The sequence below is a fragment of the Candidatus Contendobacter odensis Run_B_J11 genome, from assembly GCF_000531125.1.
In the GTDB taxonomy this organism is placed as follows: domain Bacteria; phylum Pseudomonadota; class Gammaproteobacteria; order Competibacterales; family Competibacteraceae; genus Contendibacter; species Contendibacter odensensis.
Map to the genome: position 1 here is coordinate 57,672 of NZ_CBTK010000295.1, position 56,803 is coordinate 114,474.

The 56,803-nt window shown below is 57.7% G+C and carries 59 protein-coding genes (2 of these 59 only partly in view); 22 read left to right on the forward strand and 37 right to left on the reverse strand.

Annotated elements, in window-relative coordinates:
* Nucleotides 1-522 carry the 5' end (the start) of a malate synthase A gene (aceB, locus tag BN874_RS19120; protein ID WP_034435953.1) on the reverse strand. Its footprint begins 1,077 nt before the window's first position, so 522 of the gene's 1,599 nt are visible here — the first part of the coding sequence; the start codon lies at nt 520-522; the stop codon falls past the left edge of the window.
* A 161-nt stretch (nt 523-683) separates the two neighbouring features.
* Complete coding sequence (gene aceA, locus BN874_RS19125; RefSeq protein WP_034435954.1) at nt 684-1,976, reverse strand: isocitrate lyase; 1,293 nt, start codon at nt 1,974-1,976, stop codon at nt 684-686.
* 247 nt (nt 1,977-2,223) lie between these two features.
* Here aceA and BN874_RS19130 point away from each other — a divergent pair, with 247 nt between their 5' ends.
* Nucleotides 2,224-3,183 (forward strand): glucokinase, encoded by a 960-nt coding sequence (locus tag BN874_RS19130; protein ID WP_034435956.1) that lies wholly within the window; start codon nt 2,224-2,226, stop codon nt 3,181-3,183.
* Between the two features lie 11 nt (nt 3,184-3,194).
* On the opposite strand, the gene BN874_RS19135 is transcribed toward BN874_RS19130, so the two are convergent.
* From BN874_RS19135 to BN874_RS19190, 12 genes are all read right to left on the reverse strand, one after another.
* A complete protein-coding gene (locus tag BN874_RS19135) occupies nt 3,195-4,028 on the reverse strand; it encodes a transglutaminase-like domain-containing protein (protein WP_034435957.1) in 834 nt (277 codons plus the stop codon).
* A 173-nt stretch (nt 4,029-4,201) separates the two neighbouring features.
* Nucleotides 4,202-5,053, reverse strand: coding sequence for an HDOD domain-containing protein (locus BN874_RS19140; RefSeq protein WP_034435959.1), 852 nt, complete (start codon nt 5,051-5,053; stop codon nt 4,202-4,204).
* A 109-nt stretch (nt 5,054-5,162) separates the two neighbouring features.
* Complete coding sequence (locus BN874_RS19145; RefSeq protein ID WP_034435961.1) at nt 5,163-5,615, reverse strand: YaiI/YqxD family protein; 453 nt, start codon at nt 5,613-5,615, stop codon at nt 5,163-5,165.
* On the reverse strand, nt 5,612-6,838 hold the full coding sequence (locus BN874_RS19150; protein ID WP_230314496.1) for a Bcr/CflA family multidrug efflux MFS transporter: 1,227 nt from the start codon (nt 6,836-6,838) through the stop codon (nt 5,612-5,614). Before BN874_RS19150 ends, BN874_RS19145 begins: the two co-directional genes overlap by 4 nt.
* Before the next feature lies 1 nt (nt 6,839).
* Nucleotides 6,840-7,163, reverse strand: coding sequence for a ribosome biogenesis factor YjgA (yjgA, locus tag BN874_RS19155; protein WP_051498082.1), 324 nt, complete (start codon nt 7,161-7,163; stop codon nt 6,840-6,842).
* A 94-nt stretch (nt 7,164-7,257) separates the two neighbouring features.
* Nucleotides 7,258-7,992, reverse strand: coding sequence for an ABC transporter ATP-binding protein (locus tag BN874_RS19160; RefSeq protein WP_051498083.1), 735 nt, complete (start codon nt 7,990-7,992; stop codon nt 7,258-7,260).
* Complete coding sequence (locus BN874_RS19165) at nt 7,989-8,759, reverse strand: ABC transporter ATP-binding protein (RefSeq protein WP_034435962.1); 771 nt, start codon at nt 8,757-8,759, stop codon at nt 7,989-7,991. The genes BN874_RS19160 and BN874_RS19165 overlap by 4 nt, the downstream gene beginning before the upstream one ends.
* Nucleotides 8,737-9,843 carry a branched-chain amino acid ABC transporter permease gene (locus BN874_RS19170; RefSeq protein ID WP_034435963.1) on the reverse strand — a complete coding sequence of 369 codons (1,107 nt, stop codon included), beginning with the start codon at nt 9,841-9,843 and terminating at the stop codon, nt 8,737-8,739. Before BN874_RS19170 ends, BN874_RS19165 begins: the two co-directional genes overlap by 23 nt.
* Nucleotides 9,840-10,727: a branched-chain amino acid ABC transporter permease gene (locus BN874_RS19175; protein WP_154725030.1), complete on the reverse strand. Its 888-nt coding sequence runs from the start codon at nt 10,725-10,727 to the stop codon at nt 9,840-9,842. Before BN874_RS19175 ends, BN874_RS19170 begins: the two co-directional genes overlap by 4 nt.
* Nucleotides 10,728-10,856: 129 nt before the next feature.
* On the reverse strand, nt 10,857-12,017 hold the full coding sequence (locus tag BN874_RS19180) for an ABC transporter substrate-binding protein (protein WP_034435965.1): 1,161 nt from the start codon (nt 12,015-12,017) through the stop codon (nt 10,857-10,859).
* 254 nt (nt 12,018-12,271) lie between these two features.
* Nucleotides 12,272-13,321, reverse strand: coding sequence for a hypothetical protein (locus tag BN874_RS19185; protein ID WP_034435967.1), 1,050 nt, complete (start codon nt 13,319-13,321; stop codon nt 12,272-12,274).
* Between the two features lie 40 nt (nt 13,322-13,361).
* Nucleotides 13,362-14,279 carry a recombination-associated protein RdgC gene (locus BN874_RS19190; RefSeq protein ID WP_034435968.1) on the reverse strand — a complete coding sequence of 306 codons (918 nt, stop codon included), beginning with the start codon at nt 14,277-14,279 and terminating at the stop codon, nt 13,362-13,364.
* A gap of 174 nt (nt 14,280-14,453) precedes the next feature.
* On the opposite strand from BN874_RS19190, the gene BN874_RS19195 reads away from it, so the two are divergent.
* Entirely contained in the window at nt 14,454-14,723 is a 270-nt protein-coding gene (locus BN874_RS19195) for a BrnA antitoxin family protein (RefSeq protein ID WP_034435970.1), read from the forward strand.
* 224 nt (nt 14,724-14,947) lie between these two features.
* On the opposite strand, the gene BN874_RS19200 is transcribed toward BN874_RS19195, so the two are convergent.
* From BN874_RS19200 to BN874_RS19230, 7 genes are all read right to left on the reverse strand, one after another.
* Entirely contained in the window at nt 14,948-15,490 is a 543-nt protein-coding gene (locus BN874_RS19200) for a DNA-processing protein DprA (protein ID WP_051498084.1), read from the reverse strand.
* A 46-nt stretch (nt 15,491-15,536) separates the two neighbouring features.
* Entirely contained in the window at nt 15,537-15,734 is a 198-nt protein-coding gene (locus BN874_RS19205; protein WP_034435972.1) for a DUF2283 domain-containing protein, read from the reverse strand.
* Nucleotides 15,731-15,988 (reverse strand): DUF4258 domain-containing protein, encoded by a 258-nt coding sequence (locus BN874_RS19210; protein WP_034435974.1) that lies wholly within the window; start codon nt 15,986-15,988, stop codon nt 15,731-15,733. Before BN874_RS19210 ends, BN874_RS19205 begins: the two co-directional genes overlap by 4 nt.
* Nucleotides 15,989-16,043: 55 nt before the next feature.
* On the reverse strand, nt 16,044-16,250 hold the full coding sequence (locus tag BN874_RS19215; RefSeq protein WP_034435976.1) for a DUF2283 domain-containing protein: 207 nt from the start codon (nt 16,248-16,250) through the stop codon (nt 16,044-16,046).
* A gap of 69 nt (nt 16,251-16,319) precedes the next feature.
* The gene (locus BN874_RS19220) at nt 16,320-19,592 is read right to left on the reverse strand and encodes an SAM-dependent methyltransferase (protein WP_034435978.1); all 3,273 of its coding nucleotides are present in this window, start codon (nt 19,590-19,592) and stop codon (nt 16,320-16,322) included.
* 56 nt (nt 19,593-19,648) lie between these two features.
* Nucleotides 19,649-23,041: a helicase-related protein gene (locus BN874_RS19225; RefSeq protein ID WP_034435980.1), complete on the reverse strand. Its 3,393-nt coding sequence runs from the start codon at nt 23,039-23,041 to the stop codon at nt 19,649-19,651.
* Nucleotides 23,042-23,125: 84 nt separating this feature from the next.
* Nucleotides 23,126-23,425, reverse strand: a complete 300-nt coding sequence (locus tag BN874_RS19230; RefSeq protein WP_034435983.1) for a putative quinol monooxygenase — start codon at nt 23,423-23,425, stop codon at nt 23,126-23,128.
* Nucleotides 23,426-23,540: 115 nt separating this feature from the next.
* On the opposite strand from BN874_RS19230, the gene BN874_RS19235 reads away from it, so the two are divergent.
* The 3 genes from BN874_RS19235 to hflD all read left to right on the forward strand — a co-directional run bounded on the left by BN874_RS19235 (nt 23,541) and on the right by hflD (nt 25,791).
* Complete coding sequence (locus BN874_RS19235; protein ID WP_034435985.1) at nt 23,541-23,882, forward strand: phasin family protein; 342 nt, start codon at nt 23,541-23,543, stop codon at nt 23,880-23,882.
* Between the two features lie 166 nt (nt 23,883-24,048).
* Nucleotides 24,049-25,137, forward strand: coding sequence for a tRNA 2-thiouridine(34) synthase MnmA (gene mnmA, locus BN874_RS19240; RefSeq protein ID WP_034435986.1), 1,089 nt, complete (start codon nt 24,049-24,051; stop codon nt 25,135-25,137).
* Between the two features lie 36 nt (nt 25,138-25,173).
* Nucleotides 25,174-25,791: a high frequency lysogenization protein HflD gene (gene hflD, locus BN874_RS19245; protein ID WP_034435988.1), complete on the forward strand. Its 618-nt coding sequence runs from the start codon at nt 25,174-25,176 to the stop codon at nt 25,789-25,791.
* 10 nt (nt 25,792-25,801) lie between these two features.
* On the opposite strand, the gene relA is transcribed toward hflD, so the two are convergent.
* The gene (gene relA / locus BN874_RS19250; RefSeq protein WP_051498085.1) at nt 25,802-27,943 is read right to left on the reverse strand and encodes a GTP diphosphokinase; all 2,142 of its coding nucleotides are present in this window, start codon (nt 27,941-27,943) and stop codon (nt 25,802-25,804) included.
* A gap of 184 nt (nt 27,944-28,127) precedes the next feature.
* The gene (locus BN874_RS19255) at nt 28,128-28,520 is read right to left on the reverse strand and encodes a c-type cytochrome domain-containing protein (protein WP_034435990.1); all 393 of its coding nucleotides are present in this window, start codon (nt 28,518-28,520) and stop codon (nt 28,128-28,130) included.
* A 394-nt stretch (nt 28,521-28,914) separates the two neighbouring features.
* On the opposite strand from BN874_RS19255, the gene glgB reads away from it, so the two are divergent.
* Nucleotides 28,915-31,200, forward strand: coding sequence for a 1,4-alpha-glucan branching protein GlgB (glgB, locus tag BN874_RS19260; RefSeq protein ID WP_051498086.1), 2,286 nt, complete (start codon nt 28,915-28,917; stop codon nt 31,198-31,200).
* A gap of 126 nt (nt 31,201-31,326) precedes the next feature.
* Here glgB and BN874_RS19265 read toward each other — a convergent pair whose 3' ends face one another.
* Nucleotides 31,327-31,884, reverse strand: coding sequence for a MutS N-terminal domain-containing protein (locus BN874_RS19265; protein WP_034435992.1), 558 nt, complete (start codon nt 31,882-31,884; stop codon nt 31,327-31,329).
* 252 nt (nt 31,885-32,136) lie between these two features.
* Here BN874_RS19265 and BN874_RS19270 point away from each other — a divergent pair, with 252 nt between their 5' ends.
* The gene (locus BN874_RS19270; protein WP_034435994.1) at nt 32,137-32,484 is read left to right on the forward strand and encodes a type II toxin-antitoxin system RelE/ParE family toxin; all 348 of its coding nucleotides are present in this window, start codon (nt 32,137-32,139) and stop codon (nt 32,482-32,484) included.
* Nucleotides 32,481-32,813, forward strand: coding sequence for a helix-turn-helix domain-containing protein (locus tag BN874_RS19275; RefSeq protein ID WP_034435997.1), 333 nt, complete (start codon nt 32,481-32,483; stop codon nt 32,811-32,813). The genes BN874_RS19270 and BN874_RS19275 overlap by 4 nt, the downstream gene beginning before the upstream one ends.
* A gap of 156 nt (nt 32,814-32,969) precedes the next feature.
* Here BN874_RS19275 and BN874_RS22980 read toward each other — a convergent pair whose 3' ends face one another.
* The gene (locus BN874_RS22980) at nt 32,970-33,686 is read right to left on the reverse strand and encodes an Lcl C-terminal domain-containing protein (RefSeq protein ID WP_051498087.1); all 717 of its coding nucleotides are present in this window, start codon (nt 33,684-33,686) and stop codon (nt 32,970-32,972) included.
* A 394-nt stretch (nt 33,687-34,080) separates the two neighbouring features.
* Nucleotides 34,081-35,169, reverse strand: coding sequence for an AraC family transcriptional regulator (locus tag BN874_RS19285; protein WP_051498088.1), 1,089 nt, complete (start codon nt 35,167-35,169; stop codon nt 34,081-34,083).
* Nucleotides 35,170-35,428: 259 nt separating this feature from the next.
* Here BN874_RS19285 and BN874_RS19290 point away from each other — a divergent pair, with 259 nt between their 5' ends.
* The 4 genes from BN874_RS19290 (at nt 35,429) to htpX (ending at nt 39,010) form a co-directional block, all read left to right on the forward strand.
* Nucleotides 35,429-36,010, forward strand: a complete 582-nt coding sequence (locus BN874_RS19290) for a lipid-binding SYLF domain-containing protein (RefSeq protein ID WP_230314497.1) — start codon at nt 35,429-35,431, stop codon at nt 36,008-36,010.
* Nucleotides 36,011-36,095: 85 nt separating this feature from the next.
* On the forward strand, nt 36,096-36,890 hold the full coding sequence (locus BN874_RS22985; RefSeq protein WP_195912230.1) for a potassium channel family protein: 795 nt from the start codon (nt 36,096-36,098) through the stop codon (nt 36,888-36,890).
* Nucleotides 36,891-36,996: 106 nt separating this feature from the next.
* On the forward strand, nt 36,997-38,055 hold the full coding sequence (queA, locus tag BN874_RS19300) for a tRNA preQ1(34) S-adenosylmethionine ribosyltransferase-isomerase QueA (protein WP_051498090.1): 1,059 nt from the start codon (nt 36,997-36,999) through the stop codon (nt 38,053-38,055).
* 70 nt (nt 38,056-38,125) lie between these two features.
* Nucleotides 38,126-39,010, forward strand: coding sequence for a protease HtpX (htpX, locus tag BN874_RS19305; protein ID WP_034436001.1), 885 nt, complete (start codon nt 38,126-38,128; stop codon nt 39,008-39,010).
* Between the two features lie 67 nt (nt 39,011-39,077).
* On the opposite strand, the gene BN874_RS19310 is transcribed toward htpX, so the two are convergent.
* The 8 genes from BN874_RS19310 to BN874_RS19345 all read right to left on the reverse strand — a co-directional run bounded on the left by BN874_RS19310 (nt 39,078) and on the right by BN874_RS19345 (nt 46,074).
* A complete protein-coding gene (locus BN874_RS19310) occupies nt 39,078-39,470 on the reverse strand; it encodes a PilZ domain-containing protein (RefSeq protein WP_034436004.1) in 393 nt (130 codons plus the stop codon).
* Between the two features lie 21 nt (nt 39,471-39,491).
* Nucleotides 39,492-40,868: an exodeoxyribonuclease VII large subunit gene (gene xseA / locus BN874_RS19315; protein WP_034436006.1), complete on the reverse strand. Its 1,377-nt coding sequence runs from the start codon at nt 40,866-40,868 to the stop codon at nt 39,492-39,494.
* 110 nt (nt 40,869-40,978) lie between these two features.
* On the reverse strand, nt 40,979-41,827 hold the full coding sequence (locus tag BN874_RS19320; RefSeq protein ID WP_034436008.1) for a sterol desaturase family protein: 849 nt from the start codon (nt 41,825-41,827) through the stop codon (nt 40,979-40,981).
* A gap of 158 nt (nt 41,828-41,985) precedes the next feature.
* Entirely contained in the window at nt 41,986-42,777 is a 792-nt protein-coding gene (gene truA, locus BN874_RS19325) for a tRNA pseudouridine(38-40) synthase TruA (RefSeq protein ID WP_051498091.1), read from the reverse strand.
* An 81-nt stretch (nt 42,778-42,858) separates the two neighbouring features.
* Entirely contained in the window at nt 42,859-44,778 is a 1,920-nt protein-coding gene (locus tag BN874_RS19330; RefSeq protein WP_051498092.1) for a L,D-transpeptidase family protein, read from the reverse strand.
* Between the two features lie 160 nt (nt 44,779-44,938).
* On the reverse strand, nt 44,939-45,277 hold the full coding sequence (locus tag BN874_RS19335; protein WP_230314498.1) for a DUF2173 family protein: 339 nt from the start codon (nt 45,275-45,277) through the stop codon (nt 44,939-44,941).
* 10 nt (nt 45,278-45,287) lie between these two features.
* Nucleotides 45,288-45,674: a DUF2173 family protein gene (locus BN874_RS19340; protein ID WP_034436010.1), complete on the reverse strand. Its 387-nt coding sequence runs from the start codon at nt 45,672-45,674 to the stop codon at nt 45,288-45,290.
* A 43-nt stretch (nt 45,675-45,717) separates the two neighbouring features.
* Nucleotides 45,718-46,074 carry a DUF2173 family protein gene (locus BN874_RS19345; RefSeq protein ID WP_034436013.1) on the reverse strand — a complete coding sequence of 119 codons (357 nt, stop codon included), beginning with the start codon at nt 46,072-46,074 and terminating at the stop codon, nt 45,718-45,720.
* 179 nt (nt 46,075-46,253) lie between these two features.
* On the opposite strand from BN874_RS19345, the gene hrpB reads away from it, so the two are divergent.
* Nucleotides 46,254-48,824: an ATP-dependent helicase HrpB gene (gene hrpB, locus BN874_RS19350; RefSeq protein WP_051498099.1), complete on the forward strand. Its 2,571-nt coding sequence runs from the start codon at nt 46,254-46,256 to the stop codon at nt 48,822-48,824.
* Between the two features lie 10 nt (nt 48,825-48,834).
* On the opposite strand, the gene BN874_RS19355 is transcribed toward hrpB, so the two are convergent.
* The 3 genes from BN874_RS19355 to BN874_RS25220 all read right to left on the reverse strand — a co-directional run bounded on the left by BN874_RS19355 (nt 48,835) and on the right by BN874_RS25220 (nt 50,629).
* The gene (locus BN874_RS19355) at nt 48,835-49,224 is read right to left on the reverse strand and encodes a DUF4280 domain-containing protein (protein ID WP_034436016.1); all 390 of its coding nucleotides are present in this window, start codon (nt 49,222-49,224) and stop codon (nt 48,835-48,837) included.
* Nucleotides 49,225-49,311: 87 nt separating this feature from the next.
* Entirely contained in the window at nt 49,312-49,968 is a 657-nt protein-coding gene (locus BN874_RS19360; RefSeq protein WP_195912231.1) for a tetratricopeptide repeat protein, read from the reverse strand.
* A gap of 316 nt (nt 49,969-50,284) precedes the next feature.
* Complete coding sequence (locus BN874_RS25220) at nt 50,285-50,629, reverse strand: phasin family protein (protein ID WP_034436019.1); 345 nt, start codon at nt 50,627-50,629, stop codon at nt 50,285-50,287.
* Between the two features lie 187 nt (nt 50,630-50,816).
* Between BN874_RS25220 and metX the strand changes: the two genes are divergently transcribed.
* The 9 genes in view from metX to BN874_RS19410 are tightly spaced (at most 39 nt apart) and all read left to right on the forward strand, a layout consistent with a single transcriptional unit that may run on beyond the window.
* Nucleotides 50,817-51,980 (forward strand): homoserine O-succinyltransferase MetX, encoded by a 1,164-nt coding sequence (metX, locus tag BN874_RS19370; RefSeq protein WP_034436021.1) that lies wholly within the window; start codon nt 50,817-50,819, stop codon nt 51,978-51,980.
* The gene (gene metW / locus BN874_RS19375) at nt 51,970-52,563 is read left to right on the forward strand and encodes a methionine biosynthesis protein MetW (protein ID WP_034436024.1); all 594 of its coding nucleotides are present in this window, start codon (nt 51,970-51,972) and stop codon (nt 52,561-52,563) included. The genes metX and metW overlap by 11 nt, the downstream gene beginning before the upstream one ends.
* 39 nt (nt 52,564-52,602) lie before the next feature.
* A complete protein-coding gene (gspG, locus tag BN874_RS19380; RefSeq protein ID WP_034436091.1) occupies nt 52,603-53,064 on the forward strand; it encodes a type II secretion system major pseudopilin GspG in 462 nt (153 codons plus the stop codon).
* 3 nt (nt 53,065-53,067) lie between these two features.
* Entirely contained in the window at nt 53,068-53,583 is a 516-nt protein-coding gene (gene gspH, locus BN874_RS19385) for a type II secretion system minor pseudopilin GspH (protein ID WP_051498093.1), read from the forward strand.
* Nucleotides 53,580-54,041 (forward strand): type II secretion system minor pseudopilin GspI, encoded by a 462-nt coding sequence (gene gspI / locus BN874_RS19390; RefSeq protein ID WP_051498094.1) that lies wholly within the window; start codon nt 53,580-53,582, stop codon nt 54,039-54,041. The genes gspH and gspI overlap by 4 nt, the downstream gene beginning before the upstream one ends.
* A complete protein-coding gene (gspJ, locus tag BN874_RS19395; RefSeq protein ID WP_081756534.1) occupies nt 54,038-54,649 on the forward strand; it encodes a type II secretion system minor pseudopilin GspJ in 612 nt (203 codons plus the stop codon). Before gspI ends, gspJ begins: the two co-directional genes overlap by 4 nt.
* On the forward strand, nt 54,615-55,760 hold the full coding sequence (gene gspK / locus BN874_RS19400) for a type II secretion system minor pseudopilin GspK (RefSeq protein ID WP_154725032.1): 1,146 nt from the start codon (nt 54,615-54,617) through the stop codon (nt 55,758-55,760). The genes gspJ and gspK overlap by 35 nt, the downstream gene beginning before the upstream one ends.
* 21 nt (nt 55,761-55,781) lie before the next feature.
* Nucleotides 55,782-56,171, forward strand: a complete 390-nt coding sequence (locus tag BN874_RS19405; RefSeq protein WP_051498096.1) for a Rieske (2Fe-2S) protein — start codon at nt 55,782-55,784, stop codon at nt 56,169-56,171.
* Nucleotides 56,164-56,803, forward strand: the 5' portion of a protein-coding gene (locus BN874_RS19410) for an ABC transporter ATP-binding protein (RefSeq protein WP_034436029.1). It continues 113 nt past the right edge of the window; only the first 640 of its 753 coding nucleotides appear in the window; its start codon is at nt 56,164-56,166; the stop codon falls past the right edge of the window. Before BN874_RS19405 ends, BN874_RS19410 begins: the two co-directional genes overlap by 8 nt.

Consider the following 56,803-nt stretch of genomic DNA (forward strand, 5'->3'; position numbering starts at 1 on the left):
ATGCTTCTCATCCAGATGCCAGCCACGCGGGCGAATTTGCAGCGTCGCGATGGTGTCATTGAGCCGGTATTCCTTGCCGACTTCGTTGGTAAAGCTGAGTTTGCGGCGAATGGCGTCGAACAGATTCACCTGGCCCTGAATCTGGTTGTACCAGTTGGGGCTGTTGGAATCCTCAAAGTCGGTCATGTAGGAATCAGCGCCGGAGTTGTAGGCGTTGATGATCATTTTGGCCTCGACCGGGCCAGTAATTTCGGTGCGGCGGCGCTCCAGCGCTTTCGGCAACGGCGCAATTTTCCAGTCGCCTTCACGGATAGGCTTCGTTTCCGGCAGAAAATCCGGCAACTCACCCGCATCAATCCGGGCTTGACGGGCGACACGGGCTTTGAGCAACTCTTGGCGGCGACCTTCAAAAGCGCGGTGCAGCTTGGCAACCAGCGCCAAAGCATCATGGCTCAGGATTTGGTCGAAGCGGGGATGCAGCGGGGCATTGACTTGTACGCCAGCAGGCAAATTCAGACTCATGGCTGTTCCTCGATAGATGTTCGGGCAAAAACGGTGGCGGCATAGTAGCGCGGTTTCAAAGGCAAAAACCCGGAGGGTTTAGCTCCGGGTTATCGTTGATGCCGGGATTCCGCCAGCCGCTCATTTTTGAAAGCGACTAGCGGAGCAAGACCGTGGAGCGCTCAGTGGAATTGCTCTTCCTCGGTCGAACCGGTCAGCGCGGTAACAGAGGACACGCCGCCCTGAATCACTGTGGTCATGTCGTCGAAGTAGCCGGTGCCCACTTCCTGCTGATGACTGACGAAGGTGTAGCCGCGATCCCGCGCCGCGAATTCCTGCTCCTGCACCTTCTCGACGTAGGCGGTCATGCCACGCTTCACATAATCCTGCGCCAGATCAAACATGTGGTACCACATGTTGTGAATGCCGGCCAAGGTGATGAACTGGTACTTGTAGCCCATCGCGCCCAGCTCGCGCTGGAATTTAGCAATAGTGGCGTCATCCAGATTTTTCTTCCAGTTGAATGACGGCGAGCAGTTGTAAGCCAGCATCTTGCCGGGGAATTTGGCCTGGATCGCCTCGGCAAAGCGGCGGGCAAATTCCAGATCAGGCGTACCGGTTTCGCACCACACCATGTCGGCGTAGGGCGCATAAGCCAGACCGCGCGAAATCGCCTGTTCCAGACCTTTCTTGGTCTTGTAGAAGCCTTCGACGGTGCGTTCGCCGGTGCAGAACGGCTTGTCGTTTTCGTCGCAATCGCTGGTCAGCAAGTCCGCCGCTTCGGCGTCGGTGCGAGCCAGAATGATGGTCGGCACCCCGCAGACATCTGCCGCCAGCCGCGCCGCGATCAGCTTTTGCACCGCTTCCTGGGAAGGAACCAGCACCTTGCCGCCCATGTGGCCGCACTTCTTGACCGAGGCCAGTTGATCCTCGAAATGCACCCCGCCCGCGCCAGCGCGGATCATGGACTTCATCAGTTCATGGGCGTTCAGCACCCCGCCAAACCCGGCTTCGGCATCACCGACAATCGGCAGGAAGTAGTCAATGAAATCCTTGTGGCCGGGGCCAATGCCACGGGCGCACTGAATTTCGTCGGCGCGCTTGAAGGTATTGTTGATGCGCTCGACCACCGCCGGTACCGAATTGACCGGATACAGCGACTGGTCGGGATACATCGCCATGTAGGTATTGTTGTCGGCGGCGACCTGCCAGCCGGACAGATAAATGGCCTTGACCCCGGCCTTGGCCTGCTGCATCGCCTGGCCGCCGGTCAACGCCCCCAAGCAATTGACATAGGGTTCAGTGGTGATCAACTGCCACAGCCTCTCCGCTCCCCGCTGCGCCAAGCTGTATTCAATCGGCATGTTGCCACGCAACCGCACCACATCTTCAGCGGTATAGCCGCGTTCGATACCTTTCCAGCGAGGATTCTCGGCCCAGTCTTTTTTCAGTTGCGCAGCGCTCAGATGTGCCATTTTTTCGTGTCCTCTTCGAGAGTTACGGGGTTGGTGGTTAGAACTCGCTTACTGTCGCCGAAAGGCCCCTGAGATTTTGTAGTGTAAAATGGGGAGCAAATCGCGAAATTACGTTTATCTTAATGTGGCTATGCAACATTTTACAAGATGGTGACGGTGAATCCCCACTCTGGCTTGGCGCGTGGCAGCATCAACGTGCAGTGCTATCGAAACTGTCCTGATTTTTCACCCAACTGGAAACCGTGTAATGGCAAAAAACCGCTCTGAACATCCCGATTTGATCGCCGACATTGGCGGCACCAACGCCCGGTTCGCACGGATTGACGCTCAGCGCCGGCCTTACGCCGAACACCTTCTGGCCTGCGCCGATTTCCCCAATTTGAGCGCCGCGACTGAAGCCTATCTGGCGAGCGTAGGTGGACCGCGCCCGACTCAGGCAGCGGTTGCGGTCGCTACCCCCATCACCGGCGACTGGATTCAGTTTACCAACAGCGCCTGGTCATTCTCGACCGAAACGACGCAACGGGAACTGGGGCTGGATCGGTTGCTGATTCTCAATGATTTCACCGCGCTGGCGCTGGCGCTGCCCCTGCTGAACTCCGATGAACGCCGGGCGGTCGGCGGTGGAACAGCAGTTGCCGAAGCGCCCATTGGGCTGATTGGACCCGGCACCGGTCTGGGGGTATCGGGATTGGTATGGTCAGGCAGCCGCTGGATTCCATTGCAGACCGAAGGGGGGCACGTTACTTTTTCGCCGTTGAACGAGAAGGAATGGGCGATCAGCCGGATATTGCAGCGCCAGTTCGGCCATGTCTCACCGGAGCGGCTGCTGGCCGGGCCAGGATTGATCAATCTCTATACGGCGCTGGCGGAAGTGGAAGGCTGGCCGACGGAGAAATTAAATCCCGCTGATATAAGCGACCGCGGATTAGCCGGAAGCTGTCCGCATTGCGTAGACGTATTAAACCTGTTCTGCGGGGCGCTGGGCGCGGCGGCGGGCAATCTGGCGCTCACTCTGGGCGCACGCGGCGGTGTTTATATCGGCGGCGGCATCGTGCCGCGTTTGGGGGAATTTTTTGACCACTCAACCTTCCGCGCCCACTTTGAGGCCAAGGGCCGGTTCAGCGACTATCTGGCCACGATCCCAACCTGGGTGATCACCGCCGCCAACCCGGCATTAAGAGGCGTGGCGGCGGCGCTGGAATAGGTTTCATCAATCTAGCTTGTGACCGGCAACAAGGCATCTGCGCCCACTGGATCGGTCCACACGGTGAATCGCTCCAGCCGGCTGGGGCCGAAGGAGGTCAAGAGCGCTACATCAGCGGCGTCGTGACCATAGGCCATCAAGATCCGACCGATGCGCGGGGTGTGGTTACGCGGATCAAAGGCGTACCAGCGCCCCCCCAGGTACGCCTCAAACCATGCGCTGAAGTCCATCGGTTCAGGCGTTGACGCCACCCCAACATCGCCGAGATAACCGGTGCAATACCGAGCGGGGATGTTCAGACAGCGGCAGAAGGTGACCGCCAGATGGGTGAAATCGCGACAGACGCCGACCCGCTCCTGGTACACCTCATACGCCGTGCGCGTCTTTCGCGCCTGCATGTAATCAAAGGTGATGTGATGATGCACAAAGTCGCAGATCGCCTGCACTCGCGCCCAACCTTTCGGCACGGTGCTAAACAGCGACCAGGCGATATCCACCATCCGATCTACTTCGCAATAGCGGCTCGGCATCAAAAACGTGAGCGTCATATCCGGTAAATCATAGATTTCATCTTGTCCGGCGGCGGGATTCTGATAATCCGGCTGGCCGCTGTCCTCCACCACTGCATCATTCCAGAACCGGATCGGACCGGCGGGCGCAATCAGACGAACACAGCGATTGCCAAACCGATCCATGTATTCGCTGATCGGCACCGAAGGTTCAACCAGCAGATAGTCACCCCGGCGGATCGCCAGCTTCCATGAGGGATGGAGGTAAAGCATCGCAATCATCGGCGTCGGTGCCGGATGCTCGAAGATAATGTCGTACCCAACTCGAATCAGCATCAGAGTTCCTTCTTGTTGAAGTGGAGATGCTTATGGCTCACCACCTATCAGATTCAAAATAGAATCGTGTAGTTGATGGAAAATGGAGGGCAGGAGTAGCCTGCTAAGCCGCTATTTTCACAAGCTAAAGCCTGTTCACGACATCGGTCGAAAACCGATAGGTGGCAAGATATCTATGGCTTCATCTGCGAACTGCCCCAATCCTCAAGCAGAATTTCCAGCTCCGCTAACTGAAGCTCAGTGATGCCCAATTGCACGGCCTCCTGGGTGGCCCCCAGCGCGATGTCGGGTTCATGGCGCAGACCGATTCCCAGCTTGTCACACATTTGATCCATCAAGCGCACCATGACTAACAGCGAGTTATTAGCGTCGTAAGGTTCCTTGTGATGATCGCGGGCCACGACGCCGTATTCCTCCGGCAGGTTCCAGCGCTTCATCAGCACATAGCCCTGAGCGTTATGCATGGTGCTATCCAACACTTCCAGCAGCAGCGCTTCCGATAATTGGCTGGCGTTAAGATTACGGCTGCCGCACAGTTCGTCAGCCAACCGCAGAATTGCCAGTTGGCCGATGTTGTGCAGCAAACCCGCCATAAAAGCGGTATCCACCAGCAGTTGATAACCACAGCGCTGAGCCAGCCACTGTGCACCCAATCCCGACGCGAAGGCGTGTTGCCAGAGTTTCTCCATGTACTGGCCAATCTGTGGATTGCGAACCAGGTACAGGCTGGACAGGGACATCGCCATGGTCAGCGTCGCGACCTGACGAATGCCGAGGCGGATAATCGCTTTCTGGATGGTGGTGATCTTTTGCAGGCCGCTGTAGAACGATGAGTTAGCGGCCCGCAGAATCTGACTGGACAGAGCCTGATCGCCGATGATCATGGCTTCCAGATCGGCGATCCGGGTATTGCTGTCGTGCAACGCTTTTTGCAGTTTCATCGCCACCGCAGGAAAAGCCGGCAGTTGCAACTTGTCTGAGGCGAGGGCCTTAATGAAAGTATCCTGTAACGAATGCACACTCATTCATTCACCTCTCCCGCCGGAGAACTATGTTCAGCGCTTGCAAAATGAACGGAGTTTTCCAGATTTTCATCCGGGCCGACCCGTTCCAACATGCGGTGCGCAAAGCGTACTAACGAACGCGGCGCTGCGCCAGCCAGCGATCCAGACTATTGGCGAAGGCTTGCTTATCGCGGTCGTGGTAGGGCGCAGGACCGCCGGTCACACCGCCCGCCGCCCGTAACTCTTCCTTGAGATTACGCAAGGCCAGTCGTTCCTGAATGTTATCCGCCGTATAAAGCTCACCACGCGGGTTGAGCGCAGGAACACCTTTCGCCACCAACCGCGCCGCCAGCGGAATATCAGCGGTGATCACCAGGTCGCTGGCCGTGGCTTGTTCGACGAGGTAATGATCGGCTTCGTCAAAGCCCTGGCTGACCTGTACTGCCGTGATCAGGGGTGAGGGCGGCGTTTGCAGCCGCTGGTTAGCCACCAGGGTGACCGGAACTCCGACCCGTTGGGAAGCCCGGAACACGATGGTTTTGACCGGAAGGGGACAGGCGTCCGCGTCAATCCAGATTCTCATGCGCTCCCTCCGTCACCCACCAAAGCACGATGCGTCCCATAGGCCAGCAGTCCGCAGCCGGCGATGACCGTCGCCATGGATAGCGCGGAACCGCCTAGCAATCCGACCAGCGTACTCGATACTGTGGCTATCCCAAATTGTAGCGTGCCGATCAGCGCCGAGGCGCTACCGGCGCGGGCGCCCTGATCAGCCAAAGCTTCAGCCATTGCATTCGGCGCGGTGAAGCCGAGGCTGGCGAGATAACCGAACAGCGGGATCAGCAGCACCGGCAAACCACCCCAGCCACTCACCGCCACTGCCAGCAACCCCAATCCCAGCACCACTGTGGTGCGATTGGCGCGACGTAGAATGGTATCGGCGCTGTAGTGCAACAACAGTCGGCGATTGATTTGCGAACTGGCGATCAGCCCCAGCGCATTCAGGCCGAATAGCCAGCCATACGCCCATGTCGGTACGCCATACAGCTCGATGAAGACATGCGGTGAACCGGTGATGTAGGCGAACAAGCCCGCTTGCGCGAAGCCGCCACTCAGGGTGTAGCCGATCAAACGCCGGTCGCGCAGCAACGCGCCGTACCCGCGCAACGCCGCCCCGATCCCGCTGCTGGAAACTGTGTCCGCCGGTCGCGTTTCCGGCAGGTAGCGCCAACTGACCAGCAGACAGACCAGCCCGAACAACGCCAGCGTGGCAAAAATTGCGCGCCAGCCGGCGAAAATCAGAATCCAGCCGCCGGCTATCGGGGCAAGAATCGGCGCCAGCCCCATCACCAGCATCAGTAATGAATACACCCGCGCCGAAGTGTGGGCGTCGAAGCGGTCGCGGACCACCGCCCGTGCGATGACGATGCCGGCGCAACCGCCGACCGCCTGGACAAAGCGCAATACCGTCAATGTGGCTATATCCGGCGCCAGCGCACACCCCACCGAGGCGACGGTGTACAGCGCCAGTCCGGCGTACAGGGGCGGTTTACGCCCGTAACGGTCGGCGAGTGGACCGTGCAGCGCCTGGCCAAGCGCCAGCCCGATGAAGAAACTTGCCAGCGTAAATTGGGCAGCAGCGGGATTGCCGCCGAATTCGGCGGCAATCGTTGGCAGGCTGGGCAGGTACATATCAATCGACATCGGCGCAAAGGCCATCAACGCGCCGAGGATCAGCAGCCAGGACAGCGGCGGTTGAGTCAGAACAGGCGCTCCGGGATGAGCAGTGGCGGAAGCGGTGTCCAAATCAGGCACGCCGCCCCGAAAGCACGGTGGACAGAGCGGTACGGATCGCCTCCGGATCGTCAATCCGACGCATCAGCTTGCCGATGTACTGCAATTGCCGTTTGCGCCCCCCGCGCTGCGAGATGGCCTGGGCCGCTTGCACCGCCGCCAGCAAATCCTCCGGCAACGGCACCCGGTTCAATTGCGCCCGGGTGAGTTCCACCAGTTGCTCGCCCAAATCCTGCAACGCGGTCGCCTCGCGCTTGCGCTGGCTTTTACTGGGTGGCAGCGGCGCTTCCGGGTCGTACCCATCTTCCAGGTCGTCGTTGAATTCGTCTTCTTGCATGGTGGAATTATTCCGAAATGACCTGATTAAGCGGCGGTACTAAAACTCCCCTCGCCCTTCGGGAAGAGGGCAAGGGTGATGCGCGCAAAAACGCCTAAGTGCCTAAATAGGCTTCCCGGACCCGGTGATCACCCAGCAACTCTCGCCCAGTGCCGGACAGAATGACGGTGCCGGTTTCCAGCACATAGGCGCGGGACGCGATCCGCAAGGCCATATTGGCGTTCTGCTCCACCAGCAGAATAGTGGTGCCGGAGCGGTTGATATCCTCGATCACCCGGAAAATTTCCTGCACCAGTCGCGGCGACAAGCCCATGGATGGCTCATCCAGCAACAATAGCCGACCTCGACTCATCAGGGCGCGGGCTACCGCCAACATCTGCTGTTCGCCGCCGGACAGGGTTCCCCCCGGTTGGTGCTGGCGCTCCTTGAGGCGCGGAAACAGCACCAACATCCGGTCATAATCGGCTGCGATTTCGTCCTTGTCGCTGCGCTGCCAAGTGGCTAATTGCAAATTCTCCCGCACCGTCAAATTGCCGAAGATGCCCCGGCCTTCCGGGACATGGGCAATCCCTCGTTTGACGATTTGATGCGCCGCAACCCGCTTCAAGTCCTGGCCTTCAAACCCAATCGCGCCGTTGTAGGGGATCAGCCCGGATACTGCCCGCAGGATCGAAGTTTTACCCGCACCATTCGCGCCGATCAGAGTGACAATTTCACCCTTCAGCACCGTAAACGACACCCCATGCAGCGCCCGGATACCATCGTAATGCACCGCCAGATCGCGCACTTCCAGTTGCAGATCGTCAAGATTATCCGCTGTGTCGCTCATCCGACTGGCCCCTCGCCCAAGTAAGCCTCCAATACCTTGGGATGATTCTGGATCACTTCAGGTGGACCCTCGACCAGGGTTTCACCGAAATCCAGCACCGTGATCCGCTCGCAGATGCCCATCACCAGCTTCATCTGGTGTTCGATCAGCAAAATGGTCAGTTTGAACTCAGTACGAATCCACTGGATAAATTCCATCAGCAAATCAATCTCGTTGGGATTCATTCCCGCCGCCGGCTCGTCCAGCAGCAACAGTTCCGGCCCAATCGCCAGCGCCCGGGCAATTTCCAGCCGCCGCTGCAAGCCGTAGGGCAGATTTTTGGCGGTCTCGCCGGCCAGATGCTCCAGCTTGAAAATCGCCAGCAGCCGTTGCGAATTCTCGATGATGCGCTGCTCTTCGCGGCGGTAACGCCCGATATGCAGCAGCGCTTCCAGCGGACTGTAGTCCGCCTGGGCGTAGTGGGCGATGCGCACGTTGTCCAGTACCGACAGGTCGCGGAATAAGCGGATGTTCTGGAAGGTACGCCCGACCCGCAGCGCAGTAATCTGGTGCGGGGTCTTACCCACCAGTTCGGTATTGCGCAGCCGGATGCTGCCCTCGCTGGCGCGATAAACCCCGGTAATCAGATTAAATATCGTGGTTTTACCTGCGCCATTGGGGCCAATAATCCCCATCAGATCGCCGTAATGGAGTTGCAGGTTGAAGTCGGAGACCGCGCACAGCCCACCGAAGTAATGCTTGACCTTAACGGCCGTCAGCAGCGTCATGGCTTCCCCCGGTTGGTTTATTAAGGCAGTGGTGGGCTTCCATATCGCGCTTGGGCACGAACCAGCGAAATTCGCGCAAGCCCATGATCCCACGCGGCCAGTACAGCATCACCAAAACCAGCAATAGCGGCATGATCACCATCCGCCAGACACCCAAATGGCTAATGACATACTCGTTCAGCGGATCGAACACCATCGCTGGCAGCCAGGCCAGCATCGCCGCCACCGTGGATGGCCGCAACAATTCGAGCAGCACCGTGTATGCGGTTGCGCCGAGGATAGAGCCGCCAATCGAAGCAATACCGCCCAGATAGACCATGATTAACACGTCAGTGGTCTTGATGATGTCGAATACCCGAGGACTGATGAATTGCAACAGGTGCGCAAATAATCCTCCCGCGATACCGGCGAAAAAGGACGACACCATGAACGCCATAAATTTTACCCGGCGGGTATTGACGCTCATTAAATCACTGGCGATTTCATCCTCGCGGATCGACAGCACCCCGCGCCCGTATTTGGAATAGACGAAGTTACGCACCACCCAGACAGTGACCACCACCCAGAAAAAGACCCAAGGCAGCGTAGTCAACTTCTTGATACCCGGAATGCCACGCGGGCCACCGATGTAGTCAATATTTTCGATCACCGACTTAACAATCATCAGAAACGCCAGGGTGATAATCGCTAAATAGTCGCCGCGTACCTTGAAAGACGGGACCGCGACAATTAACCCCAGCACCGCCGCCACCAATCCACCCATCAGCACCGCCAGCGGGAATAGCCACGGATGCGCCGCTATTGGCAGCACCTTCTGGGTCAGCAAGGCAGCGGTATAAGCACCCACCGCCATGAAACCGGCGTGAGCCAGGGAAAACTCACCCATATAGCCATTCACCAGATTCAGGCTGACGGTCAGGATAATATTGATCCCGACATACATCATCACCAACTGCACATATTTATTCAGCAGGTTGTATTCGGGAATAGCGAAAGCCAGGACAAAGCCGATGATAAGAAAGACCATCATTAGCCAGCGTTGCGCGATAAACCACTCCCAACCGCTTCTCAACAGGGCGCTCATACCTTTTGCGTCCTTGGCTTGCCCAGAATGCCGTAGGGCCGGATCACAATCAGCAGCAGCAGCAAGGAGAAGGCCACGAAATCCCGGTAAGTGGACGGAAAGAACGCGGTCACCATGATTTCCACTCCGCCGAGAATGAACGCGCCGATCATCGCCCCGCGAATGTTGCCAATGCCGCCGACCACCGCAGAGATAAATGCTTTCCAACCGACCATGATCCCCATATACGGATCAATCACCGGATAGGCAAGAGCGTACATGGTGCCTGCCGCGCCGGCCAATCCCGCGCCAATGGCGAAGGTAACCGAGATAATCAAATCCACCGGGACGCCCATCAGCGGCACGAAGGTTTTATCCCAGGAAATGGCCCGCATCGCCATTCCTACTGGAGTGCGGTGGACAACGTAATCCAGCAGGAACATTAAACCCAGCGACAGGCAGATAATGATGATCTGCAATGATGACACCGAAACCCCGCCCAGATCCCAAGTCACGTTTTCCAGCAACGCCGGAATGTGTTTGGGATAAGGGGCCAGCGCCAGGGTGAAATTTTCCAGAAACAGCCCCAGCCCCAGCGCGGTGATAATGGCCGACACCCGGGGCGCATTACGCAGCGGTTTATACGCCAGCCGTTCGATCAGCACGCCCAATAAGGCCGCGCCCGCCATGGTCAACAGCAGCGTCGGCAAAAAGGGCAGTCCCAGATACACAGCGGCGATAAAACAGAAAAAAGCCCCCACCATGAACACATCGCCGTGAGCGAAATTGATCATGGTCAGAATGCCGTAGACCATGGTGTAACCCAAGGCGATCAGGGCGTAGATACTGCCCAGTTGCAGGGCGTTTAAGGTCTGTTGCAGCCAATAGACAATACTTTCGCTCAAGGTGGTGACCCATGATGCTGCCGGTTAATCAAGAAGGGCGACCTGGCGGGTCGCCCTCGTGTGGAATGTAGCACAGGCTTCCAGCCGTGGACTGAATCACGGACTGGAAGCCCGTGCTACGACAAACTCTCAGGGATTAGCATTGGTGAAATAAGTAAACTTGCCATCCTTGATTTGCAGGATTACCGCGCTCTTGATCGGATCGCGGGAATCGGCCTGGAACTTCATATCACCGGTGACGCCCTTGTAACTCGGCAGCGTAGACAGCGCAGCACGGATCGATTCACGATCCGCCTTACCCGCATTCTTGATCGAGTTGAACAACAGACCGAAAGCATCATAGGTCAGCGCGGCTACATCGTCCGGCTTGACACCATAAGCCTTCTCATAATCGGCGATAAACTTCTTGGCCACCGGCGCGGCATTATCAGCGGCGTAATGAGTGCTGAAGTAATAGCCATTCAAATCAGCGCCACCCAAGGTTAACAGCTCGTTGCTGCCCCATGAATCGCTGCCGATGAAAGGAACCGTGATACCCAGACGCTTGGCCTGCTGCACTTGCAGCGGCACTTCACTGTAGTAGTTGGGCAGGAAGATCACATCGGGCTTGGCGTCCTTGATCTTGGTCAACTGCGCCGAGAAATCCTTGTCATTGGTCGTATACGTCTCAAAGGCGACGATTTTTCCGCCCAGCTTTTCGTAGTTCTCCTTGAAGACTTCAGCGATGCCCTTGTTGTAATCAGACGCTACGTCGTACAGCACCGCCGCCTTCTTGGCCTTCAGCTTCTCCAGCGCGAACTTGGCCAGTACGCCTCCCTGGAACGGATCAATGAAACAGGCCCGGAAGACATATTTCTTGGGCTGGTTGGTATTGGTGTCCAGCGTGGTCTTGGGATTGGTGGACCAGGGCGTGATCAGCACCGTCTCAGAGCTTTCGGCGATTTCCGAAGCCGGGATGGCATAACGGCTGGCGTTGGGACCGACGATAGCGGCGACCTCATCCTGGGTAATCAGCTTCTGAGCCGCAGCGGCGGACTGATCGGCCTTGCCGGCGTTATCCTCCACCACCAAAGCCACCTTCATTTTTTCCTTGCCGACTTGCAAACCACCGGCGGCGTTGATTTCCTTGACCGCCATTTCGGCAGCATTGCGGCAGGACGCGCCCACCGCAGGCATATCACCGGTCAACTCGGCGATAACGCCCAGTTTGATGGTTTTCTCGGCACCCCAGGCGGTGACGCCCAAGGAAATCAACATGGAAAATACCAGCAGGGATAGTGCTTTTTTCATCGATGTTCCTCGTCGGATAAAGGGTGGATTCCAAAACTTTGGGGTAATTTTGCAACGGCATCAAGACCATGAGCTTTCTCCCAGGACTTTCGCCAAGCCCTTTAGATTCGTCATACCCGCGAAAGCGGGTATCCAGTTTTTTCAGTGGCTTACTGGATTCCCGCTGACGCGGGAATGACGAAAAGCGAAAGTCCTGTCTCCATTACCCGTAACAATTATAGCCGCAGCGACACCGATTGCGCCGTCGTTTACAACTACAACGATCCTTTCGCTTCCCACACCGGGGCGATGATCTGTTCCGAACGCTTGCGGCAAACATTCTCCAAATCCCTGAGAATATTTTCCACGCCGATCAGCTTCTCCAGAATGTCGCGGATGTCGCGCAGGGTGAAAATCACGTCTACATCCATTTCCAGATATTTCTCGCGCTCGATTCGCTCCAGATCTTCAATGGCCGCCAGCATGCTGTCGCCCTTGTCCACCGTAGCACCCAGCAGCCGAATGAACACCCGAATCTTCTGGCGTTGCTGGGCCAGCCACTGGTTATACAGGTGGAGCAATTCATAGCCATCCTCAATCGAGTAAGCCTTGTAGCGAAACTTGAGCTTGAGATCATCGAAGCTGCTATGGCGGAGAGTCCGGCCCTCCTTCCACTCGTCCACCGTCTGCTGGAACTCAAGCGGCAGAATATCCACCCCGGCTTCAATCCGGTTCTTGATGAATTCCAGTTCCCCGGTTTCCTTCTCGATCACCTCGGCGGTCGAGCGCACCTGCTGGTGAATGGCGCCGGTTCGGGTGCAGGTTTTAACTGCCGGTTGGCCCGGCGTAGCGGCAGCCTGCCGATGACCTTCCCGCTCCGCTTCGATCCACTCGGAAATGGCAGCCTCGACCGCCCGCATCCGCGCCTCGACGGCATCGGCGTCGCGTTGTTCGGTCGAGGTCTTGCGCATATTCGCCCGCTCGGCCTCGGCCTGTTCGGCGACCGCCCATTCGGCAACCGCTTGTTCTATCGCTGCTCTTTCTATCGCTGACTTTTCCATAGCCGCTTTTTCCATGCTCGCCCGCTTGGCTGCCAACCGATCCGCTGCGGCCCGTGCCACTGCCGCTTTCTCAGCCGCCACCTTCTCAGCCGCCACCTTCTCAGCCGCTACCTTCGCGGCTACTGCCTGCCGCATCGCCAACACCCGTTCCTCAATCAAGCGTCGCCGTTCACGGGAATGGTTCATCACCAGCCACCCGGCCAGCCCGATGATCATCACCACCCCGATCAGCACGAACACCCCTGTCAGTTGCCAAGTTCCCATGCGCCGCGCCTATTGGTTGGTTGTCGGATTGATTCGGGTTTCAGACGGATGACCGCTCGGCTTCGCCACCGAATAATTCCAGCAGCCGAGGCAACCATAGCGCCAGTTCTCCGCTCATCAGGGCGAATTCGGCGTCGAATAGCGCTTCCGCAGCATCGGTTGCGGTGTCCCGCAGCGACTCCCGCACTACGTCGAGGAACTGGAGCCGGCGAATGACCAGAGTTTCATCCAGCACAAAGGCCACCCGTTCGTCCCAGCTCAGGCCGAGCCGGGTGACCAGTTTACCGGCTTGCAGATGGCTACGAATTTCATCGCCGGTCAGATCCTGGCCCCGGCAGCGCACGATTCCGCCCGCCACTTCATCTTCCCGCAACTCGCAGACATCGCCCAAGGCGAATTCCGCTGGTGCGCCGCCCTGGGCCAGCCAAGCGGTCATTACTGTGGTTGGGGACTGTCGAACCTGGGGCGGTGCGACCGGCAGCGTGTCCAGGGTTTTGCGCAGCATTCCGGTGATTTCCTCGACTCCACGCGGGCTGGCGCTGTCTACCACCAGCCAGCCGGCCATCGGATCGAGATAGGCATAACCCTGCCGGCTGCGGTTCAGGGCGCGGGGCAGGAGTTCCTGCACCAGTTGTTCGCGCAGTTCCTGCCTTTCCCGCCGTCGCACCGGTCGCCGTTGCTGATCCTCGATCACCGCGATGCGCTCATCCACCGCCTGGTTGATCACCATCGCCGGCAGCAGCTTTTCTTCGGTGCGCAAGCACAGCAGCAACCGCCCATTGACGACATGCACCAGTTCCGTTGCTTTGCGGCCCAGCGGTGGAGTCCAGCCAGCGATGCTGGGCTGGTGGCTGGGACACGGTTGAAAAGCGTAGCCTCCCAACCGCGCCGCCAGTGTTTCGGCGGTGAAGGGAAACGGCTCGAGCAAGCGTAGCAACGTCAAATTCTTAAACCACATGAGCAACCATCCGCTTCCGTAAATGGCCGGCATTATCCATGAGTTGCGCCGGTATCGCCAAGCCGATGAAAATACCGGCTTACCCTCTCTATCAGATTCAAAATGGAAGCGCGTAACCAACGGAAAAGTGATGGTAGGAGTGGCCTATAGCAATCTCATGAGAGGCGCGTAGTCATGGCAAACCACTTACCCTTGATTGATGATGACGGCGAAGTCCGCGAACTGACTGCCGAGAATTTCACTCATTTCAAACCCGTTACCGAGGTCTTGCCGGCGTCCCTGTTGAAGAAGCTGGGGGTGCGCGGCCACCAAAAGACGCCGACGAAAGAGCGCATTACTATTCGCCTGTCTGCCGAGGTGGTGACCGCATTCCGCGCAACGGGCAAGGGTTGGCAAACCCGGATGGACGCGGCGTTGCGCGACTGGATTCAGCAGCATCCTTGATCTCCGGCTGACTATTTCAGGACTTTCGCTTTCCGTCGTTCCCGCGTAGGCGGGAATCCAGTAAGCCGCTGAAAAGCCTGGATACTCGCTTTCGCGGGTATGACGAATTTACCGGTTTAGCGAAAGTCCTGTATTTATGCGTTCCCAACAGCACGGCGAGGTTTTCGAGGCAGGAGCGACCTTCGGGCCGCGATGTTCGCGGACTACAGGACTACAGCCCGCTCCTACAATTCAATAGCAGGGACGCTCCAGCCTTTCATGCGGGCGGACAGGGCTTCCATTTGGCCGCCGGGGCTGATGTGGGCGATAAAGCAAAGGTCGGCTAGAGCAGCGACCAGTTGGTTACGGCAGCGGGCGGAGTCGAGAGTGGGGCGATGCGGTGCGGCCTCAAATGGCGATAGCAGGAGCAGACGACCACTGGTCAGGGCGGTTCGCCAGACGCCGGGGAGGCGCATTCCGTTGAGGCTGCGTGCCGGGCACAGGATCAGCGACGGGCTGCCGCGCAATAGAATCCGCAAGCATTCCTTTTCGACCGGGGAATGGAAGCCGCTGATGACGGTTTGGCCTTGATCGCGGAGTTGGGCGGCGGTGTCGTAGGCGCGCAGGAGGGCGTCGCCGGGACAGCGAGCGGAACAGAACAGCGCGGTTTTAGGCGCGTTGAGCAGGGCCAGGTTGCCGATGGCCCAGAGTTGGCGGGGAGCGGAGTCGCCGAGGCGCTCGGAGAGTTGGCAGGGCCAGAGGGCGTTGTCGGGAGTCAGTGACAGCATGAGATCGCCCGGTTTTTTGCAGAGGGAAACGGAGGCAGATCCTGGATTAGCCAGCGACGACGTATTCCATGTTACGCGGGTTTTCAACATGCTGAGAGGCGTTTAGCAACTCCAGCCCTACCACGTTTCCATCTTTGTCATAATCGAGAATCAAACCGGGTTTGTCCTCATCGCTTTCTTCAATCGGTTCATCACGGAATAGAATTCGCAATACGTCTACTTCCGGGTCGTAGATGACTTTCATGTCAGTTTCCAGTATTTGCTGATTTTGCTTGTTCGGTAAACCGTCACCACTTTTGGCGGTGATACGGTCTCATTTACCATCACCCGTACTAGATAAACCTTTTGGTTGATGTTCACTTGGGATTGATAGCACACGATATTACCATATCCAGGTACTTTTTGCTGAGGCGCGGCCAGTACGACTTCCACCACGGTCAACGGGATACCGCGCAACTCCATTTCCTGCTGAACATGAGCTGAAAATTGGTAGTTCATTCTTCTTCGTCGGATGGGTTTGGAGAACTTCGGAGTAATGTGCTAGACACGCAAACTATCGTATTAGATCAATTTCCAGCGGTTTAGCTTTATTGAACTGGCTCACGCCGAGGATGCTGAAGCCAATAATGTTGCCCTGCTCATCCACACGCTCCATAACAGCATCGTTCGAGGTTTCTTTCATATACCCGCTCCCTTGGCAAAACTGCACTTCGAGGTAGTCGGCCTCGGCATCGAACCAGACTTTTATATTGTCGGCCATAAATTTTCTCCGGGTTTTGGTTTGTCCATCAAGTAAGCAGTAACGATAACTGCATCGCTTCCAAGATCTTCATTCATCCTCGCTTTCAGCATTACGACCCATTCGATATTTGATGTCGTAATTGATGATGAAGTCCAATTCTTCGTCGGTAAAGCCGTAGTGCTTCGCTAAAATGCAGTCGATTTCGTTGATTATCGGTTTGGATAAACTTGGGCGAAACTCTTGAAATTCGCAATCTTGCCGCTTGCGAATAAATGAGTTCTTCTCGTAATCCTGCATTAAGCGGTCGAACACCTCAGACATATTTTTGAGGCTTTCATCACTAACTTCACCTACTGGAATCTGTTCCACATCTGTCCCAGTGATATTTCTACCGTTCCCGATAGAAATAAACCAAAAGAAAAACAGGGTTGAGTTTAGCAATGCACTAATAAACTTTCCGTATTGCTTATCAACAAAATATAAATCTCTAAAGTGATGAATTGATCGTGAACGAGTAGGGCTTTTAAAATATTGTTCAAAATCCATCGCTCGAATCCAATAACGTGGGCTTCGATGGTAGTGTGTCAAAAATCCTCTCTTGTTAGACGGATAATAGTTATAAACAACTTTTTGGTTCTTCTTTTCAATATGTTGAAGAACACTTGTAGCTTCATAACTACCAATTTGCGGAATCCGTTTAAGCCGAATTTGTAAGAAGGAGCGAGTATATTCAATTCGATTGAATAAAGTTGGACGTTCCTCCGCATTCCAATGATGATAGCGTGTACTCCAAATATGTGGATCAATATTTTTTTCATTAGCACCTAAATAGATACAGAGACGCTGATCTACACCATCGAAGAGTTTAGATGGTCGGATTGCGTAGGTACTACACCAGTTGTTACGGAATCGCTTCAAAAGCACGTTGCGGAGTGAAATAGTCTCATCTAATCCAATAACTCCAGTTGGGACAATCATTCCAAACCGGCCAGAATGTCGTAATAGCCTACAAGACCTTTCCATACAAAAAGCATAAAGGTTATCAGCAAGTTCGGAGATATATTGCTCTTGATGGAGACGATAAGAAGTGCTTACCAGTTTATACTCCACATACGGCGGATTCCCAATAATCACATCAAACCCGCCGCTATTCATAATCCCGTAGAACTCCACGAACCAATGAAACGGCTGGTGCGACTTCACCCATTGAGCGTAGTCGGCTTTCTTGTTTAATTTCACGCCATATTCGCCCGCCAAATAGCGATGAAGTTCATCATCCAATGCCTTGAGTCGCTTGCGTAATTCCATCTTGTGTGCTGCTGGCACCGAGCCATCACCCTCGACTTGCCGTTGCCGGAACGCATCAAAGGTCTGCTGCAAATCCGCCGCTTTCACTGCAATTTTCTCCATCGCATTATCAAAATCCATCTGGCCGGTCACCGCTTTTTTCACCTCATCATAAGTGGCATAACCCACCAAAGTATTTCCGGCACGGATGTTGAAATCAATATCCGGCAACGGTTCAATACCCAGATTCGGTTTATTAGCGTCCGGTTCCACCTGCGCCGCCAGCTTGAGAAACAGTCGCAACTTACAGATTTCCGTCGCCTCCTCCATAATATCCACCCCGAACAGATTATTCAGAATGATGCTTTTGAGAACGAAATAGCGACGGTTCGGATGTGCCGCCACCCGCTCCAACACCTTGCGGAAATCGGAAAATTTCTCTGGCCGATGCTTCTCGCCAGAACGATCCAGATCAGCAACAAACGCCTCCATCCGATCCAGACACGCCTCATACAACGGTTCCAGGATAGTGAGCGCCGCAAACAAAAACGCCCCGGAACCGCAAGTGGGGTCCAACACCGTGACTTTCTCCACTGCCCGCCACAACGCTCGCAACAAATCGGGGCCTTCGCAATTCTCAATCACATCCTGGGCAAACTGGCGAATGTCCAGATTCAGCGTAATCAACTCGTTAATCTCGCGCACCTCGCCCGCCGCTAATGTCGCCCGCACCTCCTGATAACGCTTGCGCCGTGCTACGACTTCGCGCCAAATCTCAGTCGGCAGCGCATAGTCCGGCGGCGCCGGCTTATTCCAATGAGTCCGTTGCGAAACATCATTCAAGCCCGCCGCAATCTCATCTGGCAATACTGCATTGACGCCATGGCGCACTGCCGGATAAAGATAACGATCCGGATCAATCCTGAGTGCATCCCAAAGGGTCGGACCATCGGTATTTTCAAATGCAATCCTGCACTTGGGTCGGGCCACATCAAACAGAAAAGGCAGAATAGTATTCTTAGCAATATAATCGGTAATATCCTCCTTGGTGTAATACGCGCCCATCTGCTTCTGGTTAATATACTTCTCGAAAATATAGCCCAATACATCCGGGTTAATCTCATTATCCTTATGCAACCGGCGCTCATCCAGATGCCACTGATACTGATCAAAATAATTGAATATCTGGATAAACGCCGTATCGGAAATCTGAATATCAGTATATCGCTCTTCAATCGAATGTTTCTCAAACATGCCGCCATTCAAATAGGGAATCCGGCCGAGCAGTTTTTCCAACTCCGGCGAGCGGACTTTACCGCCCAAGCCTTCGTGAAACAGTCGCAGCAGAAAATAGCGGTAAAATGAATAAAACGCATCCTTGCCTTTTTCCTGTTGGCACTGCTCCAATCGGTGGCGTAGATAATCCCGATCATCGGCCAGAAACCCCTTACGCTGAATGAAATAGACAAACATCAACCGATTCAACGTCACCGACGCATACCATTCCTGGTCAGCTTTCTCACCGATACCGATAATAAACTGGAGAAAACTCGCATGTTCCTTCTTGAACTGATCATAAAAGCGCTTGGTCACCCGTTCCACATTGAAGCCGGCGCGGGCGCGGCGCGTCACATCAACCAGCGTTAATGCTTCCTCCTCATCCAGAGTAAAAGCAATGGCTTGCAGCTTTTGGATCAGCGCATCCCCGGACTGATGACGATGCAAAACATGTTCACGGCACGCAGTCGGCTTACCCGGTTCGCGCTTTACCCACTGCCAAATCTGTGTCGTCTGTTCCGCATCAGTAAAAATGATGAAATGCTCATGAGTCGCCTTGGCAACCTCATGCTCAATCTGACGGCGGATCGCATAACCGGGCAAAAGCTCACCCGCAGGTGTCGGACACTCATAAGCCACCATACCGCGTTTTTGCGCAATCGCCCGAAGAATCCGGGTCTGCCCATTAGCTAAAAAATCCAGCACCAGCTTGCAATAATCCCAACCGAGTTCATCAACAAACAGAGTACGAAAATCAAAAGCCTTGAGTCGTTGGCAAACACAAATAGAATTCATATTACTTATATCCTGTAAACAAACGCTTGATGGCAGGAACGGGCTAAAGCCGGCTCCTACGACTTGGGTATCGGCGCTAATCCCATTGAGCAAATAATCCGTGGCTCATCGGTATAATCATCTTCGTGAATAATACACAGTCGATCCTCATCATGCAGCGCCATAACCAACTCGACCCATTTTTCATCACTCATGCCGGCCCGCAGTTGCCGATTGAGCGTATCCGTAGCCGACTGCCGCAGTGGATAGCGGTAAATGGCCTCGATCACCTTGGAGAGTTGCGGTAGATCAAACAACGTACCCTGGATCTGTTCAGCATAGCGCTTTAACCGCACATAACTGCGAAAACGCGCCCCCGAAGGTCGGCCTAATTGTCCCCCTGTAGATTTCTCCTCAGCCGCTGCCGCTTCAATCCCCTGGATGACCAATGCATGATGATTCTCCTGCCGCGCCAGAGCAGGCGTATCAGGGGTACATTCAGCCGCCTTCAGAATTTCAAATTGTGATTCAGTCACACTATTGCCATTTTGATCGACCCATGACAGCAGGTCATTACCCGTAGCGGTGCGTAGATAGACTAAAACGCCATACGGTTTATTCTTAGTCGCAACGTGAGGCTGCGTCGAGTAGACCACCGCCGGCAATTCGGATATCGTCTTTTGCAAAGCAGGAAAACGATCAATGGCGTTTTTCCAAATCTGATACGCATAAGAGATTAAATCCACTTCGGCATCGGCATCATCGTCCAGAATACCGGCTTTCTCATGATACAAATCCAGCAGCTTTCGTTTTTCGCGTTCATCCTCGAAAAATGCTTCATCCGTTCCTACCACCTCGGCATTTTCCCGCAACCTCTCCCGCACGCGAGCGCGCAGGCGAATTAACCTCTCTACGCCATCAGCGGGTAAAAACGAATAGCAGAAAATCTTTTCCGCCTGCTGACCAATCCGATCCACCCGGCCCGCCCGCTGAATCAAGCGGATAATTGCCCACGGCAAATCAAAATTGACGATAATCGCCGCATCCTGAAGGTTCTGACCTTCGCTTAATACATCGGTGGCAATTAACACCCGCAATTCATCAGTGGGCTTAATTTGATCGCGTTTCTGGTTACTCACCGGACTGAAGCGCCAAGCGCAAACAGTCGGATCGGCATTGCTACCGGTCACTCCTGCAATCTGCTCTACGCCCCGCGCCCGGAGTTGAGTTTCAAGATAGCGCACCGTATCGGCAAATTGGGTAAAAATAATAACCTTCTCACCTCGATGCGTTTTATTGACCAGCTTGAACAACGCATCCAGCTTGGTATCCTGTCCTGCCTGCCACTCGCCACCACCGGTTAAAATCGTTAACAGAGCCATCGCATCTGCATTCAAATCCGCCCTCAGTGCGTCGGTCAGCAACTCAGGACGCAGCCATTTGAACCGGTTTTTAAGCGGTTGCGCATAGCGCTGATAAACCAGCGCCGCCCGCTGTTTGAAATCGGCGGCAGCGTGCGCTATTCGCGGATTTGGCGGTTGGGTAGGGTCCTCATTCTCCTGCTCGATTCCTTCCATAAATGCACCTTCATCATCCATGTCTTCATCATAATGACCAGCGTCGAGCAGGCTGGAATCCTGGGTTCCTAGTGGCAAGGGCAGGCCATGATCAATCGCATGGAGGAAAACGTAATTGCGTAGAATATGGCGCTCAACCGACTGCTGAAAAGCCTCACCGCTGCTTTCCAGGCGCTTGAACAGATTAGTCCGACAGAATCCCATCAGCCGCTTACCGGCACGGGACAAGGCTTCCAGCAGCTTCGCTTCACTGGGCGTCGGCGGTTGCCGGGATGCAGTAGCAATGTAATTGCCCAGTCCATAGCGAGGAAGATGCAGATCGTTAATCGCGCTCACGGTAGCCGGTGCATAAAATCGGGCATAGTGATCATCGGGATTCTGGTCATTAATTCTGAACTTGACCGTTTTGGGGATGCGTTCCGGGAAACCGGAATGAGTGCCATCCTCGAATGTCAGCACGGGTCGCCCACTGACCGGATCCAGTGTGGTGTAATTAGCCTGAATGAAATGGCGAGTGCGGCGCACCATATAAAGCCGCATTAACTCGCGCCAATCCTCGGTGTATTCGCTTTTCTCAAATGCAGCCAGCGAGCGCAGCGAACATTGATAACGGCGACTGAACTCCGTTTCGCCAATATCCCGTAATAACCGTTCCGGGCGAATCCCCAAATCCAGATGCTCCGGGACAAACAAACGCAGTTGATTGGAAAGGTCGGTATAGGTTTTATTATAGGGAGTGGCCGAAAGCAGGATGCACTTGGCGCTGCTTTCCCCAATGTAATTCTGAATCGCCTGGAACCGCTGGCCTTCACGATTGCGCAGGTTGTGGCTTTCGTCAATCAGCACCAGGCGAAATCGGGCGGGAACGGTGGGGAGTTCCTTGATCACCTTGCTGAAAGGAACAATTTTAGCGTGTAGCCCGTATTGATCGGCATAACTCCGCCACAGGGCTGTCAGGTTTTTCGGACAGAGAATCAGGGTACTAACACCCTGGTCGTCCTCAAAAATTTTTGCCAGCGCGGTCGCCATCAGGGTTTTACCCAAGCCGACCACATCACCAATCAGAACCCCGCCGCGCTTATTCAAATGATGCGCGGCGATTTTCACCGCAGCGACCTGATAATCAAACAGGCGATGACCAAACTCCGGCGGAATCCGAAATTCAGCCAAACCGGCGCGGGCTTCTTGCGCCAGGTGATAAGCCATCTTGATGTAAATCTGATAAGGCGGCAGCGGCATCTCCCGCGCCCAGCTTTGCTCAATGACCTGCGCCAACTCAGCGGAAATATCCACGCACCAGCGATCAGCCCAGCGATCTTCAAACCACTGGGTCAATTTCAGGCCGGCATCGTAATCAAGTACATCAACATTCAGTTCACCTTGATGAGCCAAACCCGATAGCGTCAGATTACTGCTGCCGAGATAGCCGACAATCGGACTCACCGGATCGTCGCGAAACAGCAGGTAGAGCTTGGCATGGAGTAGATGCCGCAAAAACAGCTTGACCCTGAGTTTTCCGGCCCGGAGCTGCACCACCAACCGGCGTAAGCCCGCTTCATCGGCGTTGCTCGGCGCCCCCAAGGTCAACTGCTGGCGAAACTCCTCCGCCAGTTTCTGCTTCAGACGCAGCGCAGTCTGACTATCCGGCGAATCCTGGCGCGGTATCGGGCTGAGTGCGGTGCGGAGTTCATCCTGCGGCAACCGTTGCATCCCCACCAGCAGGCGGCAGCAATGCCCGCTCCCGCCCGGCCAGGCATCAATACCGGAATCCAGCGCCTTCCAGCCGCGTAGATTGAAATAGCCAACACAAAAATCGGCGCGGTAAGCCAGTTTCAGCGTATCCCGCAAGGCGGGGAGAAGTCCATTTTCGATATTGTCAAAAACTCGCGGCATAGCGCGCTCCCCAATAAAAGGGGACGCCGGCTTCTGGCCCGGGAACTGAACGCAGGCTGGAAGCCGATGCCACCTTTCGATCCTTCAAATAGAATCGCTATAGCGCCGAATATCCGGCGCAGTTGCCAGCAGGGATTGCGCCTGAGCCAGCGCATTTTGCACATGCGGCGTCAGCAGATGGGCATCGAGAGCGGCATCATCGGCCCACTCCTCGACGAAGGTAAAATCAGTCGGATCGGCTCTGTTCCACAGAAGCTGATAGTGGATGCAACCCGGTTCTTTTCGGGTCGGTTCCAGCAAGCAATGAAGCAGCGCTTGCAGTTCCCGAACCTGGTCAGGCCGAGCCGTAATCCGGGCGACCACTTTCACTGTTGCATTCGACATACAGGTTTCCTCGTAACAATGCGGTGATAAAATTTTATTGCATCGCAGCAAAAGCTGTACTATGCTGCGATGCAACATTTGCGACTACCCACGACAACTCCTGGAGATTCTAACCATGGCTAACGATGCAATGACAAAGATGTCGGAACAGTACCAGAACTTCCTGGCCCCAGTGATGAAAGCCAATAAGCTGTCTGCGGCCAATCTGGAAAGCCTGGTCACTTTTCAGATGGGTGCCCTGCAAGCCTATGTTGACATGGCGATAAGCCGGATGAAGGCTGCCGCCGAAATTAATGACCCGGCCAGTATGCAGTCCTTCATGTCCAGTCAATCCGAGGCGATTGCCAGCCTGCAACAAAAACTGCTGGACGACACCAAGACCCTGGGTGAATTGGCGGCCCGTTTCAAGGCCGACTTCGACAAGTTGATTCAGGAAAGCCTGTCATTCACCCAATAAATCCAGGACTTTCGCTTTCCGTTATTCCCGCGTAGGCAGGAATCCAGTAAGCCGCTGAAAAGCCTGGATACCTGCTTTCGCGGGGATGACGAACTTACGGGTTTAGCGAAAGTCCTGTATTAACCGGTTCGCCCTGAACCACCACCAGAACCTTCATTCCCTGCCAATGCCTGAAACCCGGATTATCGTTGGCCTGTCCGGCGGCGTAGATTCTTCGGTCGCCGCCCTGCTGCTGGTCGAGCAGGGCTACAACGTGCATGGGGTATTCATGAAGAACTGGGAGGACGCTCAGGATACCGGCTATTGCGCCGCTGCTGAGGATCTGGAGGATGCGCGGGCAGTCTGCGAAACCCTGGGTATTCCGCTGCATCAGGTCAATTTCACGACCGAGTATCGCGACCGGGTGTTTCGCTATTTTCTGGACGAGTACCGCGCCGGACGGACGCCCAATCCTGACGTGTTGTGTAACACCGAAATCAAGTTCAAAGCATTTCTTGATCATGCCAAGCGGCTGGGCGCTGACACTATCGCCACCGGCCATTACGTTCGCGGCGTCGAACAGGGCGGGCGACGTGTACTGCTTAAAGGTCGCGACCCCGGCAAGGATCAAAGCTATTTCCTGCATGGACTCAGCCAAGCACAATTGACCGACGCGCTGTTTCCAATCGGCGAGTTACATAAAAGCCAAGTGCGCGAACGGGCCGCCGCTGCCGGCTTGGTGACCCATGACAAAAAGGACAGCACCGGCATCTGTTTTATCGGCGAGCGCCGGTTCCGCGACTTCCTGAACCGTTATTTGCCGGATCAGCCCGGCCCGATCCGCACTGCGGACGGTGACGTGATCGGCGAACACACCGGCCTGATGTTCCACACTATCGGTCAACGCCAGGGACTGGGTATCGGCGGGCGACGCGACAGCAGCGGCGAACCGTGGTATGTCGCCGACAAGGATCTGGAACACAATACCTTAATCGTGGTTCAGGGATGCCACCACCCGGCCCTGTTCCATCATCGCTTGCGCACCGCACCGCTGCACTGGATCAGTGGCGAACCGCCCGCTACGCCGTTGGCGTGTCAAGCCAAGATTCGCTACCGACAGCAGGATCAGATGTGCGTTCTGAAAATAGTGGCCAGCGGCGAAGCGGAGGTCTGTTTTACCGAGCCGCAACGGGCGATCAGCCCAGGACAGTCGGTCGTTTTCTATCTCGATGAGGTCTGTCTGGGTGGCGGAATCATCACTACCGCCTATGCTTGAATCCATCCGCGCCACCCGAACGAACACCCTCACCCCATGCCCCAAACTGATCATGATCGCGTTATCGCCCTCGCCGGAGTCGTGCAAGCTGCCGATCTGGTCCGTGCTATCGCCCAGCGCGGCCAGGCCAACCCGGAAGATGTAGAAGCCTGCTTGGCCAGCCTGCTCAAGATTGATGCCACCAGCAGCGCCGAAATCTACGGCGGCGCCACCCGGCTCCGCAGCGGTTTACGCCTGCTTGAACTGCAGCTTAATCATCCACAGGATATGGAGTTGACCCGCTATGTCGTGGCGCTGCTGGGACTGGAACGTAAATTGGCCCGGCAGCCGGGGCGGCTGCAAACCCTCCGCGACGGTATCGAAGAGGTGATCCAGAATCTCAGCTATTTTCCGGTGGACCACAGCAACACCACTGCCCGCTTCGCTGATCTCTATTTGAACAGTCTGAGTACCTTGTCACCGCGCATCATGGTCAATGGTGACCCCGCGAACCTGAACAACCCGGAAAATGCCAACCGGATTCGGGCACTGCTGCTGGCCGGGATTCGCGCGGCGATGCTGTGGCGGCAAAGTGGCGGCGGGCGACTGACGCTGTTGCTCCGGCGCAATCCGCTGCTGCGGGAAACCCGGCGGCTGCTGACCGCAGTGGATTAAATCGCCGGCTTCAGCTTTTCCGATACGCCTCCATCACGTTGGGCAGTTGCCCGATCTTGTCGAGAACGCGGCTAAGCTGCACTACATCGGTAATTTCCAGCGTTAATCCCATACGGGCGATAGAGGTTTCCCGGTCGGTCAGGGTATTGGCCCCGATCACGTTGACCTGTTCGTTAGCCAGGATCGAAGTGATGTCGCGCAGCAGCCCGGAGCGGTCATGGGCGACGATCATGATATCCGCCGGATAAGTCGCCGGCGTCTCGCCCCAACCCACTTCAATAATCCGCTCGTGGCGCTGGCTGGCCAGCGCCAGCAGATTAGCGCAATCCTGCCGGTGGATAGTGACGCCGCGTCCCTGGGTGATATAGCCGGCAATCGGATCGAACGGCGCGGGCTGGCAGCAATGCGCCAGTTGGGTCAACAGCCGCCCTACCCCACGAATTCGCACCTCGCCCTTGCCGGCTTCAGGGGGCCTGGGCTTGCGGACTATAGGCAGACTTTCCCCCACGACAGGCGCCGCCGGCAACAAATCCTGAATCTTGGCGACCACCTGCGCTGTGGTCAGCGCGCCGTGGCCCAGCGTGGCGAATAGATCATCGGGTTTGGTGAAATTAAGCTTCTCCGCCACTTTCTCCAACTTAAGATGACGGATGCCCAGCCGCTGAAATTCCCGCTCCAGAGCAGCGCGGCCAGCGGCGATGTTCTTGTCCAGATCCTGCTGGATGAACCACTGACGGATTTTGTCACGCGCCCGGTTGGTCTTGATGTAGCCCAGATGCGGGCTGAGCCAGTCGCGGCTGGGACCGCCGGTTTTAGTCGTCAGCACATCGACCTGTTCACCGTTTTTGAGTTCGTAAGCCAGCGGCGCAATCCGGCCATTGACCTTGGCGCCCCGGCAACGGTGCCCGACCTCAGTGTGGATGTGGTAGGCGAAATCCAGCGGGGTGGCGCCGCGCGGCAGATCGACAATGGCGCCCTTGGGGGTGATGGCGTAAACCCGATCCTGAAACGCTTCGGCCTTGAAGCGCTCCAGTAAATCGCCGTCGTCGGCCTCGTCCTCGCGGTACTCCAGCATTCGCCGCAGCCAAGCGATGTGCTGTTCGGTTGCGCCGCTCGACGCGCCGCCTTCTTTGTAGCGCCAGTGCGCGGCGACCCCCAACTCGGCGTGCTGGTGCATGTCGGCGGTGCGAATCTGCACTTCCACCGCTCGGCCTTCCGGGCCGACCACCGCCGTGTGCAACGACTGGTAACCATTGGGCTTGGGGTGAGCGATGTAGTCATCGAACTCGCGGTCAATGTGGTTCCAGTGGGCATGGACCACACCGAGCGCGGCGTAGCAATCGTTCACGGTTTCCACCATCACTCGCACCGCCCGCACATCGAAAACCCGCTCGAAGGACAGTTTTTTGCGCTGCATCTTGCGCCAAATACTGTAGATATGTTTGACCCGTCCACCGATTTCGGCGCGGATTCCCGCCTGTTGCAGGTAGTCGCGCAGATTATCCATCACTCGCGCGATGTAGCGCTCCCGATCCGCGCGACGTTCGTCCAAGGCGGCGGCGATCTGTTTGTAGGTGACCGGGTCCAGATAGCGCAGCGCCAAATCTTCCATTTCCCACTTGATCCGGCCAATGCCAAGCCGATTCGCCAGCGGGGTAAAAATGTCCAGCGTTTCCTGGGCGATGCGCTGTTGCTCCCCAGCGGACCACTGGCTCAGGCGGCGCAGGGCATGAAGCCGCATCGCCAGCTTGATCAGCACCACCCGAACATCCTGCGCCATCGCCAGCAGCATCTTGCGCAGGCTTTCCAACTGGCGACCGGCGTGCTGGCTGTTCTGATGCAACTCACCGATGGCGTCCAGCTTGGCGATGCCGTCGACCAACAGAGCAATACCCGCCCCGAACTCCTCCCGCACCGCCGCCCGCTTGAACCGCCCAGAGGTGACCGGCTCGTGCAACAGAGCCGCCGCCACCACCTCGTGGTCCATCCGCAGATCGGCCAGAAGATCCGCAACCGCCAGATCGGGGCCGTCGCTCAGCAGGTAAGCGCGCCGCACAACTTCGATTTGAGCAGGCGACCAGGGCAACTGCAAGGTGTTCAGCCACGTATCAAAATCCGCGCCGGCCAGCGCAGTCTGTCTGGAAGTGACCATGATGCATCCCCGGAAAGCAATTCAGAATGGAGGGTCCGCCCAGCGCTGGGAGGCGGAGCGGACAATGCGGGGTTCGGGGCGGACGGGTGAGTTTGGAATTATTGGGACAGCGTAATTCACCGGGATCGCACCCCTCCCCCTCGATAAAGGGGGAGGGCCGGCGGAAGAGCGGGAACGACGCGGACTAATTGTTCTTGGCGCCTTGATCCACCCACTTGCGGATCATCACCAGCTTGTCTTCCGGCAGTTTTACCTTGCCGTGCGGCATCTGGATGGAAGGATTCACGCCGGGACGGCCTTCGATCAAGCGGTTCAGGCTGCTGTTCAGGCTTTGACCGGCGATGATCACCGGGCCGTTTTTGGTGCCCTTCATCAATTCGTCGTAGGTGCTCATCGCCAGACCACTGGCTTTGTAGCCCTCGGTATTGGGCGCGGTATGGCACTCCAGGCAGTGTGCTTTCAAAATCGGATGCACGTCCTTCTGGAAGCTCACCGGCCGGTCGGAACTGCCGCCGCAGCCCGCCAGTACGCCTAATCCCAACACCAACGCGGATGCAAGCAATTTACGAGCATTCATGGATCGCCCTTTATGATGAGTTGTTTTCGATGAGTCTGGATGATACCGCCATAATCTTATCAAACTCCGGCGAGTCGGGGATGCCAAGGTCACACGATTCATCGTCCGCACCCCATCATCGGCCTGGACCAGAGGCTTCCCGTTCCGCTTGATCGGAAAAAAACGGGTGAAGCGGTTTTTCGCAGAATCAACACCCGCTATTACCCGCATGGAAAACCATCTTATCCACGATTCGGCGTTATACTAGGCTATTAAAAATCACAGCGCCCGACGCCAAAATTCGGACGTTCGCTCTCTTCCGATGTCCGGCGGCATGCAGTTTGTAGCATCGCCACTCAGACAGTTCGCAGCGACTCCTGCCGTCGGGCATAGCCTCAACCGTCAACATAATAGGATGAAAAACGTGACGAGCCCGAAACTCCAACCCGATCTGCAACGCATCATCGAAGCCCGCCACCATGATCCCTTTGCCGTGCTGGGCCGCCATCCCCAGGACAAGAAGGTCGTGGTGCGCGCACACCTGCCCTACGCTCAGGAGGTTCACATCGCCGAGGGAAATCTGCCGATGGAGCGGGTTCCCAACACTGATCTGTTCGAGTGGCACGGCAAACCCGATCAGGTTCCCGAACGCTATCGGCTGATCTGGCGCGATTCCGACCACCACGAGCATATTTCCCACGATCCTTACTGCTTCCCGCCGCAACTGCCTGATTTTGATCTGTATCTGTTCGGCGAGGGCAAGCACTGGCACGCCTACCGCTTTCTAGGCGCGCATCCGCACCAGGCGGATGGCGTCGCTGGCGTCCTGTTCGCGGTGTGGGCGCCCAGCGCTGAGCGGGTCAGCGTGGTCGGCAGCTTCAACCGCTGGGACGGCCGGATTCACCAGATGCGGGTGCGCGGCGGCAGCGGCATCTGGGAATTGTTCATTCCCAACCTGTGTCCCGGCGATCTGTACAAGTTTGAAATCCGCAATCGCCATAGCGGCGCGATCCTGCTGAAATCCGACCCCTACGGCCAGCAGTTCGAAATGCGGCCCAGCACCGCCACCATCGTCACCAAAGCCGACTCCTACGCCTGGCGCGACGCAGACTGGTTGACCCAGCGCAAAAACGCCGACTGGCTGCACGGGCCGATGTCGGTCTACGAAGTCCATCTGGGTTCGTGGCGGCGCGGCCCGGAAGGCGAGTTTCTCAATTACCGGGAAGTGGCTCACCAACTGGTCGAATACGTTAAGGAAACCGGTTTCAGCCATATCGAATTGCTGCCCATCACCGAGCATCCCTACGACGCCTCCTGGGGTTATCAGACCACGGGTTACTACGCGCCCACCAGCCGTTTCGGCACCCCGGACGATTTCCGCTACTTCATTGATTATTGCCATCAGCACCACATTGGCGTGATTCTCGACTGGGTGCCGGCCCATTTCCCCAAGGACGCCGCCGGTCTGGCCCGCTTCGATGGCGAGGCGCTGTACGAACACACCGACCCGCGCAAAGGCGAGCATCTCGACTGGGGTACGCTGATCTTCAACTTTGGCCGCTACGAGGTGAAAAACTTCCTGCTGTCCAGCGCCCTGTACTGGATTGAGGAGTTCCATCTCGACGGTTTGCGGGTGGATGCGGTCGCCTCGATGCTCTATCTCGACTATTCGCGCAAGGAAGGCGAGTGGATTCCCAACAAGTACGGCGGGCGCGAGAACCTGGAAGCCATTGATTTCATGCGCGAGCTGAATACGGTGGTTCACAGCGAACATCCCGGCGCGCTGGTGATTGCCGAAGAGTCCACTTCCTGGCCGCAAGTCACCCGGCCCACCTATCTGGGCGGGCTGGGCTTCAGCATGAAATGGAACATGGGATGGATGAACGACACGCTGCGCTACATGGCGCAGAATCCGATCCATCGCAAGTATCACCACGATCTGCTGACCTTCAGCATGCTGTACTGCTTCACCGAGAATTTCATGCTGCCGTTCTCGCATGACGAGGTGGTGCATGGCAAAGGCTCGATGGTTAACAAGATGCCGGGTGACGAATGGCAGCGCTTCGCCAACCTGCGGTTGCTATATCTGTACATGTTCACCCATCCCGGCAAGAAGTTGCTGTTCATGGGGACCGAGTTTGGTCAAGGCACCGAGTGGAACAGCGCCACGACGCTCGACTGGTATGTGCTCCAGTACGGTTTCCATCAGGGGATGAAGCAACTGGTTACCGATCTGAACCAGCTCTATCACAGCGACCCGGTGCTGCACCATTACGAATTTGAATGGCAGGGTTTTTCATGGATTGATTGCCATGACGCAGAGCAATCCATCCTCAGCTACCTGCGCAAGAAGGATGATGATTTTCTGGTCGTGGTGGTGAGCTTCACGCCAGTGCCGCGCCACGGTTATCGGATTGGAGTGCCCCGCCCAGGCCGGTATACGGAAATCCTGAATTCCGACTCGCACTTCTACGGTGGCAGTGGGGTTGGCAACGGCGGTGTCGATCTGATCGCGGAAGAGCGTCCGTGGATGGAACTCCCCTATTCGATCGTGATTACGGTGCCGCCGCTGGGGGGGCTGGTGCTCCGGCCAGAACCGCTACCGGAACCGGTGCTGGTTATTGAAGCCGAGGAGGAGTCGCTCGAACCTGAAGCGGTCACTGAGGTTGTGATTGAGGAAGAACTGGCGCAGCCGGAATAAGCCGGTAGCCTGAAATTCATCACCAGCGGGGGGCGACTGTGCAATACAGTCGCCCCCTGTGTCGTTTCAGATAAGGCGTAGCACGGGCTTCCAGCCCGTGTTCAGTTCACGGGCTGGAAGCCCGTGCTACGCAACATCGGGATCAAATCGGCACACCGGCAGCCGTTCCTCAATGCCGGTGAGGTAGCGTCCGGTCGGCCCGATCCAGACCACCGCTTGACCTTGTTCGAGCAGGAGCCGCAACCGTTGCCGAGCCTGTTCGACCGGGAAGCCCCACAGTGCATGGCGGTGATTGAGTTTCAGCGGCGTCAGGTTGAGCAGATGGGCGAGTTCGCTATCGTGAGGGAGGTAGAACTCGCAGAAGCGGCCGACCTGGAATAACAGCACATCACCGGGAAAGCGCCAGCGGTAGTAGCGGTACTGGTGAGCAACCCGCCGGAAGCCGCCGGGCGGGCGGTATTTGCGGGTCAGGCGTTGTCGTTCGGCGTCGAAATCAAAGTATTGGGCCAGAAACGGGTAGCCGGCCCAAAGCGCTTGGCCCAGATGGTAGGTGTTGGCCTGCTGGAAATGGCCGAGATAGGAGGCGAGGGTGGCGTGGAGTTGATCGAGCAGAGCCTGGTCGAAGCGATAGCGCCGATACGCGGGCCGTTCCACAACCAGCCGGGTTTGGTAGTCGCGCAACACCCCGCCGTCTTCATAGTGACAAACCGCAAGTCAGGATTTTGGTCATCCGTTGAGACCTGCGCATGGCCTATAGTTCACGCTTTTAAAATTTTGTCTATGATTTATGGTACAGTCAATCCATTGATTTATTAGACCTATTTTTTGTGCCAACAATTTAAGTTCTGACACAGCGGGCGCATTTTTGGAGGGTAGGATCTTTTCGTTTGCCTGTCGTTGTCAAATATGACTACCCTGACAGGGTAAGGTGGACACATGACAGCAACAACCCGACCCATTTCATGGATCAAGGCAGCACGGAAGGATTTTGAAGATTTCCCTATGCCGGCACAGATGGATGCGCTCCGTGCGCTTACTGTCGCGGTAGAGGGTCGCATGGCCGATCATGTGAAGCCGCTAAAGGGTTTCGAGAGCGGTGTGATGGAAATTGCCCTGCGTCACCGTGGAGGGGCTTTCCGCGTTGTTTATGCCGTCCAGGTCGGGGAAGACGTGTGGGTGATCCATGCCTTTCAGAAGAAATCGAAACAGGGCATCAAAACACCCCAGCATGAAATAGACTTGGTGCATGAGCGTCTGAAACGGCTGAAGGAGATACTGCGATGAAGGATGAGCCTTTTGAACTGGTTCGTGGGAGCGGCAACGTCTTTACTGACTTTGGACACCCTAACGCGGCAGTTGAACAGCTAAAAGCGTTGCTGGCCGCCAGGATTATCGGCGTTCTCGACGACCATGCGCTGACGGTGCGTAGAGCCGAAGACCTGACCCGTATTGCCGCCGCCGATTTTTCGCGTATCCGCAAGACCAAGCTCGACCGCTTCACCATTGACCGGCTGATGACGATCCTGAGCCGCCTCGATCAGGATGTTGACGTGCGTGTTACTGTCCGATCTCACCACGAAGGCGCGGAGAGATTGCACCTTTTGACTCGGTAGATCGGCAAATGCTCGTAACGCGCCACGGTAAAATTTCCTGACCGGCGGGTTCAGCAACCCCACTGTAAAATTTCCTGACAACCTAAAAAAATCGACCGCCGGCCGGGGGGAAACCCCACGGCACCCCCAAAGGGTCAAATCACCCGAAGCGTCGAATCACCCACGCCGCCGCCGTGCCCAACCTAACCCGACCAGCGTAAGACTGCCCGGTTCGAGGATGGAAGGCGAGGCGGCAGCGACATCGCCGGGGCGCACGGCCCATGCGTAAAAGATGTCGTCCTTGACGCTGGCGTCCTGGTAGCCGTCGTAGCCGTGGAAGACCCACGCCCTACTGGTGTCAGGCGCGTACTCGGTACCCGACCAGTACCCGTCGTTCGGAAAATTCTGAATCGGCGTTGAAAAACTTGTCACTGCATCGGTGAAGTTCGTATTAACTACACCCCAGTTCACCCCCGACGAACCCGCAAGAGCATTGCCCGATGAGTCAAAGGACGACAGGTTCCCCAAGTTCACATGGAACATGTAGGCCAGTTCCGACGTGGCGGTGTCCACGTTATAGCCACAGTCGGTACCGCTGAGTGCGTAGTCACAACCCGGACTCCCGGTGTCGGTGATCGTCGGCAAGCGCCAGTCGCTATAGCCACCGTAGACCAGACCAGCCGCCCACGTCTGCGCCGCATCCCAAGCCATATAACCGCCCGTATCATAGCCACTGGTCTTGGCGTAATTGGCATCCTGCAACCAAGTGATTTTCAGTACGTTGTCGTAAATCAGCCCGCCCCCCGGTTGATCAATCCGGCATCCGCTGCGCCGGCAAATCCCAAAGCCGCTGTAAACGCCAGCACTGAGAGAGACTTGTTGTTCATTCTTCATTTCCCTTCTGTTGGTTGAATCGTGGATGAAGGATTGTGTTAATCCCATGGAAACAAAGCAAAAATCACGCTATAAAAGTAATATACCTTTAATAACAACACCTTAAAAATCAACTAATTGACTATGAAATCCAATACGGTGTAAAAAAATCCTGACACTTTTTTTGAGGCAGATTGTGCATTTTCATCGGTATATCTGTACCGCAACTCGTCGAAAAATTGTGTAAGTATTTATAAGTTAAGTTTTTATCAAAAAGCTCTGCATCAGCATCGCCTCTGCTTTATGGAAATTCAGGGTGTAAAATTTCCTGACAAGGGGAAATCAACAGCGAGATAGATTCGGTTGAACCCCATCAAGCCCAACATATGGGGAAAAAATACAACCATCGCTTGGTCTAAACTCCGGGAAGACTTCGGACTTCATCCGGGGTTGCATTGATTGACATTCCCGGTTCGATCCAATCTCTAGGGTTGATTTGCGCCCGCCATGCGGTCGGAGTGGTTCCCGACCAGCGCCGGAAAGCGCGGGTGAACGCAGCAGCGTCACCATAATCAAGAGTCGCTGCGATCTGCACCATGCTCATGCGGGTATTTTCGAGCAACTGGCGGGCGATCTCGTAGCGAACTTCGGCCACCAACCCTTGGAACGTCGCGCCCTGCGCCTCCAGCCGCCGGTTCAGGGTACGGCGATGCATCGAAAAAAGCCGCGCCACCTGTTCCAGGGAACTTTGATGGGTGATCAACAGGTTTCGCAATACGCGGCGCAACAGACTCACCCAGTCACCGTTGCTTAGATTTTCAAGTGCGGCGATTTGCTGTTGGAGCGTTTGGCACAGGTTGGGATCAGCCCCCGCTACGGGACGGTCAAGCCACGTCGCCGGGAAAACCAGTGCCGTCTGCTCCATGTCGAAACGCAGCCGCGACTGAAAAAAGCAGCGGAACGATTTGATATCGCTGGGTCGGCGGTGGGAGAACAGCACCTCGTCCGGTACCCAGGCAGCGCCACACAGTGCCCGTATGATGTTGCAAGTAATAGCGATGGCGCCATCGTAAATCTGGTCGGAGCCTTCCACGCCTGGCTGATAAATCGCGTAGCCCAGCACCGCGATGCCCTGCTCGACCGATAAATTCGGCACCGCACCCCGGTCATGCAGGTGCAGGTGAAAAACCAGATTGCGCAGCGCCGAACCCACATCCGGCGAGTGCTGCGCCAGCAAGCCGATGAGGCCGAGCGACGATAGCCCGGCCCGCTGTCCCATCAACAGTCCGAAATGAGCGCAGTGCGTTTGCGCCGCACAGACTTTCAACAACCGGCCCATGGTGGCGAAGGGAATCGAGTTTTCGGGGTCGTCGAACAGGCTCAAATCGAGGCCGACATCGGCCATGATTTCCGCCGGGTCAACTTCCAACTCCCGCAACACCTGGAAAACTCCGATGAGGGGACCAACCCGCAAACTGCCTTCAGTAATCACGCTTTTTTGCATCAAAAAAAGAGATACTCCTGGCTCTGTAATCGGGTACGACCTTCGCTGTGCGTTGCAAAGTTCCGAAATAATGTCGTAATGAGTCAAGAATAGAGGGAGTTTTAAGAGAGAATCTTAAAAGTTATTTATCCGCACCGAGTGGGTCAACACCTTTGAACCGCATGGTGGGAAAATCTAAACTTCGCTGGCCGCTGTACGCCACTACTGGCGGCAGTAAGCGGGCTTCACCGCAGCATCCAAATAGATTAGGAGATGAACCATGCATGTATTCCGTACCTTCATAGTGCCGCTGATGATCGCCTTGGGTCTCGGCTTGCAGTCCTGTTCGACCGCGCCCATGTCCCCATACCAGATTGACGAGCAGCGCAGCTCGATTCGCGAGATGGCGAACGACACGCTGGGACAACTCTACCAGCAATATCCCGGCGCGCGCCGGCAGATCGAACGCGCGGCCGGTTACGCGGTTTTCAGCAACTTCGGCTTAAAAGTCCTGTTCATGGGCAGCGCCACCGGCGAAGGGATCGCCGTCAGTCGCGCCACGCGGCGAGAAACATTCATGCGGATGGTCGAATTGCAACCCGGCTACGGTTTCGGTGTGCAGCGGTTCCGGCTGGTATTCGTGTTTGAAACGCAGCAATCCCTCGATCAGTTCATGAATTCGGGTTGGGAATTCGGGGCGAATGCGATGGCGTCAGCGAAAACCAGCACCCAGCAGATGGGGAATCAGTTGGGTGTATCGGTATCGCCAGGGGTGCTGATGTACCAACTCAGCGATCAGGGCGCTATCGTTGGAGTCAGCATTACTGGCGCCAAGTATTACCCCGACCAGAATTTGAATTAGCTTGAATCGGTCCCGGTTGATTCGCCCAGCGTCTGATCAGAAGACCAGCGAATTCATGCCGAGCATCCCGTCGTTAAAACGACGCATGGCGACGTCCAGACCAGCGCAGAACGCCAATGACAATTCCGGAGTTCTGCGCTTTTCGGTCGCCTTCTTTCTCGTTGCGCTGGTGCTGCTGTACGTTACGGCTCCGTTTGTGGAGCAATTCCAGGGCGGCGTTCTCATCGAAGCAGCGCTGATGACGCTGGTGTTATCCACCGCAGTGATGGCCGTGGGCGGCCATCGGCGAACGCTGGTGTGGGCGATGGCCTTTACCGTGCCGGCCATGGCGGAAAAATGGCTGCATTATTGGTGGCCGGATCTGCTGCCCCCGCATGTCTCGATGTGGACTGGCCTGCTGGGCGTTGGGTTCATCGTGCTGAACCTGCTGCGATTCATCCTCAAAGCGCCCCGGGTCAATTCCGAAGTCCTGTGCGCGGGCGTTGCAACCTATCTGCTGCTGGGATTGCTCTGGGCGTTTGCCTACATTCTGGTCGCCCAGATCAACCCGGACTCCTTTGCTTTCACCGTCGGACCTGTCGCCAGCCATTCGCTGAAAGGTTTCAACAGCCTTTATTTCAGCATCACCACGCTCGCCACTTCCAGCTACGGCGACATCATCCCTGTGTCAGGAATAGCGCGGATGCTGGCGATGATGCAGTCGGTGGTAGGCATGTTCTATGTCACCCTGTTAATCGCCCGCCTGGTGTCGCTCTATTCTTCCCAAGGGTTGTCCGAGGATAGGAACGATCCGATTGATAACCGATTGGCAGAAGCCGTGGATAAGCCCGAATCCGCACTGGATTCACTACCGAGTTCAGATCCGGTATCGTCCCGTTGACCCGGAGGTTGCCGATGCAGGGTTCGCGACCAGTACGCCTTTGGTGTACAAGACAACGATGTCTCACTCATTGGCCCCTTTCAATATCCACGATGACCGCGCAGCAATGAATGACTCAGTGTTTTCCAGCCAGCGGCGGCAGGATTTTCACTACGATTTACCACCGGATTTGATCGCCCAACACCCGCCAGCGCGGCGCGGTGATAGCCGACTTCTGACTCTGGATGGTGCGACCGGCGCGCTTGGCGACCGGTGGTTTCGTGATCTGCCGGAACTGCTGCGGCCCGGCGATTTGCTGGTGTTCAACGATACCCGGGTGATTCCTGCCCGCTTGCACGGGCGCAAGGCCAGCGGTGGACGGATTGAGATTTTGGTCGAGCGGCTGCTGGATGAGCGGCGGGCGCTGGTTCATATCCACGCCAGCAAAGCGCCTAAACCGGGCGGATTGCTGCTGCTGGATGCCGGTTTTACTGCTACCGTATTGGCTCGCCACGCTGATCTATTTGAAATTCGCGTTGAACGCGATGAACCGCTGCTGGCGCTCCTGGAGCAGCACGGGCAAATGCCACTGCCGCCCTACATTCACCGTCAACCGACCCCGGAAGACGCCGAACGCTATCAGACGGTTTACGCCCGCCAACCCGGCGCGGTCGCCGCCCCGACCGCCGGCTTGCACTTCGAGCAAACCCTGCTCGACCAAATCACCGCGATGGGTGTGGAGCAAACCTTTATCACCCTGCACGTCGGTGCGGGCACCTTCCAGCCGCTGCGGGTTGAGCGGATCGAAGATCATGTGATGCACGCAGAGCGGATCGAAGTCAGCGCAACAGTCTGCGAACGCATTCGGGCGACTCAGGCCCGCAGCGGGCGGGTGATTGCGGTGGGCACCACTGCAGTGCGAGCCTTGGAAACGGCGGCTCAAAATGGCGTACTTCAGCCCTGGCACGGCGAAACCCGTATCTTCCTTTATCCGGGCTGCCGCTTTCACTGCGTGGATGCGCTGATCACCAACTTTCATCTGCCGGAATCCACCCTGCTGATGCTGGTGGCGGCGTTTGCTGGCCATGCCGAGATTTTAAGCGTCTATCGCCACGCGGTCGAACAACGCTACCGCTTCTTCAGCTACGGCGATGCCATGTTTCTCACCCGCCGGCGGCAAGCCTGAGCGAGGCAGCTTGAATTTTACGGCGCTGTGCCTATAGATTCGCCCATCGTTCTTCCAATGGAGTGTCACCATGAAACGTACTTTCCTGTTCCTCGCCACCAACCTGGCGGTCGTGTTACTGCTGGGCATGATCGCCCGTCTGCTGGGCGTGGACCGCTTCCTGCACCAGTCCGGCCTGAATCTCCCCAGCCTGCTGATTTTTGCCGCCATCTTCGGAATGGGCGGCTCGCTGATCTCGCTGCTGATGTCGAAATGGATCGCCAAAAGGTCGGTCGGTGCCCAAGTCATTGAGCAACCCCAGACCCAAACCGAACGCTGGCTGGTAGAAACCGTGCGCAAACAGGCGCAAGTGGCGGGTATCGGGATGCCGGAAGTCGCGCTCTACCAATCGCCGGAACCGAATGCCTTTGCCACCGGCGCTAATCGCAATGCGGCGCTGGTAGCGGTCAGCACTGGCTTGCTGCAACAAATGACCGAGGACGAAGTGGAAGCGGTACTCGGTCATGAGGTCAGCCACGTTGCCAATGGCGACATGGTGACGCTGAGCCTGTTGCAGGGCGTGTTGAATACTTTTGTGATTGTGCTGGCGCGGGTAGTCGGCTATGTGGTGGATCGGGCGCTGTCTTCCGACAACGAAAATCGCCGCCCCGGTATTGGTTTTATGCTGACCAGTTTTGTCATGGAAATCCTGTTCGGCTTCCTGGCCTCACTGGTGGTGATGGGGTTCAGCCGTCACCGCGAGTTCCATGCTGACGCCGGTGGTGCCCGACTGGCGGGTCGCGGCAAGATGATCGCGGCGCTGGAACGACTGCGGCAATTGCATGAACCCTCGCAACTGCCTTCGCAAATGGCGGCGTTTGGGATCAACGGTGGTTTGGGCAAAGGCTTGCGCAAGCTGTTGATGACTCATCCGCCACTGGAAGAGCGGATCGCGGCGCTGCGGCAGCAGGCATAGCCGCTAAAATCAGTGCATCAGTCCGCCAGGACTGATGCGGGCCAGGAATTAAAACCGAAAGCGTGGGTTATTTTTTCCGCATGGGATAGTGCGTCAATAAATAGCGTTCCTGGCTCCACAACGTCGAGAAGGGAATTTCGCTATCTGGCATGTAGAGCGCAATTTCGCCATCCTGAATGCGCACAATCGAGCCACGGATCGACATCTGTGGCTGGCGGCGAAACTTTAGCGATCCTTGAATCCAATCGCCCGGCGCCAGTGTGGGTAGAGGGGTAATGATGTAGCGCACCCCGTGCGTTGAACAATCCACCACCTCATAATCACGCGAACCAATCAGCAGGCGAGGACGTTCCGCATAGGGAAAATGGAGACGATAGGACTCGCGTCTTTCCGCTGTAGCAGAGGCTTCAGCGGAGGGCGCAGCTTGATCAGGGAGTGCTAGGTCGGAGGGTGCGGGCATAGCCAAGACCTGTAGGGCGATTTAACGATTCGGGTGTGAGTCTACTATCAAGTCTAGCGCGGAAACTACCGTAATTTCACAGCGCAGATGGCCTTTGCTCAGAAGCATTTCCACTGTCTCGCCGATGTGCGCCTCGTCGGCCCGCCGCAGAATTTCTCCGCTGGGATACCGGCGCACGATGGCATAGCCGCGATTCAGCGTCGCTAGCGGACTCAAGCTGTGCAGATTTCGACCCAGGCTCTGCAATTGATGGGAAGCCGTGTACAGATGTAAGCGGATGGCCGCCGGTAGCTGCTGTTCCAGCGTGTCCAGTCGCTGCTGGGCATCGCGCAACCGGATCGCCGGCGTCTGCGCCTTCAGCCGTCCCGCCCATCCCGCCAGTCGCAGCCGTTCCCGCTCCAACCGGTGATGTAGCGCCTGCCGCAGCCGTTGATCCAGTTCATCGATCCGCTGGGTAGCGTCTCGCAGGCGCGGTTGCAACCGATTCAGCCGTCGCGCCAGTTCGTCGAGCTTCTGCCGCTGGTGGGCGAGTCGCCGTTGGATCGCGTTTTCCAATTGTTCGGCCAATAACTCAACCCGATGCTGCCATTCCAGCCGGTCGGGACTGGCTAATTCCGCCGCTGCGGTGGGGGTAGCCGCCCGCAGGTCGGCGGCGAAATCAGCGACCGTAACATCCGTTTCATGACCAATGCCAGTCACCAGTGGGATCGGACAGGCATGAATCGCCCGCGCTACCGTTTCCTGATTAAAGGCCCACAAATCTTCCAGCGAGCCACCGCCGCGCACCAGCAACAATACATCGCAGTCCCGGCGCTGGGAGGCCACCCGGATGGCGCTGGCGATACGCTCTGCCGCCTCTTCGCCCTGCACCGGAACCGGATAGAGCAGTACCGGCAGGCAGGGACAGCGCCGGCGCAGCACACTCAGTACATCGCGGAGGGCGGCGCCGCTGGCCGAAGTGATGACGCCGATCCGGCGCGGAAAGCGAGGCAGCGGCTGCTTGCGTTCCGGCGCAAACAGCCCTTCCCGTTCCAGCCGCAGCCGCAATTCATCGTAAGCCTGCCGCAGCGCCCCAGCGCCGGCTTCCTCGACATACTCGACGATGATCTGAAAATCGCCACGCGCTTCGTACAAACTGATCCGGCCCCGCACCAACACCTGCTGACCATTGCGCGGACAGTCACGAAACAGGAAGGCGCGGTTCTGGAACAGGGCGCAACGGACCTGTGACTTGGCGTCCTTGAGCGAGAAATAGAGGTGGCCGGAAGATGGGCGGGACAGATTGGAGACTTCACCCTCCACCCAAAGGACCGAGAATTCGCCTTCCAACAGGCTGCGCACCTCCTGGTTCAGGCGGGAAACAGTGTAGGGGACACGGTCGGGAACAGCTATGGTCATTGTGAAAAGCCTTGAAGTGTTGCCGCCAGTTTTATGCGACCGGCGCTGAGCGCAGAAGACCGCTAAAGCGAAATCCCGGTGATGCCCCCCGCCCCACACCCAGCGCAACCCTATTTGCGCAAAACCAGATTACGGCTTGAATTCGATGGACTCGATTCAGCATTCAGAAACGGTTGCAACAATAAATCCATTAAACCGGTGGCCCGTTGGTCGCGAAAAGACTCTAACCCAATGATCATGCCGATATGACCAGCGCCCGGTTGCTCCCGATAGGTGCCAAAGAGCCGATCCCACCACGGCAGGTTAAAACCAAAATTGCTATTGGTTTCTTCCGGGTAGATCGAGTGGTGAACCCGGTGCATGTCGGGCGTTACCAGCAGCCAGCGCAATCCCCGATCCAGCCGCTCCGGCAAGTGGACGTTGCCATGATTGAACATCGCGGTGGCATTCAGGATCACCTCGAACAACATCACTACCACCGGTGGCGCTCCCAACGCCACCACCACCCCCAGCTTGATCAGCATGGACAGCACAATTTCCAGCGGATGAAAGCGCAAGGCGGTCGTCACATCGAAATCCAGATCGGAATGGTGCATCCGATGCAGCCGCCACAGCAGCGGCGCTTTATGGAACAGCACATGCTGGGCGTAAATCGCTAAATCCAATAGCAGCAGGGAGGCGATGCCCGCCAGCCACAAGGGGGCAGGTAGCCAGTGAAACAGACCCCAGCCCCGCGCCTCCGCCAGCCCTGCCACCCCGACCGCCAGCACCGGGAACACCAGCCGCACCACTACGCTATCCACTACGATGATGCCAAGGTTAGCCGGCCAGCGTTGAGTGCGTCGCAGGTTCAGCACCCGGCGCGGCTGTCGCCATTCCCACAGCATCATCAGCGCCAGCATTGCGGCGAAACCGCTGAGACGGATGATCGGTTCGTAATGCAGTAATAGGTGGGTCATGGGCTACTTTCCAGTCAGCGGATCGCGGGTCGCCTGTTTTAGTGCCGCAAAGTATGGATGCCAGCAATGCGGATAGACACCAGAAACTACGGCAATCCTTGCTGCCGATGCTCAGCGCTCATGGTGAATCGTGCAGGTCAGGCAAAGCCAACAGTGGGTCAGCGAATGAAGCCCCAATGACTTGGCGCTGACGCCGGCAAATCGAACCGCTCTGGATAACGCACCGCCAGCAGATACAAACCGTCGGCAGGCGCAGTGACTCCAGCCTGAGTTCGGTCGCACCGTCCCAGCACTTCCTGCGCCCATTCCAGCGGGCGGTCGCCAGCACCAATCGCCAGCAATACCCCGGCGATATTGCGCACCATGTGATGCAAAAAAGCATTGGCTTCCACCTCCAGCACCACACCGTCGCCATGCCGTTGCACCGTCAGTTCAAGAATTTCCCGAACCGGATGCCGGGCCTGACATTCGGCGGCGCGGAAGGCGCTGAAATCGTGCTGGCCCACCAATGCCTGCCCGGCGGCGTGCATCCGACCGGCATCGAGCGGTCGGTAATACCAGGTGGCCCGCTGGTGCCAGAGCGCTGATCGCTGGGGTTGGTTGAGGATTAAATACCGGTAGCGACGGGTCAGCGCCGAAAACCGGGCATGAAAATCATCCGGCACTTCACTGGCCCAGTTCAAGCTGATGTCGGGCGGCAGATGAGCATTGCCACCGCGCACCCAAGCTCGCACCGAACGCGCCGCTGTCGTGTCGAAATGCGCCACTTGGGCGACGCCATGCACCCCGGTATCGGTGCGACCGGCGCACACCAGTCGAATCGGATGATCCGCAACCTGGGCCAGCGCCTGTTCCAGACTGGACTGTACGGTTCGTACTCCAGTCCGCTGCATCTGCCAGCCCCGGAAGCCGGCCCCATCGTATTGGACGCTCAATGCCACCCGCGTCATCTTGTTCGCTCGAATTCGCCAATAAAAAATCCCCCAGCCGGTGCGGTCGGGGGATCGTCAATAGAGCAAGAAAGTACAGTGCTACACGCCGTTGCCGCCGTTGCCTTCGTACAGCGCCCGTAGCATCGGTTTGTCGCGCTGGTAGATGTCGTCGCGGAAATGCGCCAGCCCGTTCTCGTCTACCCAAGCGGTCCAGTACAGTAGATAAACCGGCATGGCCTGCTGCAAATTGACCACGCGCTGCTTGCCACTGGTGGACGCGGTTTTAATGGTGTCGCGGGTCCATTTCGGATCGAATTTCAGCAGATACTCGGCCAGTTCAACCGGGTTGGAAATTCGGATGCAGCCGGAACTGAAGGTGCGCTGATTGCGGCTGAACAGTTCACGCGACGGGGTGTCGTGCAAATAGACATTGTAGGGATTCGGGAACATGAACTTGATCCCACCCAGTGCATTGCGCGGACCGGCATCCTGACGCAACTGATAATTAAAGCTGTTGGCGCTGACCGCCTGCCAGTTGACCGTGCCCGGGTTGATCTCCTGACCAGCGCGGTTGAACACCCGGATGTTCTGCCGCGCCAAGGCATAGGGGCTGCGCTTGAGCTGCGGCAATTTGTCCTTCACCGCAATGGATTGCGGCACGTTCCATTTGGGACTGAGCACCAGATAGGCCATGTTGGCGGTAAAGGTCGGGGTCTGCCGTTCCTGTCGCCCCACCACCACATTGGATTCGATGACGGCTTTGCCATCCTCGAATACGTTCATTTTGAAACTGGGAATGTTGACCAGGATATAGCGCGCCCCGAAATCGTCCGGCAGCCAGCGCCAGCGCTCCAGATTCAACTCGACCTGACGAATGCGCTCGGACACCGGCACATTCAGCGCCGTCAGCGTTGCGGTGTTGACCACGCCACTCTCGACCAGGCCGTGCCGCTTCTGAAACCGGCGCACCGCCTCCGCTACCGGTTTGTCGAACAGCGCTGATGCATTTTTACCAGAGGCGCTGCCGCTCAGATCGCTGCTGGCCTGAAGCCGGATCCGCAAATCCTGCACCCGCTGACCTTGGGAACCCAGCGCCAGATTCGGGCCGGCGGCGACGGTCGGCCAGCCGCCTTTTGCCGCAACCTCCCGGTAGTGGTGCAACACTTCGCGCAACCGAACATAACCCTTACCCTGTGGCTTCAGCGCCCGCAATGATTCGCCTACCGTGTTGCTGCCCAAGGCTTCTTGCAGCACCACCGCCAGATCGCGGGTGCGCGGCTTGATCGCCCATTCAGGATCGATTTTACGGGGCGAGAACCGACCCGCCAGCAGATGCGAACCGTAGGTCAGATAGGTGTCGGTAAGTAACAGATCAAATTCGGCCAATGCACTGTCACCCGTTGCCGATCCGTCCTGTTGCAGAATTTTGAGTCGTTTGCGTAACTCGGCTGGATAGTAGTCGGCGCTGTGCAGACCTTCCTGATCAGCCTCGCCGATAGCCTTCAGCAGGGCGTCTACTGCGGGTGATGGACGGCCGTCAGCATTCAACCAGCCCGCCTGGTAATCACGCTGAACGTAGAATTGGATCGTCGGTTCCAGCGTCCGCAAGACACGGCCTTGAACCGTCAGCCGGGTCAGTGGTGGCTCAGTGCGTACCCGCTGGCAAATCTGGACAGCGATCCGGTTGTCGATCCCGCCAGCGCTTTGGGGACAGGGCGGCAAAAGCGGCGCTGCTATGACCGTTTCCACCGGTGGCGGCGCTTCCCCAGTCGCTGCCGGTTCGGTTTCTTCAACCGCTGCCGCCGGCGCTTCCGGTTCCTGGCTGGTCGCTGCTGGAAGCGGGTGATCATGCAGACTGGCGATGATCGGGGCTGCCGGTTTAGCCGGACTGTGGGTGGCGGTACTCTGGCTCGGTAATGTGGGGCCGCCGGCGACTTGCGCCACCACCGGCACCGCATTGAGAGTACAAGCGCCCAGCAGGGCGCAAAGCCACACCGGCATCAGAATTGATTTGGACATGGTGACAACGGACCTAGCGTTCATGGGAAACCGACAATGTCGTATCATCGTACCAACAAAGTATCAAAATAGCCACTGCTTACTATGCAAAATAACAAATAATCGGATCGCTGTTCCTTATTGTCATTGGATCACAAAATCTGCGGATGATTCCCACGTTCTACCAATGCGAGATTTCGTGTAATTCCAACAGGATTTCGTTCAGCGGCGCACCAATGCTGTCCATAATGCAGACCAGATTGCCGACCCCGCATATTGACTGCGTGGCGCCCCGGACGATCCAACCCCGTGGCGGAGTCCAGCCCCGCATCCCGGTGAACATCGCCAATTGATCGGCATTGCCCTGGGTCATCCGCCGGTAGTCATGCGCGAAGCGCGCCAGCCTCGCCATATTATCGTGACTCATCAGGCCGTAGCCTTCCAACAAATAGCCATCGTCGCGGAAATGGCAGACCACATTGACCCCATCCAGAGCCAGTAACCGTTTGATCATGCTCATGGCGTGGCTCCTAATGCTCCAGGATGGCGAATGCGGCCTCATAATCGGCGCTTTCATTGGACATCACCACGCCCAAGAACGGCGGCAAGCTGAATTTACCCTCCTGCTTATGGCGCTCCCGGCCCAAACCACTCACGACCACCGACCAGTCGAAGCCAATCAGGGTGAACTCCTGGATCGGGTAGAACCCCTTCATCGCGGTGACCTGCTCCCATCCCCGCGCCTGCATGGTGGCAATGCTCATATTGGCCGAACACATATGAGCGACCAGATCGAGAGTGGCCGGGTTGATCCGATCGGGATAGGCAATGCGGTGGTCCAGCAATTCACCGCTGCCACGAAATTCAAACGCCGCCATCGCGCCGGGTAGCTGCATCAGTTCATCAAGTGTCGCCATGGGTTGCTTCTCCTGGAATTCTCTGGACGGGGGTTGCGACGGGTTAAATCAGGTCAGCTTTGATACCGGCTAACGCTTGCAGCATGAACCTGACGATGTCGTTAATCGAAGCCTTGGTGTTATCGAGCAGGCAAAACACATTGGCAATCACGCACACGGTATAGTCAGGACCATGCACCATCCACCCACGCGGCGGATTCAAACCGTTATGCGGGTGGAAGGCTTCGAGCATCTGGCCCTCCATATTGGCGCCCATGGTCGTGGCGCGGCACATAATGGAAGCCATGCGGGCGTGTTCTTCGCTCAAAGCACCCCGATAGGAAAATCGGTCGCCCCGGTACGCATATTCGCCAACAGCGACGACGCCGGGTTGGGCCAGCAGATAGGTGATGGTACTCATGCCGGTGTAATCCTCGAAGGGTGGCTGGCGTATGATGCACGGGCTTGCTCACCCGAGCGCGGGAACGGTTCAAATCAAGTGCCTCTGCCTTAAACCATAGTCAAAGCGGCGCACAAATGCATGTGGCATTGCAACGTCCCGAAAAATTGTCAGAAATCATTTTGCTGTATGACTTCACTATGTCCGCAACCCTCCTTCCAGCCACTGCCAATCCGGTCGTTCTGCCCATTGATCCAGCGCTGCCGGCTATCCGTACCGCGCTGCGTGATGCCACCGCCCTGGTGTTGCAAGCGCCACCGGGCGCTGGGAAAACGACCCGGTTGCCGCTGGCGCTGCTGGATGAACCTTGGCTGGCTGGGCAAACCCTGCTGCTACTGGAACCCCGGCGACTGGCGGCACGGGCAGCAGCAGCGCACATGGCGGCGCAACGCAACGAGCCGGTCGGCCAAACCGTCGGCTATCGCATCCGCTTTGAGAACCGGGTGTCGCCCCAAACCCGGATTGAGGTACTGACCGAGGGCATTCTGACCCGCCGTTTGCAACACGATCCGGCGTTGGAAGGCGTAGGACTGGTGATCTTCGATGAGTTCCACGAGCGCAGCCTGCATGCCGATCTGGCGCTGGCGCTGTGCCTGGACAGCCAGCGTGGTTTGCGCGAAGACCTGCGGTTGCTGGTGATGTCGGCCACTTTGGAGGGCGCAGCGGTGGCGCAACTGCTCGGCAATGCGCCCCTTATCACCAGTGCAGGCCGCGCCTATCCGGTGAGCCGACACTATCTGTCACGCGATCACGACCGCTTGGATCTGATCCATAGCGTCGTCCGCGCCGTATTGAATGCGCTCACCGGCCACGCCGGCGATCTGCTGGTGTTTCTGCCGGGTGGCGCGGAAATTCGTCAGGCGGTACGCCGCCTGGAAGCGGAACCCGCTTGCGCTCACTTGGCCCTGACCCCGTTGTATGGCGATCTGCCGGGCGCTGAACAGCAACGCGCCCTCCAGCCCGATGCCGCTGGCCGGCGCAAAGTGGTGCTGGCGACGCCTATCGCAGAAACCAGCCTGACCATTGAGGGCGTGACCGTGGTGGTGGATGCCGGCTGGACCCGAACCCCGTATTTTGACCCGCGCAGCGGTCTGACCCGGCTGGAAACGGTCCGCATCTCTGCTGCCACCGCTGAACAGCGGGCCGGTCGCGCCGGTCGGTTGGGGCCGGGCTATTGCTACCGTTTGTGGAGCGAGGCCACCCAGAGCCGGCTACGGCCGCAGCGCATCCCGGAAATTCTCGAAGCGGATCTGGCGCCACTGGCGCTGGAACTGGCGCAATGGGGCATCAGCGATGCCGCCGCGCTGGCCTGGCTCGACCCGCCACCGTCCGGCGCACTGGCACAGGCGCGGGAACTGCTGACCGAGTTGGAGGCGCTGGACGATCAGGGTCGAATCACACCGACCGGACAGGATTTGGCAGAATTACCGGCCCATCCCCGGTTGGCGCATCTGCTGCGGCATGGAGTGGCGCTTGGGCACGGTGCGCTGGCTGCGGATGTTACGGCCCTGCTGGAGGAACGCGACCTGTTGCACGGCGATCATGCGTTCGGCTGTGATCTCACCGCTCGGTTGGACGCCTTGCACGCCTTCCAGCGGGATGGGCGAGAGGGTGCCCGACGCTGGCAGGCCGATCCTGCTGCCTGTGCCCGGGTCGAACAGTCGGCGCGCCGCTGGCGGCAACGATTGCGGGTTGCTGCCGTGTCCGCAACCGCGCCGGATGCGGAAACCGTGGGTTTATTGCTGGCGCTGGCCTATCCCGACCGGGTGGCGCGGCGGCGCGACGGCGGCGCGGATCGATATCAACTCGCCAACGGGCGTGGGGCGCGGCTGGCGGCGGCTGATCCGCTGCTGGGTCGCGATTGGCTGGTGGCGGCGCAACTGGATGCGGGCGGTAACGAGGGTCGGATTTGGCTGGCTGCACCGGTGCAACCGACTGATCTGGAAACGCATCTCGCCACCCGCATTTGCACGATGCAAGAAGTGGTCTGGAACGAGCAGCAAGCAGCGATAGTGGCTCGCCGCGAACGACGGCTGGGTATACTGGCTTTGCATAGTGCGCCGCTGACCGATGCTGATCCTGAATTGCTGCGGCGGGCGATGTTGGCAGGGGTGCGGCAACTGGGCCTGAACAGCCTGCCGTGGACCCGCGAGCTGCGCGACGAACAGGCGCGGGTGTTATCGTTGCGGCACTGGTTCCCGGAGGACGGTTGGCCGGATCTATCCGACGCCGGGCTGATGGAACGCATCACCGATTGGTTGCCGCCGTGGCTGGATGGCATCCGCCGGAAAGAACACTTGCAGCGGCTGGATCTGGCGGCGGCGCTGCATGGCCTGATCAATGGCCGACTGCGGGCGCGGCTGAGCGAGTGGGCGCCCACTCATCTGCCCGTGCCCAGTGGTTCGCGGTTACGATTGCAGTATGCGCCCGGCCAACCGCCGGCGCTGGCGGTCAAGTTGCAGGAATTGTTCGGGTTAGCCGACACCCCGCATATTGCCGATGGGCGGATTGCGGTCACCCTGCATCTATTATCACCGGCGCAACGACCGATTCAGGTGACGCAGGATCTGCGCGGTTTCTGGGAACGAACCTATGCCGAGGTCAGGAAGGAGTTAAAAGGCCGTTACCCAAAACATCCTTGGCCGGAGGATCCGTGGACGGCGGTTCCGACCCGGCGAACGCAACCGGCGGGGCGAACCGGTTCCAAATAATCCTCCGAGCTCAGGGAATCTGTTCGGTAACCTGACCTGGAACTGTAATCGTAATCACCCCGCCCCAAGCGCACATCAGCGTGGAAGTATTGTTAAGCGCCGGCATGTTGCCCAACAGCACCGTCGGCGATCCCACCACCCACGGCGCCGGGATGACCGGGACGCAGGGCATCGGGGTCAGCACCCCCAGCGCTGCCGCAGTGGCCGAAGCTACCGCCGGATTGCTCGGGGTGATGCACATGCCAAACGGTGGGATATTGGCTATGGGCTTATTGTCCATGATATTGGCGGCGGGCATGTTGCTGGTCATTACTTTGTTTTGCGGGAGTACGATCATTGTGCTCGGCGCCACTCCAAAGCTGCACATCAACGTTGCGGTATTACAGACATGCATAGGCATACGCAGACACCTCGTGAGAATAGCGAATAAACTCTAATGGGTTGGGTTCCAGCCTATCCGAAAACCGGTCCCAAAATGGGGACGCACTCAAGGATATGGCGGACGAACACTGCGGCGATACTCGGTCGCCAGCCGCTCGCCTTCCTGCTCCTGCGCCGGACTCAGGCTGCGGGCGATCTGGTCGCGGTTGAACCGCGCCTTGGCGTTGCCTTGCGCTGCCGCCACGGTATACCAGGCATAGGCGATCACTGGATCATGAGTCACGCCCTGCCCGTTCGCGTACAACAATCCAAGATTATTTTGAGCAGCGGCGTGGCCTTGTTCAGCGGCCCGCCGATACCAGTCGGCGGCCTGTCTATAATCTTGGCTCATACCAACACCAGTCTCATGCAGGGTGCCCAAATTAAATTGGGCCGCGCTTAGACCCTGCACCGCCGCCCGCCGGTACCACCGGGCGGCTTCTGCGTCACTCTGCGCCACACCCAGGCCATTGGCGTACAGCACGGCCAGATTGAACTGGGCTTGGGCATGATCCTGCTCGGCGGCCCGCCGATACCAGTCGGCGGCTTGGGCATAATCCGTACTTACCCCTAGACCCTGGTCATACAGTACCCCCAGATTAAACTGGGCCTCAGCTTGCCCCTTTTCGGCTAACGGCCGCCATTCCAGCGATGCGGTACGGTAGTCGCCTTTGACAAAGGCCGCCATACCCGCCCGTTCATCAGCTTGAACCGGTGTTATCACCAGTATCAGTCCTGCAATTATTAACACCTTGCGCCATGCCATCGTGGATATCCGCTCGCGATGATTTTGCAATGGAATCAGGACGTTCGCTAAACTCGTAAATCCGTCATACCCGCGAAAGCGGGTATCCAAACTTTTCAGCGGCTGACTGGATTCCCGCCTACGCAGGAATGACGGAAAGCGAAAGTTCTGGGAATAAATATAGCGTGTGCGAACCAAAAAATGCTAAAGACTGTGCGCTGAAGGCCCTATAGCCCAAAAATAATGCCGCCCCCAAGGGCGGCACTTTGGCTTGGGCGATCCAGTAACTGTGGCTTTACTTGAACAGCAGGCCCAGCAGGTTTTCCCGGGACAGGCGATTCGCCTGGGTTTGGTAATTAGTGCCCCACTCCGCCAACGCCCGGTTATCATCCAGCACCCGGTGACCCACAAAGCTCAACACCGCGAACTGACTGTCAACGAATTCATTCAGGCTGTGCGGGTCAGTAATTTTGAGCGCAACCCGAACCTGTGCGGCACCCAAATCGACATAGGCTTTCAGGCTGCTCATCTGGAGCGAGGCCCACTGCTCCACTTGCCCAACCACGAACTGATTAAACCGGGTCAACGGCGCAACCCAAGGTTGGAGCGGATTGACCCACGCAGCAGGTGTTTCGTTCATGACGTTCTCCCGATTGGTATGACGTACCATTTTCATTATAGCAAAAATTATTGCAATGCAACATATAAAGCATGGCCTGATCGCGACCTCCTGCGCTACCGCATTGCCGCCAAACCCGGCGCCGATTAGACTTGACGCCCGATTTCGCCCCATCCTCAAGGATTTCACCACGACAGCCAGGAACTCTATGCCGCACCCATTTCCCTCGAATTCCATCGGTCTGGTCAGCCCCCAGACTGCTCATTTTACCGAACCGCTGGCGCTGGACTGCGGCCGGGCGCTGGTGGCTTACGACCTTGTTTACGAAAGCTATGGCACGCTGAACGCCGATCACAGCAACGCGGTACTGATCTGCCATGCGCTGTCAGGCGATCATCACGTCGCCGGCTACTACGAGGATGATCCAACCAAACCCGGCTGGTGGGATAACTGCATCGGCCCCGGCAGGCCGATAGATACCGGTGCGTTCTTCGTGGTGTGCTGCAACAACCTCGGCGGTTGCAAAGGCTCCACCGGCCCGACCGCCATCAACCCGGAAACCCGCAAGCCGCACGGTCCCGACTTTCCCATTGTCACGGTCAAGGACTGGGTACGCAGTCAGGCGCGGCTGGCCGACCGGTTGGGCATCATCCAATGGGCGGCGATCATCGGCGGCAGTCTCGGCGGAATGCAGGCGATGCAATGGGCGATCACCTTTCCCGACCGGGTGCGCCATGCGCTGGTGATCGCCGCCGCGCCGCGCCTGTCGGCGATGAATATCGCTTTTAACGAAGTGGCGCGGCAGGCGATCTTGTCCGATCCTGATTTCCATCACGGTCATTATTACGAGTTTGGGGTGGTGCCTCGCCGTGGGCTGATGCTGGCTCGGATGCTCGGTCATATCACCTATCTGTCCGACGAAGGGATGCGCGCCAAGTTTGGCCGCGAGTTGCGCGAAGGCAAAATTGACTTCAACTTCAACTTCGATACCGAATTTCAGGTGGAGAGCTATTTGCGCCACCAGGGTCATGCCTTCGTGGATCGCTTCGATGCCAATACCTATCTGCTGATCACCAAGACCCTCGACTACTTCGATCCCGCTGCCGATTTCGATCAGGATTTGTCGGTCGCTTTTCACCGGGCGCTGGCGCGGTTTCTGGTAGTTTCCTTCACCAGCGACTGGCGATTTGCGCCAGCCCGCTCGCGTGAGATCGTGCAGGCGCTGGTGCGGGCCGGGCGCGAAGTGAGCTATGTCGAGATCCCTTCGGAGTTCGGCCACGACGCTTTTCTGATGCCGATCCCGCTCTACCACGATACGTTACGCGCCTATCTGACGCGGGTCGCCCAGGAGGTCAACGCCCATGCGGCCTGAGCTGGAACTGATCAGCGAGTGGATTCGCCCCGGTGCCCGGGTGCTGGATCTGGGTTGCGGCGATGGCGCGCTGCTGGCCTATCTGCACCAATACCGGCAGGCCAGTGGTTACGGCCTGGAGATCGACACCGCCAACCTGGTCAAATGCATCCAGACCGGGGTGAACGTCATTCACGCGGACCTGGAAGCGGGGCTGGCAGATTTTGGCGATGCCAGTTTCGACTATGTGATCATGACCCAAACCCTGCAAGCGGTGAAGCACACCGAGGCGCTGCTGGATGAAATGCTGCGGGTGGGCCGGCAGGGTATCGTGACCTTTCCCAATTTCGGCTTCTGGCGCTGCCGGATGCAGATTGCCCTGCAAGGCTTCATGCCGGTAGTCAAGACCTTACCCTACCAGTGGTACGACACCCCGAACGTCCACCTTTTCACCCTGCGCGATTTTGAGGAACTGTGCCGACGCAAGCGGATCGATATCTTGCAACGCATGGTGCTGGATCATGCCCACCGTCCCCATCGGGGGCCATCATGGTGGCCCAACTTGCTGGGCGAAATTGCCTTGTACCGACTGGGTCGCGCCTGAATCGCGCCGTCACAACCGGACTCTGGAGATTTAACCTTGATTAGCCTGTCTGTTTTCTACCGCTCCCGGCGCAATAGCCGCACCACCCGGCCATACGGCTTTACCTTGATTGAAGTGATGGTGGTGGTGGTGATCCTCAGCATTCTGGCGGCGGTGGTGGTGCCACGGATCATGGATAACCCCGACAAGGCCCGCGTCGTCAAGGCCAAGCAGGACATCCGGGTGATCAAGAACCAGATGGACTTGTACCGGCTGCACAACTTCCGCTATCCGACCACTGAGCAGGGGATGGAAGCGCTGGTACAGAAACCCGCCGATGCGCAACATTGGCAGCAAGGCGGCTATCTGGACAAGCTGCCCAAAGATCCGTGGGGCAAGCCGTATCAGTACCTCAGCCCCGGCCAGCACGGCGAACTCGATATTTACTCGTTGGGCGCCGATGGTCAGCCGGGCGGTGAGGGCGTGGATGCCGATATTGGCAATTGGAATCTGGACGAGTAACCCATGTCCGCCGCTGGTCGGCTTACGAACGGCTTTACCCTGCTGGAGGTCATGGTGGTGTTAGTGCTGATTGGCATCATCACCAGCTTCGCTCTGTTGGCAGTGAGCGGCGGGTCGCAGGAGCGACTGGCGGAAGAGGCGCAACGACTGGCGGTGCTGGTGGAATTGCACCAGCAGGAAGCGATTATGAGCGGCGAGCCGCGTGGCATCCGGTTTAGCCGCACCGGCTACGCCGTCTTGAGCTTGGGCGAGAATGGCCAATGGCACGCTCCCACCGCTGCCGCCACCTTGATCCGGCACCAACTGCCTGAGGACATTAACTTGGGGTTGTGGGTCGAGGGGCGGCCTGCCGAACTGAACGCCGCCGGTGACCCGCAGGTGGTGTTGCTCAACAGCGGGGAAACCACCGAGTTCGTCACCGTGTTCAGCCTTGCCGACGAGCGCGGGCCGGATGCGCCGCTCTATCGGGTCGCCGGTGATCTGCTGGGCCGGCTGACGGTGGGCGCAGGCGCTCGATGAGATCGCAAACCGGCTTCACCCTGCTGGAAGTGCTGGTGGCGCTGGCGGTGCTGGCGATAGCCATGGGCGCGATCATCGGCGCTGCTACCCAGAGCATCAATACCGTCGCTACGCTGCGCGACCAGACCTTTGCCAGTTGGGTGGCTCTCAACCAGATCAATGGGCTACTGCTGGAATCCAAGCCCTGGCCCGCTGAAGGTTCCCGCACCGGCAACGCTGAGCTGGCCAACCGCACCTGGCGTTGGGAAGCGCGCTTCAGTAAAACCGATGATCCCGATCTGCGTCGCCTCGATCTCACGGTGCGTGCCAGCGAAAATGGAGCGGAGTTGAGCAAGTTGGTGGCCTTCAAGGGCAAGCCGCCGGAGAAAGCGCCCACTGATCCGACGACGCCAGCGGGTCAGTCGCCTGCATCCAAAGATAAGTCGCCCTTCCCCAAGAGCCGGCAGCCCTCACCATGAAGACCGCAATGCGTGGTTTTACCCTGCTGGAACTGCTGGTGGCGCTGGCCGTGTTTTCGATTATGTCCATTGCCGCCTACAGCGGTTTGCGCAATGTGCTGTTTACCCGTGCCGCAGTGGAAACACAAAGCCAGCGGCTGGCGGCGGTGCAACTGGCGATTTATCGGCTGGAACAGGATATTGAACAAGCCGTGCCGCGCAGCATCCGCGACGAGTACGGCGATCCTCAGGCTGCTCTGCTCGGCGACGAACTTAGCGATGACCGTCTCACTCTGAGCCGCGCTGGCTGGGACAATCCGCTCGGCCAGCCCCGCGCCAATACCCAGCGAGTCGCCTACCGGCTGCGGGAGGGCCGGCTGTGGCGACTGTACTGGCCGGTACTGGACCGGGGCGGACGGATCGAACCACGCGAGACTCTGCTGCTGGAGCAGGTACGCGCATTTAAGGTCCGCTTCCTGGATCGGGACGACTGGCGCAACGACTGGCCGCCCCCCGCCAACGCCGAGACCGATCAGAAAGTTCCTGATCCCATGCCGCGTGCGCTGGAAATCAGCCTGACCCTGGAGGATTGGGGTGAAATCACCCGCTTGTTGCTGTTGCCCGGCTGATCCGGTTTCACGTTCCGATATGTTGCCTGATCGCTCTCGCCAAGGCGGCGTCGCTCTGATCACCGTGCTGCTGATCGTATTCATCGCCAGTATCGCTGCCACCAGCCTGGCCGCGCTGCAACAGCGGGCTATCCGACGTAGCACCGTGCTTATGCACCAGCAGCAGGCCCGGTTGTATACGCTCGGTGCTGAACAAGAAGCGGTGATCGTTCTAATCCGTGATCGTCAGAACAGCGAAACCGACCATCCCGGCGAGGAGTGGGCCAACCTGCCGCTGGCCCTGCCGGTCGAAGGCGGTACGATCACGGCCCGCGTCAGCGACTTGCAGGGCTGTTTCAATCTTAACAACCTATGGCGACCCGCGCCGGGCGGACTAGCGCCGGCCGCCGATCCCAAGCAGGAGCGTTCGCCAAGCGAAGACGAGAAGAGACCGGAGTCAGCGGAAGAAGGTGCAGAGGCCGCACCCAAACCAGCGCTGACCCCGCCCAAACCGGCGCAGCCGGATAAATCCACCGCCAAGGCTGGACTCGATCAGGGGCAAATCAAGGGGCTGCAACGTCTGCTGGAAAATCTCGAACTGAAGCCGGAACTGGCGCAGGCCATCGCTGACTGGATCGATCCCGACTCCGATCCGCTATTTCCCGGCGGCGCTGAAGACGGTGACTACACGGTACTGAATCCTCCGTATCTGGCCGCAAATCGCCCGTTTATTAGTGCGTCCGAATTGCGATTGGTCAAAGGCATGGACCGGGAGGCTTACGACAAGCTGGCGCTCTACATCTGTACTCTGCCGCCCGGCACTCCGCTGAACGTCAATACCGCACTGGCACCAGTGTTGGCGGCGCTGGGCGATGGACTCACGCCGGCGGACGTGGAACGTCTGCTGCAAAGCCGGCCGACAGCGGGCTACAAAAACGTGGATGAGTTCCTGAACGCGGCCAAGCTCACGGTGGAAGCACCAGTCAAAGCGGGGCTGAGTACCGCCAGTCAGTATTTTCTGCTGCGAGCCGAGGCGCGGGTAGGCGACGGGCGGGCAGTCCTATACAGCACGTTGTATCGCGATGAGAACGGCGTTCGCATCCTGCGGCGCAGTTTCGGCAATCAGGATTGAGAACCGTTGGGAGAACGCACCATGTCAACAGCGCTTGGTCAGTCATTGCACCAGCCGGAAGAACAGATTCTCTGTCGTTTGGACGATCTGCCTGAAGGTCAGAGCAAAGGGTTTGCCCTCGATCCCGCAGCCCGTTACGCCGACATCCTGGTAGTACGCACCCCGGCAGGGATTTACGCCTACCGCAACCGTTGCCCGCATACCTTTGCGCCGATGGAATGGGAACCCGACGAGTTTCTGGACCTTACCGGCACGGTGATTCAGTGCGGCATTCACGGCGCGCTGTTCCGCATCGAGGACGGTTACTGTGTGTCCGGTCCCTGCGTTCGCCAATCCTTGCAGCGCATCGCCGTGACCGTCCGGGAGGGTTGGCTGGTCGCACTCGAATCTCTAGGGCGCAGCCATGACTGAGTACGCCGTGATCCGGGTCGAAAGCCTGTGCAAACATTACGGTTCAGTGCGAGCGGTGGACGGTATCAGTTTCTCGGTGACACCGGGTGCGACCTGCGCATTGTTAGGAGGCAACGGGGCCGGCAAGACTACCACCATTGCAATGTTGCTGGGATTATTGCTGCCGACCAGCGGTCAGATTCGCATTCTCGGCGAGGAGGTGCCGCGTCACCGCCAGCGGGTGTTACCGCGGATGAATTTCTCCTCGCCCTACATGGATTTGCCGCAACGGTTGACGGTGGCGGAAAACCTGACGGTCTACGCCCGGCTGTATGGGGTGCGCCGCATCCGTGAACGGCTGGACATCCTGGGGCGGGATTTGGATATTGCCGACTTCTTCAAACGCCCCTACGGCAGCCTGTCCGCCGGTCAGAAAACCCGCGTGGCGCTGGCTAAGGCACTATTGAACGAGCCGGAAATCCTGTTGCTGGACGAACCCACCGCCTCGCTCGATCCCGACACTGCCGACCGGATGCGTCGCACCCTGACCGATTATCAAACCCGGAGTGGGGCTACGCTGCTACTTGCCTCCCACAACATGAGCGAAGTGGAACGACTTTGCGATCAGGTCATCATGCTGCGGGCGGGGCATA

Coding starts and splice junctions, on each gene's coding strand:
- aceA (WP_034435954.1), bottom strand. CDS start 1,976: ATGGCACATCTGAGCGCTGCGCAACTGAAAAAAGACTGGGCCGAGAAT.
- BN874_RS19130 (WP_034435956.1), top strand. CDS start 2,224: ATGGCAAAAAACCGCTCTGAACATCCCGATTTGATCGCCGACATTGGC.
- BN874_RS19135 (WP_034435957.1), bottom strand. CDS start 4,028: ATGCTGATTCGAGTTGGGTACGACATTATCTTCGAGCATCCGGCACCG.
- BN874_RS19140 (WP_034435959.1), bottom strand. CDS start 5,053: ATGAGTGTGCATTCGTTACAGGATACTTTCATTAAGGCCCTCGCCTCA.
- BN874_RS19145 (WP_034435961.1), bottom strand. CDS start 5,615: ATGAGAATCTGGATTGACGCGGACGCCTGTCCCCTTCCGGTCAAAACC.
- yjgA (WP_051498082.1), bottom strand. CDS start 7,163: ATGCAAGAAGACGAATTCAACGACGACCTGGAAGATGGGTACGACCCG.
- BN874_RS19160 (WP_051498083.1), bottom strand. CDS start 7,992: ATGAGCGACACAGCGGATAATCTTGACGATCTGCAACTGGAAGTGCGC.
- BN874_RS19165 (WP_034435962.1), bottom strand. CDS start 8,759: ATGACGCTGCTGACGGCCGTTAAGGTCAAGCATTACTTCGGTGGGCTG.
- BN874_RS19170 (WP_034435963.1), bottom strand. CDS start 9,843: ATGAGCGCCCTGTTGAGAAGCGGTTGGGAGTGGTTTATCGCGCAACGC.
- BN874_RS19180 (WP_034435965.1), bottom strand. CDS start 12,017: ATGAAAAAAGCACTATCCCTGCTGGTATTTTCCATGTTGATTTCCTTG.
- BN874_RS19185 (WP_034435967.1), bottom strand. CDS start 13,321: ATGGGAACTTGGCAACTGACAGGGGTGTTCGTGCTGATCGGGGTGGTG.
- BN874_RS19190 (WP_034435968.1), bottom strand. CDS start 14,279: ATGTGGTTTAAGAATTTGACGTTGCTACGCTTGCTCGAGCCGTTTCCC.
- BN874_RS19195 (WP_034435970.1), top strand. CDS start 14,454: ATGGCAAACCACTTACCCTTGATTGATGATGACGGCGAAGTCCGCGAA.
- BN874_RS19200 (WP_051498084.1), bottom strand. CDS start 15,490: ATGCTGTCACTGACTCCCGACAACGCCCTCTGGCCCTGCCAACTCTCC.
- BN874_RS19205 (WP_034435972.1), bottom strand. CDS start 15,734: ATGAAAGTCATCTACGACCCGGAAGTAGACGTATTGCGAATTCTATTC.
- BN874_RS19210 (WP_034435974.1), bottom strand. CDS start 15,988: ATGAACTACCAATTTTCAGCTCATGTTCAGCAGGAAATGGAGTTGCGC.
- BN874_RS19215 (WP_034435976.1), bottom strand. CDS start 16,250: ATGGCCGACAATATAAAAGTCTGGTTCGATGCCGAGGCCGACTACCTC.
- BN874_RS19220 (WP_034435978.1), bottom strand. CDS start 19,592: ATGAATTCTATTTGTGTTTGCCAACGACTCAAGGCTTTTGATTTTCGT.
- BN874_RS19225 (WP_034435980.1), bottom strand. CDS start 23,041: ATGCCGCGAGTTTTTGACAATATCGAAAATGGACTTCTCCCCGCCTTG.
- BN874_RS19230 (WP_034435983.1), bottom strand. CDS start 23,425: ATGTCGAATGCAACAGTGAAAGTGGTCGCCCGGATTACGGCTCGGCCT.
- BN874_RS19235 (WP_034435985.1), top strand. CDS start 23,541: ATGGCTAACGATGCAATGACAAAGATGTCGGAACAGTACCAGAACTTC.
- mnmA (WP_034435986.1), top strand. CDS start 24,049: ATGCCTGAAACCCGGATTATCGTTGGCCTGTCCGGCGGCGTAGATTCT.
- hflD (WP_034435988.1), top strand. CDS start 25,174: ATGCCCCAAACTGATCATGATCGCGTTATCGCCCTCGCCGGAGTCGTG.
- relA (WP_051498085.1), bottom strand. CDS start 27,943: ATGGTCACTTCCAGACAGACTGCGCTGGCCGGCGCGGATTTTGATACG.
- BN874_RS19255 (WP_034435990.1), bottom strand. CDS start 28,520: ATGAATGCTCGTAAATTGCTTGCATCCGCGTTGGTGTTGGGATTAGGC.
- glgB (WP_051498086.1), top strand. CDS start 28,915: ATGAAAAACGTGACGAGCCCGAAACTCCAACCCGATCTGCAACGCATC.
- BN874_RS19270 (WP_034435994.1), top strand. CDS start 32,137: ATGACAGCAACAACCCGACCCATTTCATGGATCAAGGCAGCACGGAAG.
- BN874_RS19275 (WP_034435997.1), top strand. CDS start 32,481: ATGAAGGATGAGCCTTTTGAACTGGTTCGTGGGAGCGGCAACGTCTTT.
- BN874_RS22980 (WP_051498087.1), bottom strand. CDS start 33,686: ATGAAGAATGAACAACAAGTCTCTCTCAGTGCTGGCGTTTACAGCGGC.
- BN874_RS19285 (WP_051498088.1), bottom strand. CDS start 35,169: ATGCAAAAAAGCGTGATTACTGAAGGCAGTTTGCGGGTTGGTCCCCTC.
- BN874_RS19290 (WP_230314497.1), top strand. CDS start 35,429: ATGCATGTATTCCGTACCTTCATAGTGCCGCTGATGATCGCCTTGGGT.
- BN874_RS22985 (WP_195912230.1), top strand. CDS start 36,096: ATGGCGACGTCCAGACCAGCGCAGAACGCCAATGACAATTCCGGAGTT.
- queA (WP_051498090.1), top strand. CDS start 36,997: ATGAATGACTCAGTGTTTTCCAGCCAGCGGCGGCAGGATTTTCACTAC.
- htpX (WP_034436001.1), top strand. CDS start 38,126: ATGAAACGTACTTTCCTGTTCCTCGCCACCAACCTGGCGGTCGTGTTA.
- BN874_RS19310 (WP_034436004.1), bottom strand. CDS start 39,470: ATGCCCGCACCCTCCGACCTAGCACTCCCTGATCAAGCTGCGCCCTCC.
- xseA (WP_034436006.1), bottom strand. CDS start 40,868: ATGACCATAGCTGTTCCCGACCGTGTCCCCTACACTGTTTCCCGCCTG.
- BN874_RS19320 (WP_034436008.1), bottom strand. CDS start 41,827: ATGACCCACCTATTACTGCATTACGAACCGATCATCCGTCTCAGCGGT.
- truA (WP_051498091.1), bottom strand. CDS start 42,777: ATGACGCGGGTGGCATTGAGCGTCCAATACGATGGGGCCGGCTTCCGG.
- BN874_RS19330 (WP_051498092.1), bottom strand. CDS start 44,778: ATGTCCAAATCAATTCTGATGCCGGTGTGGCTTTGCGCCCTGCTGGGC.
- BN874_RS19335 (WP_230314498.1), bottom strand. CDS start 45,277: ATGAGCATGATCAAACGGTTACTGGCTCTGGATGGGGTCAATGTGGTC.
- BN874_RS19340 (WP_034436010.1), bottom strand. CDS start 45,674: ATGGCGACACTTGATGAACTGATGCAGCTACCCGGCGCGATGGCGGCG.
- BN874_RS19345 (WP_034436013.1), bottom strand. CDS start 46,074: ATGAGTACCATCACCTATCTGCTGGCCCAACCCGGCGTCGTCGCTGTT.
- hrpB (WP_051498099.1), top strand. CDS start 46,254: ATGTCCGCAACCCTCCTTCCAGCCACTGCCAATCCGGTCGTTCTGCCC.
- BN874_RS19355 (WP_034436016.1), bottom strand. CDS start 49,224: ATGCCTATGCATGTCTGTAATACCGCAACGTTGATGTGCAGCTTTGGA.
- BN874_RS25220 (WP_034436019.1), bottom strand. CDS start 50,629: ATGAACGAAACACCTGCTGCGTGGGTCAATCCGCTCCAACCTTGGGTT.
- metX (WP_034436021.1), top strand. CDS start 50,817: ATGCCGCACCCATTTCCCTCGAATTCCATCGGTCTGGTCAGCCCCCAG.
- metW (WP_034436024.1), top strand. CDS start 51,970: ATGCGGCCTGAGCTGGAACTGATCAGCGAGTGGATTCGCCCCGGTGCC.
- gspH (WP_051498093.1), top strand. CDS start 53,068: ATGTCCGCCGCTGGTCGGCTTACGAACGGCTTTACCCTGCTGGAGGTC.
- gspI (WP_051498094.1), top strand. CDS start 53,580: ATGAGATCGCAAACCGGCTTCACCCTGCTGGAAGTGCTGGTGGCGCTG.
- gspJ (WP_081756534.1), top strand. CDS start 54,038: ATGAAGACCGCAATGCGTGGTTTTACCCTGCTGGAACTGCTGGTGGCG.
- BN874_RS19405 (WP_051498096.1), top strand. CDS start 55,782: ATGTCAACAGCGCTTGGTCAGTCATTGCACCAGCCGGAAGAACAGATT.